The organism is Solimonas flava DSM 18980 (assembly GCF_000426685.1).
GTDB lineage: Bacteria > Pseudomonadota > Gammaproteobacteria > Nevskiales > Nevskiaceae > Solimonas > Solimonas flava.
The window spans coordinates 228491-283461 of the sequence record NZ_AUFV01000001.1 but is presented as its reverse complement, the minus strand read 5'-3'; the positions used below and the strand labels follow the sequence as shown (position 1 = coordinate 283461).

Below are 54971 nucleotides of genomic sequence, written 5' to 3'. Positions count from 1 at the left end.
GCAGGAAGTGGCGCGCGAGAACCGCCTGCCCTGCGTCTACCTCGTCGACTCCGGCGGCGCCTTCCTGCCGATGCAGGACGACGTCTTTCCGGACAAGGAACACTTCGGCCGCATCTTTTACAACCAGGCCAATCTGTCGGCGCTCGGCATCCCGCAGATCGCCTGCGTGATGGGCTCCTGCACCGCCGGCGGCGCCTACGTGCCGGCGATGAGCGACGAGACGGTGATCGTGCGCAGCCAGGGCACGATCTTCCTCGGCGGACCGCCGCTGGTGAAGGCGGCGACCGGCGAGGTCGTCAGCGCCGAGGATCTCGGCGGCGCCGACGTGCATACGCGCGTCTCCGGCGTCGCCGATCACTTCGCCGAGAACGATCACCACGCGCTGGCGCTGGTGCGGCGCATCGTCTCGAACCTCAACCTGCGCAAGCAGCCGGGCGTCGACCTGCAGTCGCCGGAAGCGCCGCGCTATGATCCGGAAGAGATCTACGGCGTGATCCCGACCGACACGCGCAAGCCCTACGACGTGCGCGAGGTGATCGCGCGCCTGGTCGACGGCTCGCGGCTCGACGAGTTCAAGGCGCGCTACGGCGCGACGCTGGTCACCGGCTTCGCGCACATCCACGGCTACCCGGTCGGCATCGTCGCCAACAACGGCATCCTGTTCTCGGAGTCGGCGCAGAAGGGCGCCCACTTCATCGAACTGTGCGCGCAGCGCGGCATTCCGCTGCTGTTCCTGCAGAACATCTCGGGCTTCATGGTCGGCCGCAAGTACGAGAACGGCGGCATCGCCAAGGACGGCGCCAAGATGGTGACGGCGGTGGCGACTGCGCAGGTGCCGAAGTTCACCGTGCTGATCGGCGGCTCGTTCGGCGCCGGCAACTACGGCATGTGCGGCCGCGCCTATTCGCCGCGCTTGCTGTGGACCTGGCCGAACTCGCGCATCTCGGTGATGGGCGGCGAGCAGGCGGCGAGCGTGCTCGCCACCGTGCGCCGCGACGGCCTGGAGGCGCAGGGCAAGACCTGGAGCGCCGAGGACGAGGAGAAGTTCAAGGCGCCGACGCGCGCCCAGTTCGAGGCGCAGGGCAGCCCGTACTACGCGACCGCGCGGCTGTGGGACGACGGCATCGTCGATCCGGCGCAGACCCGGCGCATGCTGGCGCTGGGCCTGTCGGCGGCGCTCAACGCACCGATCGCGTCGACGCGCTTCGGCGTGTTCCGGATGTGATGCGATGAGCCGACTCGACATCGTCCGCGACGGCGCCGTCGCCACCGTCTGGCTGAACCGCCCGGACGTGCACAACGCCTTCGACGAACACCTCATCGCCGAACTGAGCGCCGCGCTGCGCGCGCTCGACGCCGACGATGCCGTGCGCGCCGTCGTGCTCGCCGGCCGCGGCAAGAGTTTCTGCGCCGGCGGCGACCTCGACTGGATGCGGCGCATGGCCGGCTACGGCCACGACGAGAACCGCCGCGACGCGGCCGGGCTCGCCGAGATGCTGCGCACGCTGGCGACGCTGGGCAAGCCGACCGTCGCGCGCGTGCACGGCGCGGCGCTGGCCGGCGGCACCGGCCTGGTCGCCGCCTGCGACATCGCCGTGGCGACGCCGAACGCCAGCTTCGGCACGACCGAGGTTCGCCTCGGCCTGATTCCGGCGACGATCAGCCCGTACCTGATCCGCGCGATCGGCGCACGCGCCGCGCAGCGCTACTTCCTCACCGCCGAGCGCTTCGGTGCCGCCGAGGCGCTGCGCCTGGGCCTGGTGCATGAAGTCGCCGACGCCGACGCGCTCGACGCGCGCATCGCGGCGCTGCTCGAATGTCTGCTCGCCGGCGGTCCGCAGGCGCTCGCCGCCGCCAAGCGCCTGATCGCCGAGGTCGTCGACCGCCCGATCGACGCCGCGCTGATCGCCCGTACCACCGAAGGCATCGCCGCGGCACGCGGCAGCGCCGAGGCGCGCGAAGGCATCGCCGCCTTCTTCGACAAGCGCCGTCCGGCCTGGGGAGGCTGAGTGTTCACCAAGATCCTGATCGCGAACCGTGGCGAGATCGCCTGCCGCGTCATCGCCACCTGCCAGCGGCTCGGCATCCGCACGGTCGCCGTCTATTCCGAAGCCGACGCCGGCGCGCGCCACGTGCGTCTCGCCGACGAGGCCTGGTGCATCGGTCCGGCCGCCTCGCGCGACAGCTATCTGCGCGGCGGCCACATCATCGAAGCGGCGCTGCGCAGCGGCGCGCAGGCCGTGCATCCCGGCTATGGCTTTCTGTCCGAGAACGAGGGCTTCGCCGAGGCCTGCGCCGCCGCCGGCCTGGTCTTCATCGGTCCGCCGGTCGCGGCGATACGCGCGATGGGCTCGAAGTCCGCCGCCAAGGCGCTGATGGAAAAAGCCGGCGTGCCGCTGGTACCGGGCTATCACGGCGCCGAGCAGGCGCCCGCCTTCCTGCGCGCGCAGGCCGACCGCATCGGCTATCCGGTGCTGATCAAGGCTTCGGCCGGCGGCGGCGGCAAGGGCATGCGCGTCGTCGAGCGCAGCGAGGATTTCGCCGCGGCGCTCGCCTCGTGCCAGCGCGAGGCGGCGGCTTCGTTCGGCGACGAGCGCGTGCTGATCGAGAAGTACCTGCAGCGCCCGCGCCACATCGAGATCCAGGTCTTCGGCGACACGCACGGCAACGTCATCCACCTGCACGAGCGCGACTGCTCGGCGCAGCGCCGTCACCAGAAAGTCGTCGAGGAAGCGCCGGCGCCGCACATGAGTCCCGAACGCCGCGCGGCGATGGGCCGCGCCGCCTGCGAGGCCGCCCGCGCGGTCGGCTACGTCGGCGCCGGCACCGTCGAATTCATCGCCGGCGAGAGCGGCGACGATTTCTACTTCATGGAAATGAACACGCGCCTGCAGGTCGAGCACCCGGTCACCGAGATGATCACCGGGCTCGATCTGGTCGAATGGCAGCTGCGCGTCGCCGCCGGCGAACCGCTGCCGCTCGCGCAGAACGCGATCCCGATGCATGGCCATGCGATCGAGGTGCGCGTCTACGCCGAGGAACCGGAGAAAGGTTTCCTGCCGTCGATCGGCCGGCTCGCGCATTACGCGCCGCCGCCGGCGTCGGCACACGTGCGCGTCGACACCGGCGTCGAACAGGGCGACGCGATCACGCCGCATTACGATCCGATGATCGCCAAGCTGATCGTCTGGGACAGCACGCGCGAGCGCGCGATCGAACGCATGCTGCTGGCCCTCGCCGAGTTCCGCATCGTCGGCGTCGGCCACAACCTGGCGTTCCTGTCGCGCCTCGTCGGCCACCCGGCATTCCGCGCCGGCGAGGTCGATACCGGCCTGATCGGCCGCGACGGCGAGCGCCTGCTGCAGGCCGCCGGCGAGCCGCCGCCCGAAGCATTCGAAACCGCCGCGCTGTGGCTCGCGCTCGATGCCGCCGGCCAGCAGCGCCGTCGTGCGGCCGCAGGCGCCGACCCGCATTCGCCGTGGGCGATCGCCGACGGCTGGCGCCTCAACGGCGCGCAGACGCGTCGGCTCGCGTTCCGCGCCGGCGAACACGAACGCACGCTGACGCTGCGCCACGCGGCCGGCGGCCTGTCGATCGACGGCGCCGCCGTGCAGGTCGACGCGCACGAGGGTTCGCGTCTCGACTACCGCGCCGGCGCGCGCAAGGTCAGCGCGGTGCTGGTGCCGCACGGCGAACAGCTGCACGTGTTCGCCGGCGGCCGGCACAGCGTGCTGACCTATCTGGACCCGCAGGCGCACGTCGGCGAGGATGCCGGGGCCGAGGGCGGACTGGTGGCGCCGATGCCGGGCAAGATCGTCGCGCTGCTCGCCGAGATCGGCGCCGAGGTCGACAAGGGCGCGCCGCTGCTGATGATGGAGGCGATGAAGATGGAGCACACGCTGTGCGCGCCGGCGCGCGGCAAGGTCCGCGCCTTTCATTGCCGCGCCGGCGAGCAGGTCGGCGACGGCGCCGAGCTGATCGATTTCGAGGTGAGCGCATGAAGCCCGCCGGGAGCCTGCGATGAGCGCCATCGGTGCCCTGCCCGCGCGCGTCAAGCTGGTCGAGGTCGGCGCCCGCGACGGTCTGCAGAACGAAGCGGTCGCGGTGCCGACCGCGACCAAGCTGGCGCTGATCGCGGCGCTCGCCGACGCCGGCCTGCGCCACATCGAGGCGACTGCGTTCGTCTCGCCGAAGTGGGTGCCGCAGATGGCCGATCACGACGCCGTGATGCGCGGCGTGCCGCGCCGGCCCGAGGTGCGCTATTCGGCGCTGACGCCCAATCTCAAGGGCTTCGAGGCGGCGCTCGCCGCCGGTGCGCAGGAAGTCGCGGTGTTCGGCGCCGCGTCCGAGGCGTTCTCGCAGAAGAACATCAACTGCTCGATCGCCGAAAGCCTGCGCCGCTTCGAGGACGTGATGCAGGCCGCCAGGACGGCCGGCGTGCCGGTGCGCGGCTACGTCTCCTGCGTGCTCGGCTGCCCCTATCAGGGCGCGGTCGAGCCGGCGGCGGTCGCCGAGGTCGCCGGCACGCTGTACGACATGGGCTGCCACGAGATTTCGCTCGGCGACACCATCGGCGTCGGCACGCCGCTGGCGACGCAGCGCATGCTGGGCGCGGTAATGCGCCGCGTGCCGGTCGAACGCCTTGCCGGCCACTTCCACGACACCTACGGGCAGGCACTCGCCAACGTGCTCGCCGCGCTGCAGAGCGGCGTCGCCGTGTTCGACAGCTCGGTCGCCGGTCTCGGCGGCTGCCCGTACGCGGCCGGTGCGTCGGGCAACGTCGCCAGCGAGGATCTGGTCTATCTGCTGCACGGTCTCGGCATCGAGACCGGCGTCGATCTCGACGCGCTGGCGCAGGCCGGCGACGACATCTGTGCGGCGCTGGGCCGGCCGACGCGTTCGCGCGTCGCCCAGGCACTGGCGGGAAAAAGGAGAAACGGATGAACAAGCTGTATCCGGATGCGAAGAGCGCGCTCGACGGTCTGCTGCGCGACGGCATGACGCTGGCGGTCGGCGGCTTCGGCCTCTGCGGCATTCCCGAGGCGCTGATCGACGCGCTGCGCGACAGCGGCTGCCGCGAGCTGACGGTGATCTCGAACAACGCCGGCATCGACGGCTTCGGCCTCGGCCGCCTGCTCGACACGCGGCAGATCCGCAAGATGATTTCCTCGTACGTCGGCGAGAACAAAGAATTCGAGCGCCAATTCCTCGCCGGCGAGCTCGAACTCGAGTTCACGCCGCAGGGCACGCTCGCCGAGAAGCTGCGCGCCGGCGGCGCCGGCATCCCGGCGTTCTACACCAAGACCGGCTACGGCACGATCGTCGCGGACGGCAAGGAAACGCGGCAGTTCCCGAACGCCAGCGGCGAGCCCGAGTGGTACGTGATGGAAAAAAGCCTGCGCGCCGACCTGTCGCTGGTGAAGGCCTGGAAGGCCGACAAGGCCGGCAACCTCGTCTACCGCAAGACCGCGCGCAACTTCAATCCGCTGTGCGCGACGGCGAGCAAGCTGTGCGTCGCCGAAGTCGAGGAGATCGTCGAGACCGGCGAACTGGACCCGGACCATATCCATACGCCGGGCATCTACGTGAAGCGCCTGGTGCTCAACGCGCACCCCGAGAAGCGCATCGAGAAGCGCACCGTGAGGGAGAACTAGAAATGGCCTGGACGCATGAGCAGATGGCACAGCGCGCCGCGCGCGAGCTGCAGGACGGCTTCTACGTCAACCTCGGCATCGGCCTGCCGACGCTGGTCGCCAACTACATCCCGGCCGGCATGGACGTCTGGCTGCAGTCGGAGAACGGCCTGCTCGGCATCGGCCCGTTCCCGCGCGACGCCGAAGTCGACGCCGACCTCATCAACGCCGGCAAGCAGACCATCACCACGCTGCCCGGCAGCGCGTTCTTCAACAGCGCCGATTCGTTCGCGATGATCCGCGGCGGCCACATCAACCTGTCGATCCTCGGCGCGATGCAGGTCTCCGAGCGCGGCGACCTCGCCAACTGGATGATCCCCGGCAAGATGGTCAAGGGCATGGGCGGCGCGATGGACCTGGTCGCCGGCGTCGAGCGCGTCGTCGTACTGATGGAGCACACCGCCAAGGGCGGCACGCACAAGATCCTGCCGCGCTGCGACCTGCCGCTGACCGGCGTCGGCGTCGTCGACCGCATCATCAGCGACCTCGGCGTGCTCGACGTGACGACCTCGGGCCTGCGCCTCGTCGAACTCGCCGACGGCGTCGAGCTCGACGCGCTGCGCGCCGCGACCGGCTGCCCGGTCGCCGCCGACTAGGGCCGGCGGCGCCGGCCGCTGCCCTCGACCCACGCTCCGGCGCCCGCTTCCCGCGGCGCCCGGGGCGAGGTTTTTTGCGTTCTGCTTCCCGCAATAACTTCTTTCCCGACAAGCCGTTGCACTGAAAGTCCCGGCTTGCGGCCGACGCCGTGTCGATCCGCCGGACGTTCGTTCGACGTCTCCGTGTGAAGCGCAATCCCGCGCTTCGCGATCGCCGGCCCGGCCGGGCCGCACGGGAGACGAGTCATGCGCTTCATGGTGATGATCAAGGCGAACGCCGACAGCGAGGCCGGCGTGCTGCCGGACCAGCGCCTGCTGGCCGAGATGGGCCGCTACAACGAAGAACTGGTACGCGCCGGCGTGCTGCTCGCCGGCGAAGGCCTGCATCCGAGCGCGCGCGGCGCGCGCGTGCACTTCACCGGCACGCAGCGCACGGTGACGCGCGGTCCATTCGCACGTCCCGACGATCTCGTCGCCGGCTTCTGGCTGATCCAGGCGCCGTCGCTGTCCGAGGCGATCGAGTGGGTCCGGCGCTGCCCCAATCCGGCCGCCGGCGACAGCGAAATCGAAATCCGCCAGGTGTTCGAAGCCGAAGACTTTGGCGCCGAGTTCACGCCCGAGCTGCGCGCGCAGGAAGCGCGGCAGCGCCATGCACTGGAATCGCGCAAGCCGGCGCGGACCTGAAGGAGAACGACATGAAGATCCAGCCCTATCTGATGTTCGACGGCCGCTGCGAAGAAGCGATCGAGTTCTACCGCCGCGCGCTCGGCGCTGAAGTCACGACCCTGCTGCGCTTCAAGGACCAGCCGGAAGCGGCGCAGGGCATGCCGCCGGCGCTGCACGACAAGATCATGCACTGCAGCCTGCGCATCGGCGAGACCGAAGTGATGGCGTCCGACGGTCACTGCCGAGGCGCCACGTCATTCGCCGGCATCTCGCTGGCGATCACGGTGCCGGATGCGAGCGCCGCGCTGCGCGTGTTCGCGGCGCTGTCCGACGGTGGCCGGGTCGTGCAGGCGCTGACCAAGACCTTCTTCTCGCCGAGCTTCGGCATGCTCGCCGACCGCTTCGGCGTCGAATGGATGATCGTCGCCGCCCCCTGAGCGACTGTCCTGCCACCACCCGGAGTTCCCATGTTCAAACGCCTGCTCGCCGGACTCGCGCTCGCCGTAGTGGCGATCCTCGCCTACGCCGCGACCCGCCCGGATCATTTCCGCGTCGAACGTTCGATTCGCATCGCCGCCCCGCCCGAGGCGATCTATGCGCTGATCGCCGACTTCCACCGCTGGCCGGCGTGGTCGCCGTACGAGCGCAAGGACCCGCGCATGCAGCGCGAATACCGCGGCGCCGCCGCCGGGCTCGGAGCGCTCTACGCCTGGAACGGCAACGGCGAGGTCGGCGCCGGCAGCCTGGAGATCAGCGAGGCCGCTGCGCCCGCGCGGCTGGTCATGCAGCTGCGTTTCGAGCGCCCGCTGCAGACGCACAACGTCGCCGAGTTCACGCTGCAGCCGCAGGACGGCATGACGCAGGTGCGCTGGGCGATGTCCGGTCCGGCGCCGTATCTGTCGAAGCTGATCGGCGTGTTCGTCGACATGGACCGCATGATCGGCCGCGACTTCGAGGCCGGACTGGCGGCGCTCAAGACCGCTGCCGAGCGCTAAGGCACCGGCACGACGGACCGCGGGCGTGCGCCAGAGCTCCTACCTCGATCGACTGCTTCCACGACACCACAGAGACACGACCATGCGCTTCATGATGCTGATGATTCCCAAGGGTTACGAAACCGCCGCTGCCGACGCGATGCCGAGTGCCGAGGCCGTCGCCGCGATGATGAAGTACAACGAAGAACTGCAGCAGGCGGGCGTGCTGCTGGCGCTCGACGGCCTGCACCCGCCGGCGAGCGGCGCGCGCGTATCGTTCAAGGGCGGCACGCCGACCGTCACCGACGGCCCGTTCGCCGAGACCAAGGAGGTGGTCGGCGGCTACTGGATGATTCGCGTGAACTCGCGCGAGGAAGCGATCGCCTGGGCCTGCCGCTGCCCGGCGGGCGAGAACGAAGTCATCGAAGTCCGGCGCGTGCAGGAGATGGAGGACTTCCCCGACGACATCCAGCAGATCGCCGCCGGTTTTCCGGAACTCGGCACGGCGGCGCGCGCCTGAACGCCGTCGCGAACGGAAGATCCGAGATGAGCCGGCTGCGCGTTTCATCGTTCTCGCTGTCGGTCGACGGCTACGCCGCCGGTCCCGAGCAGAGCCTCGAACATCCGCTCGGCATCGGCGGCATGGCCTTGCACGACTGGGGGCTGCCGACCGCGACGTTCAAAGCTCTGTTCGGCGACACCGGCGGCACGACCGGCATCGACGACGACTATGCCGCGCGCGGCTTTCGCAACGTCGGCGCCTGGATCCTCGGCCGCAACATGTTCGGGCCGCAGCGCGGGCCATGGCTCGACGAAAGCTGGCGCGGCTGGTGGGGAGAGACGCCGCCGTACCACGTCCCGGTGTTCGTGCTCACGCATCACGCGCGGCCGACGCTGACGATGGACGGCGGCACGCGCTTCCATTTCGTCACCGGCGGCATCGACGCCGCGCTCGCACAGGCGCGCGCCGCCGCGGCCGGCCGCGACGTGCGCATCGGCGGCGGCGCCGCCACCGTGCGCCAGTACCTGCGCGCCGGGCTGATCGATGAAATGCATCTGGCGCTCGCGCCGGTGCTGCTCGGCCGCGGCGAGCGGCTGTTCGACGGGCTCGACGCCGTCGCGCTCGGCTATCGAGTCGTCGAGCGCGTCACCGGCGAGCGCGCCACGCACGTCGTGCTGCGCCGCGGCTGAAGTGCGACGGCCTGCACCGGCGTCGCGGCTGCGGCGCTTGCCGGCGGCGCGCGGCGATGTTCAGATCATCGCCGTGAGCCCGAGTCCGCAAAACTGTGATCCGCGCGGCGAGATCCACCGCACCATCGACGCCGTCTGGCGGATCGAATCGGCGAAGATCATCGCCGCGCTGACGCGCTTGCTGCATGAGGTCGGCAGCGCCGAGGAAGTGGCGCAGGACGCGCTCGTCGCCGCGCTCGAACAGTGGCCGCACGAAGGCCTGCCGGAACGGCCGGGCGCCTGGCTGATGGCGACCGCCAAGCACCGCGCGATCGACGCCCTGCGCCGCCGCACGCTGCTCGCACACAAGCACGAGGAACTGGGCCGCGAACTCGACGCGCAGCAGGAAGAGGCCGCTGCAGCGCTCGCCGCCCGCATCGATCGCGAACTCGACGAAGCGGTCGACGACGACCTGCTGCGCCTGATGTTCATCGCCTGCCATCCGATTCTTTCGCCGGAGGCGCGCGCGGCGCTGACACTGCGCCTGCTCGGCGGCCTGAGCACCGACGAGATCGCCCGTGCCTATCTGGTGCCGGAACCGACCGTCGCGCAGCGCATCGTGCGCGCCAAGCGGGCGCTCGCCGAGGCCGGCGTGCCGTTCGAACTGCCGCAGGCGCCGGAACTCGGCCAGCGCCTGGCGTCGGTGCTGGAGGTCGTCTATCTGATCTTCAATGAAGGCTACTCGGCGACCGCCGGCGACGACTGGCTGCGCCCGGCGCTGTGCGACGAGGCGCTGCGGCTCGGCCGCATCCTGGCGGAACTCGCGCCGCGGGAGCCCGAGGTGCACGGATTGATCGCCCTGCTCGAAATCCAGGCCTCGCGCGCCCATGCCCGTGTCGGTCCGTCCGGGGAACCGGTGTTGCTGCTCGAGCAGAATCGCGCCCGCTGGGACCCCTTGCTGATCCGCCGTGGCCTGGCCGCGCTGCAGCGTGCGCAGGCGCTCGGCGAAGCGCCCGGCCCCTATGTCCTGCAGGCAGCGATCGCCGCCTGCCACGCCCGCGCGTTGCGCGCCGAGGATACCGACTGGGCGCGGATCGCCGCGCTCTACGCGACCCTGGCCGAGGTCCAGCCCTCGCCCATCGTCGAACTCAACCGCGCCGTCGCCGAAGCGATGGCGCATGGTCCTGCCGTCGGTCTGGCGCGGGTCGACCGTCTGCGTCGCGCGCCGGCGCTGCGCCAGTACCACCTGCTGCCGAGCGTGCGCGGCGACCTGCTCGCCCGCCTCGGCCGGCACGGCGAGGCGCGCCGCGAGTTCGAGCGCGCCGCCGCGCTGACGCGCAACGAGCGCGAACGGCGGCTGCTGCTGGAAAGAGCCGCCCAGGCCGGTCTCGACGCCGGCCGCGACGCCGGCCGCTGAGGCGGCGTGCAACGTGCGGCGGGCCGGATCATCCGCCCGTCGGCGCCTTCCGCCGGCGGGAAACGGCACTGCCAAGCTGTTTTTGAAGAATTTTCCGATCCGGAGCGGCGTTCCGAGCTGATCTCGCATCATCGTTCGAAGCTGGCACCCTGCATGCCGGCGCGTGCGATTGACCCCCGCCTTGATAGCAGTGTATAACGCCCCACTTTGCGTCGGACCGGTACTTTGCGTTCCAGGGTCGGGACATGAAAGCCAAGAAAACTTCCGCAAAAAAGGCTGCCGTCACGAAGGCGGCCAAAGCTGCGCCGAAAAAGACGGCTGCAGCGCAAAAATCTGCGCCGAAGAGCGCGGGTCCGTTGAAGAAAGCCAAGAGCGCGCCTCAAGCCAAAGCGGCCGCCAAGACCCGGGTGCCGGCCAAGTCCGGAGCACCGGGCCCTAGCCCGAAAAAGACTGTCGTCACCTCTGCAGCTGGAAACGTGAAAGTGCAAGAAAAGAGCAAGTCCCCCGCGAAGGCCGCGCCGTCGAAGACCAGCGCCTCGAAAGTCGCAACCGCCGCCAAGGTCGTCCGGGCGCCGCAGAAGGTCGCGCCGCGCGCCGCCGGCGCGCTGCTGAGCGAAGAAGAGATTCGCGCGATGTCCGACGACGAATACATGAACGATGCGCAGCTCGAGTTCTTCCGCCAGCGTCTGATCCATATGCGCGAGGAAGTTCTGCAGCGCGAAATGGACGTCAAGGAGCGCCTGCACGAGCGCGAGATGTTCGCCGACCCGGCCGACCGCGCGACCGCCGAGGAAGAGCACTGGCTCGACCTGCGCCTGCGCGAGCGCGAATCGCTGCTGCTGAAGAAGATCGACGACGCGCTGCGTCGCATCGAGGCCAAGGAATACGGCTACTGCGAGAAGACCGGCGACCCGATCGGCATCCCGCGCCTGCTGGCGCGCCCGACCGCGACCGTCTGCGTCGACGTCAAGGGCCAGGACGAGCGCGTCGAAGCCCAGTTTCGCGATCGCTGACACACCCCGCCGCAACGCAAAAGACCCGCGAAGTTCGCGGGTCTTTTCGTTTGGGAAGGCTGAATAACGCCGTCATCGCCAGGCCGCGCCGCGGCCGTGGCGATCCGGCGACGCGAGTTGCGGGATGCCCCTACCGGATTGCGTCGTCGCCTCTGGCGCCCGGCAATGACGCGATGCGAGCTTTTTCAGAGCTTCCTTGCAGAACGCCGGCCGCCCGCCGCTGCGGACCCGCGTGGCGCCGCCTTCCGCCTCACTTCGGGCGGCCGGCGCGGAACAGTCCGACCATCACCCCGGCGATGCGGAACGCCGGCAGCTCCTGCGCCGCCTCGTCCTTCGCCAGATCGATCTCGATCGGGACATAGCGTGCGTTCTCGGCGATCAGGCTGACCTGCCGTCCGCGCCGGCGGTAGCGCTTGAGCGTGATGCTCTCGTAGCCGGTGCGGCGGTCGAGCAGGCAGGCGGCGATGATGTCGCCGTTCGCCGCCTCCGACTGGTGATGAATGCCGACCAGATCGCCGTCGAAAATGCCGGCGTCGATCATCGAATCGCCGCTGACGCGATGCAGGAAATCCGCGCGCGGCCGGAACAGGTCCGGATCGATGCGCAGCCATTCCTGTGCGTTTTCCGGCGCCGTCAGCGGCGCACCGGCGGCGATGTTGCCGAACAGCGGCAGCTCGAACTGGCGCGGACCGGATGCATCCTTGAGCACGCGGATACCGCGCGCATCGTTCGGCGAAAGCTCGATCTCGCCCTTGCGCGCCAGTGCCAGCAGGTGCTCGCGCGCCGCGTTGCGGTTGAAACCGAAGCGCTCGGCGACGTCGCCATGCGACGGCGGAAAGCCGCGCTCGCGGATCCATTCCTGGATGAACGTGAGGATCTCGAACTGCCGGGTGGTCAGGGCCATGGTCGCTTGCAATCCCTTGGGGTTTTGGATACTGTGCATTTGCACAGCACTGAGCGAGTGAACAGTATATGAGCCACGCCCTGACCGCAAGCCCGCAGACCGCGCCCGCCGAGTCCAAGCCCGCCCGCCGGCGCGGCGGTCGCTCCAAGCCGATGGCCGTCGACACGCGCTCGTATGCCCGTGTCCGCCGCCGCGAATCGGCCGCCGCGACGGCCGCCAAGGCGCGCGCGGACTGGCGCGACCTGCTGATCCCGTCCGGCGTCGTCGCCAGCCTCGGCTTCATCGCGGTCTACCACCACGCCGTGCTGCTCGAGACGGTCACCGCGCTGTTCTGAGGCACGCCGCTCCGGCATTGCCCCGGCTTTCCCAGGTCTGCGCGGCCTGATCCTCCCTCCTCTCGGGTCGCGCAAGCAAAAGGGGCCGCCTTCTCGCGAAGGCGGCCCTGTTTTTTTGCAGCAGGACTCGGCCCTCTGCGCCCCGGTGCGCAGGCCGCAGCGCGCGAGCCGGATCATGGCACCGGCCGTTTCGATATCGGCCGATGACGCGCGCGTGAAACCCGCCATGGGGCGTCTGACGTACATCGCGACGCGCCGGCTGTGGGCGATGATCGCAGCCTGTCGGATCCCGCCCCTTGCATGCACCCGGACGGACGGCAACGCACGAGGACGGCTCGCGCGTGCGCGATGAAGTGGCGCGGGCGGCACGCCTTTTGATTGTCAGTGCGCGAGCGCGAGGCATCGGCGGCGAGCACGGCCGGCGGCCCATGCGGCGCGGCCGTGGCGCACGGATACGCCAGGTGGCGGCGGCTCGCGGCCGGCATCGCCATGACGATACCGCCCCGCGATCCCCACAACTGAACGGCTCGCCGCCGGGCGGCGGCGAGCTTTGACGAGAGGCCTCTTGATCGGCACAGAGACACGGCGGTACGGCGCAAGGCGGCGCACATGACGCAGGCGGAAACGGTTCGCCATCAGCGCGCCAGCGGCCGCGCGCAACTGTCGTTCCGGTGCGACGAGCGCGGCCGCTCGGTGCTCGACGACCTGTACCAGCAGGCGCCGTGCCGCGTGCTGTTCCCGCAGGTCGAGGCCGGCGAACCGCCGCAGGCCGTGCTGTTGACGACCACCGGCGGGCTCACCGGCGGCGACGAAGTGCGTTTCTCGATCGAGGTCGGCGTCGGCGCCAGCGCCACCGTCACCACGCAGGCCGCCGAGAAGCTCTACCGCGCGCTGCCGACCGACGCCGATACCCGCATCGAATTCAGCGTCCGTGCCGCACGCGACAGCTGGCTCGAATGCCTGGCCCAGGAAACGATCCTGTTCGATCAGGCCCGGCTGCGGCGTCGCTTCGACGTCGAACTCGAAGCCGGCGCGCGCCTGCTCGCCGTCGAAAGCCTGGTGTTCGGCCGCACGGCGATGAACGAGCGCTTCCGCCAGGGCCGCGTGCACGACGCCTGGCGCGTGCGCCGCGACGGCCAGCTGATCTGGGCCGACGCCTGGCACCTGGACGGCGATATCGAGGCACTGCGCGCCGCGCCGTTCGGATTTGGCACGGCTGTCGCTAGTGCGACGGTGCTCTACGTCGGCGACGAGGTGCCGCGCCTGCTCGGCGAAGTGCGCCGTGTGCTCGACGGCGATCGCCACGCCGGCGCCAGCGGCTTCGAGCATTTCCTGCTCGTGCGCCTGCTCGACGACGACGCGGCGCGCCTGCGCACGCGGCTGATGCACATCGCCACCACGCTGCGCGCGGCCGCGGCCGGCCTGCCGCCGCGCCTGCCACGCGTCTGGACCTGCTGAGAACGAACGTGAACCTCACTCCCCGAGAAAAAGACAAGCTGCTGATCGCGATGGCCGCGATGGTCGCGCGCCGCCGCCTCGAACGCGGCGTCAAGCTCAATCATCCCGAAGCGATCGCGCTGATCACCGACACCGTCGTCGAAGGCGCCCGCGACGGCCGCAGCGTCGCCGAGCTGATGCAGGCCGGCGCGCAGGTGCTGAGCCGCGCGCAGGTGATGGACGGGATCGCCGAAATGATCGCGGAAATCCAGATCGAAGCGACCTTCCCCGACGGCACCAAGCTCGTCACCGTGCACCAACCGATCCGCTGAGGCCGCGCCCATGATCCCCGGAGAAATCATCACCGCCGACGGCGACATCGTGCTCAACGCCGATCGCCCGGGCCTGCGCCTGACGGTCGCCAACACCGGCGACCGGCCGATCCAGGTCGGCAGCCACTACCACTTCTACGAGGTCAATCCGGCGCTCGCCTTCGACCGCGCCCGGGCCCGCGGCATGCGCCTCGACATCGCCTCCGGCACGGCGACGCGCTTCGAGCCGGGCCAGTCACGCGAGGTGCAACTCGTGCCTTATGTTGGTGCGCGAGTGGTGCACGGCTTCCGCGCCGAGGTGATGGGCGCGCTCGACGTGGAGCCGCAGGCATGAGCACGACGATCAGCCGCCGCGCCTACGCCGGCATGTACGGCCCGACCGTCGGCGACCGCATCCGCCTCGCCGACACCCATCTTTTCATCCGCGTCGACGAAGACCGCACGGTCTACGGCGAGGAAGTGAAGTTCGGCGGCGGCAAGGTGATCCGCGACGGCATGGGCCAGTCGCAGGCGAGCCGCGCCGACGGCGCCGTCGACACCGTCATCACCAACGCCGTGATCCTCGACCACTGGGGCGTGATCAAGGCCGACATCGCGATCCGCGACGGCCGCATCGTGCGCCTCGGCAAGGCCGGCAACCCGGACGTGCAGCCGGGCGTCGACATCGTCATCGGTCCCGGCACCGAAGTGATCGCCGCCGAGGGCAAGATCGTCACCGCCGGCGCGATCGACGCGCACATCCACTTCATCTGCCCGCAGCAGATCGAGGAAGCGCTCAACGCCGGCGTGACGACCATGCTCGGCGGCGGCACCGGCCCGGCGCACGGCACGCTGGCGACGACCTGCACGCCCGGCCCCTGGCACCTGGCGCGCATGCTGCAGGCCGCCGAAGCGTTTCCGATGAACCTCGGCTTCTTCGGCAAGGGCAACGCCAGCCAGCCGGCGGCGCTCGAAGAGATGGTGCTGGCCGGCGCCTGCGGTCTCAAGCTGCACGAGGACTGGGGCACGACGCCGGCGGCGATCGACTGCTGCATGCGCGTCGCCGACGCGCTCGACGTGCAGGTCACGCTGCACACCGACACGCTCAACGAATCCGGCTTCGTCGAATCGACGATCGCCGCCTTCAAGGGCCGCACTATCCACGCCTTCCACACCGAAGGCGCCGGCGGCGGCCACGCGCCGGACATCATCCGCGTCTGCGGCCTGCCCAACGTGCTGCCGTCGAGCACCAATCCGACACGACCCTACACCGTCAACACGATCGACGAACACCTCGACATGCTGATGGTCTGCCACCACCTCGACCCGCGCATCGCCGAGGACGTGGCCTTCGCCGAAAGCCGCATCCGCAAGGAAACGATCGCCGCCGAAGACATCCTGCACGATCTCGGCGCGTTCTCGATGATGAGCTCGGACAGCCAGGCCATGGGCCGCGTCGGCGAAACGATCATTCGCTGCTGGCAGACCGCCGACAAGATGAAGCAGCAGCGCGGCGCGCTCGGCCCCGACGACGGCCTCGCCGACAATTTCCGCGCGCGCCGCTACATCGCCAAGTACACGATCAATCCGGCGATCGCGCACGGCATCGCCGGGCATGTCGGCTCGGTCGAGCCGGGCAAGCTCGCCGATCTGGTGCTGTGGTCGCCCGCCTTCTTCGGCGTCAAGCCGGATCTGGTGCTCAAGGGCGGCATGATCGCGACCGCACCGATGGGCGATCCGAGCGCCAGCATCCCGACGCCGCAGCCGGTGCACTACCGGCCGATGTTCGGCGCCTACGGCCGCGCCCGCATCGAGACCTCGCTGCTGTTCGTCAGCGGCGCCTTCGCCGCCGGCGACGGCGCCGCCCGGCTCGGCCTGTCGCGTCCGCTCGCCGCGGTGCAGAACACGCGCGGCGGCATCGGCAAGCTCAGCATGGTGCTCAACGACGCGATGCCGCACATCGAGGTCAATCCGGAGACCTACGAAGTGCGTGCCGACGGCGAGCTGCTGCGCTGCGAGCCGGCCGCAGTGCTGCCGATGGCGCAGCGTTACTTCCTCTTCTGAAAGAGCCGCCCGTGCCGATGAGCGCCACCGAAACGCCGATACTGCATGCCCGCGAAATCCTGCCGGCCGGCCGCTGGCAGGGCGTGCCCGCCGATCGCGTCGCGCTCGACTACGACGCGCGCCATCGGCGCCGCTTCCGCTACATCGCCGACGGCGGCACCGCGTTCCTGCTCGACCTGCCGCGCGCCACGCTGCTCAACGACGGTGACGGTCTGCGCCTCGACGACGGCCGCATCATCGCGATCCGCGCCGCCGACGAAGCGCTCGTCGAAGTGCGCGCCGCCGACGCGGCGACGCTGGTGCGCCTGGCCTGGCACATCGGCAACCGTCATCTGCCGGCGCAGTTGTCGGCGGACGCGATCCTGATCCGCGACGATCACGTCATCGTCGCCATGCTGCACGGCCTCGGCGCGACGACGCGCGCGCTGCGTGCGCCGTTCACGCCCGAGAACGGCGCCTACGCCGGCGGCCACGGCGGGCACGCGCACGGACACGGGCACGAGCCGGCCGCCCATGCCTACGTCTTCGTCGGCGGCCATGGCCACTGAGGACGCGCTCTACCGGCTGCTGGCCTGGACCTCGCCGAGCTATCCGACCGGCGCCTTCAGCTACAGCCACGGCCTCGAATGGGCAGTCGAAGCCGGCGAGGTTACCGATGTCGCCGGCCTCGTCGCCTACGTCGAAGCCGCGCTGCGCCGCGGCGGCGGCTGGATCGACGCGGTGCTGTTCGCCCACGCCTGGCGCAGCGCGCCCGACGAAGAGGCATTCGACGCGATCGCCGAACTCGCGGCGGCGTTTCGCGGCAGCGCCGAAACCGCGCTCGAAAGCCGCCAGCAGGGCCATTCGTTCCTGCAGGTCACACGCCAGGCCTGGCCGCATCCGTGGCTCGACGCCTACGCGCAGCGCCAGCGCGGCCGGCCGGCGGCGCACGCCGCGGTGATGGCGCTGGCCTGCGCCGCGCACGGCATCGCGCTGGCGCCGTCGCTGCACGCCTATCTGCACGCCTTCGCCGCCAATCTGGTCTCGGCCGGCGTGCGTCTGGTGCCGCTCGGCCAGACCGACGGCCAGCGTGCGACGGCGCGCCTGGCCACCATCGTCAGTGAAGTGTGCGACGCCGCACAGGCCTGCCCGCTCGACGAGCTCGGCACCGCCGCGCCGCGGCTCGAACTTTGCTCGTTCCATCACGAAACCCAATACACGAGGTTGTTCCGTTCATGAATCTTTCGATGCTCAGTCCCGGCAGCGCGGCGCCCACCGGCCCGCTGCGCGTCGGCATCGGCGGGCCGGTCGGTTCCGGCAAGACGGCGCTCACCGAGCGCCTCTGCAAACTGCTGCGCGACGCCTACGACGTGGCCGCCATCACCAACGACATCTACACCAAGGAAGACGCCGAGTTCCTGACCCGCGCCGGCGCGCTGACGCCCGACCGCATCATGGGCGTCGAGACCGGCGGCTGCCCGCACACGGCGATCCGCGAGGACGCCAGCATCAACCTGGTCGCGGTCGAGGCGATGAACGAGCGCTTCCCGTCGCTGGATCTGCTGTTCATCGAGAGCGGCGGCGACAACCTGTCGGCGACCTTCAGCCCGGAACTCGCAGACATCACGATCTACGTCATCGACGTCTCCGCCGGCGACAAGATTCCGCGCAAGGGCGGCCCCGGCATCACGCGCTCGGACCTGCTGGTCATCAACAAGATCGATCTGGCGCCGCTGGTCGGCGCCTCGCTCGACGTCATGGAGCGCGATTCGCGGCGGATGCGCGGCACGCGGCCGTTCCTGTTCAGCAACCTGAAGAAGAACCAGGGTTTGCACGACATCGCCCGCTTCATCATCGACGCCGGCGGTCTCGAACGCCGCGCGCTGCCGGAGACCGTCTGATGCGCCATCCCGCCGCCACGCCACTCGCCGCGCTCGGCCTGCTCGCCCCGGCCGCCGCCTTTGCGCATCCCGGCCACAGCGGCGACGCCGGGCTCATGGCCGGCCTGCTGCATCCGCTGCTCGGCCTCGATCATCTCGCGGCGATGCTGCTGATCGGCGTCTGGGCCGCGCAGCTCGGCGGCCACGGCCGCTGGCTGGTGCCGGTCGCGTTCGTCGCGCTGAGCGGCGCCGGTGCCGCGCTCGCCGCCGCCGGCATCGCGCCACCCGCGATCGAAAGCGGCATCGCCGCGTCGCTGCTGGTGCTCGGCCTGCTGGTCGCGCTCGCCGGGCGCCTGCCCGCCGCGGCGGCGGCGGCGCTGAGCGGCGTGTTCGCGCTGTTCCACGGCGCCGCGCACGGCACCGCGCTGAGCGGCGCGCCACTACCGCTTGCCTACCTCGCCGGCCTGCTGCTGGCGAGCGCGGCGCTGCACGGCGCCGGCTATCTCGCCGCCGCGCGCTTCGCCCACCCGGCGCTGACGCGCGCCGCCGGTGCCGCGAGCGCAGCCGGCGGTCTGCTGATGGCGCTGGGCGGAGGCCTCGCAGCGTGACGTGAATGAAGCGCGGCAGCTCAAACTCGCCGATCTCGACGCGCCGTGGCAGGCGCCGCGCAGCGCCGACGGACGCGCCGCGCTACACCTCGGCTACATGGGCTCGTCATGGGCTCGTCGATCACCTCGCTGATCGGCGCTCCGTGCACTTTCCTGCTGTTCTCGATCGAGGCCAGCATCATGTCGGCGGCGCTGCACATGGCGTTCGGCATCCTGCTCGCGAGCGCGCGCCTGATCGGCTCGCTGGCGGTGATTCCGATCGCGATCCGCAGCCCGCGCTCGGTCAACAAGCACCTCGAACCGATTTTCGACAAGCCCGGCGTCGAGAACCGCGCCTCGGCCGCCGCCAGGGCCGTGCGCGCGCTCGCGCAGCAGGCGTGTGGCGCGGCGTCACGCGGTTGACGCTCGCCTTCGTTATGTAGAACCATACATAACGTCCCGCCGGTTCCCGCCATGCCCCGTTGCCTCGCCCGCGCGCTCGCCGCGCTGCTGCTGTCCGTCGTTGCCGCGAACGCGCAGGCCGAGACGCTGCGCGTCTACGCCGCCGCCAGCCTCACCGACGCGATCGGCGAGCTCGCCCGGCGCTACGACGGCGCGAGCGTCAAGCCGGTGTTCGCCGCCTCGTCGACGCTGGCCAAGCAGATCGAGGCCGGCGCGCCGGCCGACGTCTTCATCTCCGCCGACCGCAAGTGGATGGACTACCTGGTCGAGCGCGGCCGCGTCGCCCGCGACGCGCCGTTCGATCTGCTCGGCAACGCGCTGGTACTGATCGCGCCGCGCGGCCGCGGCTTCGCCGTGCGCTTCGAGCCCGGCTTCGCGTTCGCCGACGCTTTCAAGGGCCGGCTCTGCACCGGCGAGCCCGGCGTCGTGCCGGTCGGCATCTACGCGCAGGACGCGCTGAGCCGGCTCGGCTGGTGGGACGCCATCCGGCCGCGCATCGTCGGCACCGACGACGTGCGCGCCGCGCTCGCCTTCGTCGCCCGCGGCGAGTGCCCGGCCGGCATCGTCTACCGCAGCGACGCGGCGATCAGCGCGGACGTCGAGATCGTCGGCGCCTTCCCCGAGGCCACGCACGCGCCGGTCGTCTATCCGGCCGCCGCCGTCGGCAGCGCCGCAGCGGCGGCGCGCGCCTTCCTCGACTACCTGCGCACGCCGGCGGCGGCCGAAGTGTTCGCCCGCTACGGCTTCACGCTGCGCACGCCGTGAAATCCGCGTTCGCCGCTGATGCCGTGTCCACGGCGCCGACTTCATTCCGATGCTGAACGCCGACGAGCTGACCGCGCTGTGGCTGTCGGCGAAGATCGCGCTGTGCTGCATGCTCGTCAGCCTGCCGCTCGGCATCGCCGTCGCCTGGCTGCTGGCACGGCGCCGCTTCCGCGGCAAGCTGCTGGTCGAGACGCTGGTGCAGCTGCCGATGGTGCTGCCGCCAGTCGTGCCCGGCTACCTGCTGCTGCTGCTGTTCGGCACGCAGGGCGCCTTCGGCGGCTGGCTGTCGCGGCATTTCGGCCTCGAGTTCGCGTTCAACTGGAAAGGCGCGGTGCTGGCGTCGGCGACGATGGCCTTCCCGCTGATGGTGCAGCCGGTGCGCCTGGCCTTCCAGATGATCGACAGCCGCCTCGAACAGGCGGCGGCCACGCTCGGCGCCGGCCCCTGGCGCGTGTTCGCGACGATCAGCCTGCCGCTGGCGCTGCCCGGCATCTTCGCCGGCGCGCTGCTGTGCTTCTCGCGCGCGCTCGGCGAGTTCGGCGCGACGATGGCCTTCGTCGGCAACATTCCCGGCGAGACGCGCACCGTACCGCTGGCGATCTACTCCTACCTGCACGTGCCCGGCGGCGAAGCCGGCGCGGCCCGGCTCGCCGCGCTGTCGATCGCACTGGCCTTCGTCGCCCTGTTCTCCAGCCACCTGCTGACTCGCTACAGCGAGCGGCGCCTCGGATCGCGTCATCGTGCTGACGCTTGACTGCCGCTACCGCCGCGGCGCGTTCGCGCTGGACGCGCGCGCCGCGCTGGCGGCGCCGGTCACCGGCATCTGCGGTCCGTCCGGCGCCGGCAAGAGCACGCTGCTGGCGCTGATCGCCGGCCTGCTGCGCCCGCAGGACGGCACGATCGCCTTCGACGGCGAGATCCTGGCCGACGCCGCGCGCGGCCTGTTCGTGCCGGCACACCGCCGCCACTTCGGGCTCGTGTTCCAGGACGGCCAGCTGTTCCCGCATCTGTCGGTGCGCGCCAACCTGCTCTACGGCATGCAGGGCCTGCCGCCGGCGCAGCGCCGCTTCGAGCTGGCCAGCGTGCTGGAACTGCTGGAGATCGGGCCGCTGCTCGAACGCCGGCCGGGCCAGCTGTCCGGCGGCGAGCGCCAGCGCGTCGCGCTCGGCCGCGCGCTGCTCTATGCGCCGCGCCTGCTGCTGCTCGACGAGCCGCTCGCCGCGCTCGACACGCGGCTCAAGGCGCAGATCCTGCCGTTCCTCGCGCGCATCCGCGACGAAACCCGCATCCCGATGCTGTACGTGACGCACGCGCGCGAGGAAGTCGCCGCGCTCGGCGGCGTCATCGTCGAGATCGAAGCCGGCCGCCTGCCGGCGCCCGCGTAGGAACGTCGGCCGGAACTACGGCGCGACCGCGAGAATCACGCTCGAGGACTTGAACAGCGCCAGCGCCGGCGTGCCGACCGCGAGGCCGAGCGCCTCGGCGCTGCCGTTGGTGATGATCGCGGCGACCGTGTTGCCGCCGGCAAGCGCGATCAGCACTTCGCTGTTGACCGCGCCCTTGTGCACGGCCTCGATCGTGCCGCGCAGCTGATTGCGCGCCGACAGCCGCAGCGGCACGCCGTCATCGACCGCGACGATGACCGACGAGGCCTTGACCAGCGCCACCGCCTCGGCGCCGCGCTTCAGGCCCAGCGTCTCGCTGCTCTCGCGCGTCACCGTCGCCACCAGCGTCTCGCCGCCCGACAGGCGCAGCTCGATCTCGTCGTTGACCACGCCGCGCGTGCGCCTGGTGACGCGGCCCGCGAACTGATTGCGCGCACTCGTCTGCATCGCCAGCCTCCCCAGCACGCGCCAGTCGTCGCCGTCCTGCGCGCCCGTCTCGTTCAAGGATTCGATGAAGCGGCGGTGCTGCGCCTCCATGCGCCGGAAGCTCTGCACCAGCTCCTGGCCGCGCGCGGTCAGCCGCGTGCCGCCGCCGCCGCGTCCGCCCGCACTGCGCTCGACCAGCGGCCGGTCGGCGAGATTGTTCATCGCCGCGATCGCGTCCCAGGCGGCTTTGTAGCTCAGGCCGACCGCCTTGGCCGCGGCCGTGATCGAACCGGTCTCGCCGATGCGTTCGAGCAGCGCGATGCGCGTGCCGTTGGCGGCCAGGCCGGCGCCGAACTGCAGGCCGGGTTCGGCCTGGAACGTCGGAGCGCTGCGTCGTTTCGTCATCGTTCACGCCTCCCCGTCGCGGCTGCGCGCGACGATGGCGAACCGCCAGCGGTCGCCGTCACGGCAGCGGCAGCCACTGCACGATCGCGCCGGCGTCGAGCGCCCGCCCGGCCGGCACGCGGGCCAGCGCGCCGGCGGCGGCGAGATTGCTGAGCATGTGCGAGGCCTGGCGGCCGAGGCGTTCGAGCACGATGCCGCCGTCGTCGTCGACGCGCACGGCCATGCGCAGCAGCTGCTCGCGGGCGTCGGCGCGCACCGCTGCGGCGAGCCGGCCGGCGCGCCAGGGCGGCGCCGGTGCGGCGGCGGCTTCGAGCTGCGCGAGCAGCGCGGCGACGTGCACGTACAGGCCGATCAGCACCGCGCCCGGATTGCCCGGCAGGCCGAGGATCAGACGGCGCGCGTCGCCGTCGTCGCGCAGGCCGAAGTACAGCGGCTTGCCCGGCTTCTGCGCGACCTGCCAGAACACCTCGCGCACGCCGAGCGCGGCGGCGACCGGCCGCACCAGATCGTGATCGCCGACCGAGACGCCGCCGGTGCTCAGCACCAAATCGCTGTCGGCGAGCGCATCGGCCAGCACCTGGCTCAGCTGCGCGCGCTCGTCCGGCACGTAGATCGTGCGCGGCGGCTCGTAGCCGTGTTCGGCGAACCAGCTGCGCACCAGCGGGCCGTTGGCGTCATAGACGCCGGCCTCGCCGGGCACCGACGCGGCCACCTCGTCGCCGGTGACGAGCAGGCTGACGCGCGGCGCGCGCACGACGCGCACGGCATCGACGCCGGCCATCGCCAGCGCCGCGATCAGTCCGGCATGCAGGCGCTGGCCGGCCGCGGCCAGCGCGGCGCCGGCGCGCAATTCCTCGCCGCGCTCGCGCACGTCGGTGCCGGGCGCCAGCGCCTCGCGCAACAGCGCAGTGGCACCGTCGCGCCCGACGATCTCCTGGCGCGCGACCGTGTCGGCGCCGGCCGGCAGGCGGCCGCCGGTGAAGATGCGCATCGCCTGGCCCGGCGGCAGCGCGTCCTGCGGCGCCACGCCGGCGCGCACCTCGCCGCACAGCGGCAGCCGCCGCGGCGCGTCGGGCGCGGCGCCGACGAGGTCGGCGGCGCGCAGCGCGTAGCCATCGACAGCGCTCTGCGTGTACATCGGCAGATCGACGCGCGCGCTGACCGGCGCGGCGAGCACGCGGCCCAGCGCCTCGCCGAGCGGCCGCGTTTCGGCCGCCAGCGGCCGTACCTCGCGGCGGTAGGCGGCGAGCGCGTCGTCGAGCGCCAGCAGCGCGCCGTGGCCGCAGCGGTCGTCGTGGCTCATGGCCGGCTCACTGGTAGCCGCCGGCGTGCGGCACGTCGCGCCGCACTTCGAAGATGTGCACGAGCGACGGCAGGATCGCCGCCAGCGATTCGCTGGCGCCGCCGCGACTGCCCGGCAGCGTCAGCAGCAGTGCGTCGCCGGAAAAGCCGGCGACGCCGCGCGACAGCGCCGCGTACGGCGTGCGGCGCTGGCCGAAGGCGCGCGCCGCTTCCATCAGGCCCGGCAGCTCGCGGTCGATCAGCGGCCGCAGCGTATCGACGGTGATGTCGCGGCGGCCGATGCCGGTGCCGCCGACGGTGACGATCAGCCCGTACTCGGCGCGCAGCTGCTGCACGGTGTCGAGCAGCAGCACCGGCTCGTCCGGCAGCACCGCGTAATGGATCGGCGCGAAGCCGGCGGCGGCAAGCTCGGCCTCCACTGCGCGGCCGGCGGTGTCCGGCTTGCGGCCGGCGGCGACCGTGTCCGACAGCACCAGCACCGCAGCGGCGACCGGCGCCGGCAGCCGGCGCTTGTAATGCGACTTGCCGCCGCGCTTCTCGTCGAGTCGGCATTCGCGGATCACCAGCTCGGCCGGCTCGCAGTACGGCTTGAGCATGTCGTAGATCGTCAGCGCGGCGAGGCTGGCCGCGGTCAGCGCTTCCATCTCGACGCCGGTCGGGCCGATGGTCTCGACCTTGGCGATGATCTTCACGCGATCCTCGCCGAGCTCGAAGTCGACGTCGGCGCGATGGATCGGCAGCGGATGGCACAGCGGGATCAGCTCGTCGGTGCGCTTGGCGGCGAGGATGCCGGCAACGCGCGCCGTCTTCAGCGGATCGCCCTTCTCGGTGTCGCCGCTGCGCAGGCGCTCGATGCAGTGCGGCGGCGCCAGCAGCTCGGCCGAGGCGCGCGCGCGGCGCAGCGACTCCGGCTTCATGCCCACGTCTTTCATGGACGCTTTCTCCTCGGGCCGCGGCGCTCAGCCGTGGCGGTGCTCGTGAGCTTCGTGATGGTGATGCGCGTGTGCGTGCCGATGCGGCGTCGCCTCGGCCTCGGCGTCGGGACGGATGCAGCAGCCCTCGACGAAGGCACTGCTGCCGTCGGCATAGAACTCTTCCTTCCAGATCGGCACCTCGTGCTTGGTGCGGTCGACCGCCTCCTTGCACGCGGCGAAGGCCTCGGCACGATGCGGCGCGCGCGCCACGCAGTAGATCGCGACCTCGCCGATGGCCAGAGCGCCGACGCGGTGCACGACGCGCAGATACGGCACACCGTGCTTCGCGGCGACGGCCCGCTCGATGTCGCGAATCTGTTTCTCGGCGAGCGGCGCGTAGGCCGTGTAGGTCAGGCTCAGCACCGGCTTGGCGTCGTGATGATCGCGCACGGTGCCGGCGAACAGCGCCAGGCCGCCGCATTCCGGATGGGCGCCCCAGGCCAGCAGCGGCTCGAGCTGCAGCGGCTGGTCCTGGATGCGGGGAAGATCGGAAATGCCGTTCATCTCGCCTGCCACCTCTTCGCGTTGGTCGTGCGCCGGCCCGTGCGCCGCCTCAGGCCTTGCGCACGAACTCGGACTTGAGCTTCATGTCGCCGATGCCGTCGATGCGGCAGTCGATGTTGTGATCGCCTTCGACGAGGCGGATGTTGCGCACCTTGGTGCCGACTTTGACGACGGCCGACGAGCCCTTGACCTTGAGATCCTTGATGACCGTCACCGCATCGCCGTCCTGCAGCAGATTGCCGTTGGCGTCCTTGACGACCAGACCGGTCTCGACCGGCTCCTCGGCGGCGGCGGCCTGCGCCGACCACTCGTGCGAGCACTCGGGACAGATGTACAGCTCGCCGTCCTGATAGGTATAGGTGGAACCGCACTTCGGGCAATTCGGCAACTCGTTCATTCCGTTTCTTCGTCGAACAGGGATTGGTGGCTGGAATCGCCATTGTCCCATTTGCGGCGCCGCGCAGGGAAACGGGCGCCGTGCCGCCGGCGACTCAGCCGCCGGCGACCGGCGGCAGCAGCGCCACCGTCTCGCCGCCCTGCAGTGTGTCGCGGCGCAGGATCAGGCGGTCGCCGATCGCGCAGGCGCAGCGCGCCAGCGCGGCGGCCAGTTCGGGGCGCGCGACGGCGAGCGCGTCGAGTGCGGCGGCCAGCGTCGCCGGCGCCGGCACGCTGACGGCCTGCGTGGCGGCGCCGGCGAGACGCAGCAGCTGGCCGTTGAATTCGAAAGTGATCGTCGTCATCGACCGGAGACCCGGGCGGCTCAGCCGCCCATCGCGTGCATGGTGATCGGGCGCTCGAGCGGCGCGCGCGGCTGCGCGGCATAGCCGGCCTGCTTGTGCCAGACGGCGTCGCGAATCCGTTCGAGCAGCTGCGCGTCGCTGTCGCCGGCGCGCAGGCGTTCGCGCAGCGGCGTGCCCTGCGTCGCGAACAGGCAGGTGTAGAGCTCGCCGGTCGCCGTCAGCCGCAGGCGGTCGCAGCTCGCGCAGAACGGATTGCTGACGGTCGAGATCACGCCGACTTCGTAGTCGCCGTCGAGCCGGTAGCGTGTCGCCGGATCGGCGCTGCGCGGCAGCGGCTCGACGCCGAAGCGGCCGCGCAGCGCGGCGAGGATCTCGGCTTCGGCGACGACCTGCGCGCGCTGCCAGCGGCCCGGTTCGTCGAGCGGCATGTATTCGATGAAGCGCAGCGGCAGGCCGCGCGCCCGCGCCCATTCGGCGAGCGCGACGATCTGCCCGCCGTTGTCGTCGCGCAGCAGCACGCTGTTGAGCTTGACCGGCAGGCCGGCGGCGCGCGCCGCGTCGATGCCGTCGACGACCGGCGCCAGCTCGCGACCGGTCATGCGCCGGAAGGTGTCGGGATCGACGCTGTCGAGGCTGATGTTGAGGTCGTCGAGACCGGCCGCCTTCAGCGCCGCCGCCTGCGGCGCCAGCCGCGAGGCGTTGCTGGTCATCGAGATGCGCGTCAGGCCGAGCGGGCGCAGCGCGTCGAGCGCGCGCACCACGTCGAGCAGGCCGCGGCGCAGCAGCGGCTCGCCGCCGGTCAGGCGGATGTGGCCGATGCCCTCGCCGATCATCAGCCGCGCGACGCGCACGATCTCCTCGATCGTCAGCACCTGCGACTTCGGCAGCCACTGCGGCGTGTCCGGCATGCAGTAGCGGCAGCGGAAGTTGCAGCGGTCGGTCAGTGAGATGCGCAGCTTGCGCTTGCGGCGTCCGTGCTGGTCGATCAGTTGCGACGGTATGTTCGGTCCCGCGTTCAAGGCCTTGCACTCTGGGCGGCGGCGAGCCGCTGCGGCGTGTTGAGGTTCAGCGGCAGGCGCGCGTCCCAGCCGTCGATGGCGACGGCGACGGCGCCCTGCCCGGCCAGCCAGCGGCCGACCGCATATTGTCCGTCCCGCAAGGTGCGCTGCAAGTCGTCGAAACACCCCTGCTGGACCAGACACAGCGGATAAACCGGCTCGCCGCGCACCACGGCGTAGGCGGCCGGCCGGCCGCGCGCGCGCGCCGCGCCGTGCAGGCGCGCGACCAGATCGGCCGGCAGGCCGGGCGTGTCGCAGGGCGCGGCGAGCCACCAGTCGTACGTGCCGCGCGCCAGCGCCGCGTGCAGGCCGGCGAGCGGTCCGCGGAAGTCCGGCCAGGCATCGGCGATCACCTCGGCGCCGAGCGCACGGTAGGCCTCGGCATGGCGGTTGGCGCTGATGCAGACCTCGGCGACCTGCGGGCGCAGCGCCTCGAGCACGTGCTGCGCGAGCGGCCGCCCGTCGAGGGCCTGCAGGCCCTTGTCGACGCCGCCCATGCGCGTGCCGCGTCCGCCGGCGAGCACGACGGCGGCGACTGCCCCGCGCAGGGCCTCGTCGCGCATCGCTCAGGCCGGCTCGGCGCGCTCGACGAGCGCGCACTCGGCGAGCAGGCCGCGGATTTCCGGCAGGCAGGAGCCGCAGTTGCCGCCGGCCTTGAGGCAGGCGGTGACCTGCCGGGGCGTGGTCAGGCCCTGCTCGCGGATCGCCTTGACGATGGTGTTGCGGCCGACCTTGTAGCAGGAACAGACCTGCGGCCCGGCGTCGGCGCCGCCGGTGAACGGTTCGGCGGCCATCAGGCTGGCGCGGTCGCGCAGCGACAGGCGCAGGCGCTCGAACAGCCCGGCGAACCAGTCGCGGGCCGGCAGCATCTCGCGCGGCGCGATGTAAAGGCAGGCTTGCAGGCGTCCGTCCCGGATGTAGGCGGCGTGGTAGACGCCGCTGCCGTCGTCACGATACTCGATCCAGTCCGGCGCCGGCTCGTCGACGCCGAGGAAGGCGCGCGCCCACTGCGCGCGGTCGGCGATGACGCCGCGGCCGGCGAACTCGTAGCGCTGCGCCGCCGTGGTCTGCACGCGCACCCACCAGGCGAGGCGCTGCAGATCGACCGTGCCGCGCGTGTAGGCGAGGCCATGCCAGTCGGCGCGGAACTCCTCGACGCGCACCGGCGTGTGCTTGAACTCGGGCTCGCCGCTGTGCGGATCGACGACCGGATTGACCAGCGCGCCGACGCGCGCATCGGACGCGAACTGGTCGTTCCAGTGGATCGGCACGAAAATCTGGCCGCGGCGCAGCTCGCCGCTGCTGCGCACGCGCACGACCAGCGAGCCCCAGCGCGAGATCACGCGCGCCAGGCCGCCGTCGCGCACGCCGCAAGCCAGGGCGTCGGCCGGATGCAGATCGACGTACGGTTCCGGCAGGTGGCCGCCGAGCGTCGGCGCCAGGCCGGTGCGCGTCATCGTGTGCCACTGGTCGCGCACGCGGCCGGTGTTGAGGACCAGCGGGTAGGCCGCGTCCGGCGCATGCGCCGGTGCCACCGGCGCGGTCGGCACGAACACGGCGCGGCCGTCGACGTGCGAGAAGCGGCCGTCGCCGTAGAGCCGGTCCGTGCCCTGCCCGCGTTCGAGCACCGGCCAGCGGATCGGCGCGAGCGCGTCGTATTCGGCGCGCGTCAGGCCGGCCAGACCGCGCAGGTCGAAGCGCCGGCCGCCGTCGTTCTCGAACGCCGACAGGCGCGCGTGCTCGTCGAAGATCGCCGCCGGCGTGTCGTAGGCGAAGGCATCGGCCCAGCCCATGCGCGCGGCGACGCCGGCGAACGCCCACCAGTCCGCACGCGCCTCGCCGGGCGCCGGCCGGAACGCGCGCTGGCGCGAGATGCAGCGCTCGGAGTTGGTGACGGTGCCGTCCTTCTCGCCCCAGGCCAGCGCCGGCAGCAGCAGGTGCGCGAGCTGCGCGGTGTCGGTGTGCTGTACGACGTCGGAGACGACGACGAACTCGCAGCGGCGCAGCGCCTCGCGCACGCGGTCGGCGTCCGGCAGGCTGACGACCGGATTGGTGGCGACGATCCAGATCGCCTTGATGCGCCCGGCATGCACGGCCTCGAACAGATCGACGGCCTTCAGGCCCGGCCGCTCGGCGATGCGCGGGCTGGCCCAGAAGCGCTGCACCAGCGCGCGCTGCGCCGGCTCGGCGAAATCCAGGTGCGCGGCCAGCGTGTTGGCGAGGCCGCCGACCTCGCGCCCGCCCATCGCGTTCGGCTGGCCGGTCATCGAAAACGGCCCCATGCCGGGCCGGCCGATGCGGCCGCTGAGCAGGTGGCAGTTGATGATGCTGTTGACCTTGTCGGTGCCCTGCCCCGACTGGTTGACGCCTTGCGAGAACAGCGTGACGGTCTTTTCGGTCGCCGCGAACAGCGCGTAGAACGCTTCGAGGCGCTCGCGCTGCACGCCGCACTGACCGGCCAGCGCGTCGAGGTCGCCGGCGCTGTCGCGGGCCACGGCCAGCGCCGCGTCGACACCGCGCGTGTGGCCGTCGACGAAGTCGCGGTCGACGGCGCCGTGCGCGGCGAGCCAGGCCAGCAGACCGTTGAACAGCGGCACGTCGCTGCCCGGCCGCAGCGGCAGATGCAGATCGGCGAGATCGCAGGTCGGCGTGCGCCGCGGATCGACGACGACCAGCTTCAGCGCCGGACGCCGCTCCTTGGCGGCGACGATGCGCTGGTACAGCACCGGGTGGCACCAGGCGGTGTTCGAGCCGACCAGCACGATCAGATCGGCGAGTTCGAAGTCCTCGTAGCAGCCGGGCACCACGTCCTCGCCGAACGCACGCTTGTGGCCGGCGACCGCCGAGGACATGCACAGCCGCGAATTGGTGTCGATGTTGCCGGAGCCGATGTAGCCCTTCATCAGCTTGTTGGCGACGTAGTAGTCCTCGGTCAGCAGCTGGCCGGAGACGTAGAACGCGACGCTGTCCGGGCCGTGCTCGGCGATCGTCCGCGCAAAGCGGCCGGCGACCCGATCCAGCGCCGCATCCCAGGCCAGCGGCTGCAGCGCGTCGGGACCGCTCTCGGCGACGCGCTGCAGCGGCTGCAGCAGGCGGCCCTGCGGCACCAGCGTCTCGTGCAGCGTGCTGCCCTTCACGCACAGCCGTCCGCCATTGGCCGGATGCGTGACGTCGCCCTGCACCGCAGCGTCGGCCGCCGGCACGCGCACGCCGCAGCCGACGCCGCAGTAAGGACAGGTGGTCAGCACGCCGCCATCGGCGCCGCTCATGACCGCGCTCCTGCGAACGCCCCGCCGCGGCAGCGGCGGAGCCCGGAATTTTTCGGAATAGCCATCGCGGGAATCAGCTGCGCAGAGCGAACTCGCGGCCGAACAGCAGCCGGTTGCGATAGCGGCCGACGTCGCTGCCCTCGCTGATCAGCTCGAAGTACCAGGCACCGTCGCGCGTGTCGCCGTACAGCACCGCGCCGACGACACGGTGCTCGCGCAGGATCAGCCGCTTGTAGACGCCGCGCTGCGCGTCGTGCAGCACCAGATCCTCGGTGCCCTCGCCGCCTTCGAAGTCGCCGGCCGAGAACACTTCGATGCCGGCGACCTTGAGCTGCGTCGAGACCTGCGAGCCGCGGTAGCGCATGTGGCCGCGCTCGGCGAGCTGCGCGGCGCAGACATAGGCCTGGCCCCACAGCGGATCGACGAGGCCGTAGGTGCGGCCGCGATGCTGCACGCATTCGCCGACCGCGTAGATGCGCGGATCGAAGGTCTGCATGGTGTCGTCGACCAGCACGCCGCGATCGCAGCGCAGGCCGATGCTTTGCGCGAGGTCGATGTTCGGCCGGATGCCGACCGCCATGACCACGAGATCGGCGTCGAGCACCTGGCCGTCGGCCAGACGCACGCCGCTGACGCGCCCGGCAGACTCCGGTCCGCCGAGAATCGCCTCGGTTCTGGCGTTGAGGTGGATCTTCATGCCGCGCGCTTCGAGCTTGGCCTTGAGCAGCGCCGCCGCCGGCGCATCGAGCTGGCGCTCCATCAGGCGGTCGACCAGATGCACGATCTCGACCTGCATGCCGCGCCTGGCCAGACCGTGCGCCGCTTCGAGGCCGAGCAGGCCGCCGCCGATGACGACGGCGCGGCGGTGCGTGCTGGCGATTGCCAGCATGGCGTCGACGTCGTCGAGATCGCGGAAGGTCGTCACGCCTTCAAGATCGCGGCCCGGCAGCGGCAGCACGATCGGCTTCGAGCCGGTCGCCAGCAGCAGGCGGTCGTAGCTCGTGGTCCTGCCCGCCTGCGAGCGCACGATGCGGCGCGGACGGTCGATCGCCACGACCGGATCGCCGGCATGGAAGGTGATGCCGCGCTCGGCGTACCACGACGGCGCGTGCAGCATGATGTCGGCGGCCTTCTTCTCGCCGGCGAGCACCGGCGACAGCAGGATACGGTTGTAATTGCCGTGCGTCTCGGCGCCGAACACTTCGATCTCGTAGAGATCGGGCGCCGCCTCGATCAGCTCCTCGACGACACGCATGCCGGCCATGCCGTTGCCGATCACGACCAGGCGCATGCGCTCGCGCGGCTTCGGCGCCGGCACGTAGCTGCGCAGCGGCGCCGGATCGACCCAGATCATGCCGTCGGCGACGCGCGTCGCGTAGGCCTGCACGTTGTGGGCCGCGTCTTCGAGGCAGCGGCCGGTGGCGAGGCTGAAGTGCTGCTTGTAGATCGGCGAGGCGACCACGCGCTCGCCCTGCAGATCGCCGACCAGGCCGCGCGACAGCACATTGGCGCCGGAGAACGGATCGCGGTTGTCGATCGCGTAGACGCGATCGTCGGCGCGCAGGCGGAACACGGCGATCTGGCGGCCGCCGACGAGCGCCGCGACGCCGGTGTCCGGCACGATGTCGTCGATCGCGCAGACCGGCTGCCAGCTTGCGGAGACGTTCATCATGCCTCCTGCGCGCCGACGGCGGCGACGACCGCGATGCCCTTGAAGCCGGCGCGCTCCTCGGCGCGCGCCGGCCGGATCTGGCCGCGCTCCTCGACGAAGAGCACGTGATCGTCGACGGCGTCGCTGTTGACGAAGGTGCGGAAGCGCTTGAGGGTCTGCTCGTCCTCGATCGCCGTCTTCCACTCGTCCTGGTAGCTCGCGACGACCAGCGCCATCTCGGCCTCCAGCTCCGCGCCGATGCCGAGACGGTCGTTGACGATGACGTCCTTCAGGTAGTCGAGCCCGCCTTCGAGGTTGTCGCGCCACACGCTGGTGCGCTGCAGGCGGTCGGCGGTGCGGATGTAGAACATCAGGAAGCGGTCGACGTAGCGGATCAGCGTCGCGCTGTCGAGATCGGCAGCGAGCAGCTCGGCGTGGCGCGGCTTCATGCCGCCGTTGCCGCAGACGTAGAGATTCCAGCCCTTCTCGGTGGCGATCACGCCGACGTCCTTGCCCTGCGCCTCGGCGCACTCGCGCGTGCAGCCGGACACCGCGAATTTGATCTTGTGCGGCGAGCGCAGGCCCTTGTAACGGTTCTCCAGATCGATCGCGAAGCCGACCGAATCCTGCACGCCGTAGCGGCACCAGGTGCTGCCGACGCAGGACTTCACCGTGCGCAGCGCCTTGCCGTAGGCATGGCCCGATTCGAAGCCGGCGTCGATCAGCTCGCGCCAGATCGCCGGCAGCTGATGCACCTGCGCGCCGAACAGGTCGATGCGCTGGCCGCCGGTGATCTTGGTATAGAGGCCGTACTTTTTGGCGACCACGCCGATCGCGATCAGCTTGTCCGGCGTGATCTCGCCGCCCGGCACGCGCGGCACGACCGAATAGGTGCCGTCCTTCTGCACGTTGGCGAGATAGTAGTCGTTCGAATCCTGCAGCGCCGCGTGCTCCTTCTGCAGCACGAAGGCGTTCCAGCAACTGGCGAGGATCGAGCCGACGGTCGGCTTGCAGACGTCGCAGCCGAGGCCGCGGCCGTGCTTGTGCAGCACCTGCTCGAAGGTTTCCAGCTTGCCGACGCGCACCAGGTGATACAGCTCCTGACGCGAGTACGGGAAGTGCTCGCAGAGGTGATTGTTGACGGTGACGCCCTGACGCTTCAGCTCCGCCTTCAGCACCTGCGTGACCAGCGGCGCGCAGCCGCCGCAGGTCGTCGCCGCCTTGGTGCTCTTCTTCAGCGCCGCCAGCGTCGTGCAGCCGCTGGCGATCGACTCGCACAGCGCCTGCTTGGAAACGTTGTTGCACGAGCAGATCTGCGCGCTCGCCGGCAAGGCATCGACACCGACGCCCGACGACTTGACGGCGCCGCCGCCCGCCGCGAGCGGCAGGATCAGCGCCTCCGGTTGCTCGGGCAGCGTCAGGCCGTTGAGCATCATCTGCAGCAGATCGCCGTATTCGGCGGCATCGCCGACCAGCACCGCGCCGAGCAGGCGCTGGCGATCGGCCGAGACGACCAGCTTCTTGTAGACCTGTCTGACCTCGTCGGCGAACTGGTACGACAGCGCGCCGGCGGTGGTGCCGTGCGCATCGCCGATCGACGCGACGTCGACGCCCATCAGCTTGAGCTTGGTGCTCATGTCGGCGCCGGCGAAGGCCAGCGTCGACTCGCCGGCGATGTGGTCGGCGGCGACGCGCGCCATCTCGTAGCCCGGCGCGACCAGACCGTAAATCTTGCCGTCCCACAGCGCGCACTCGCCGATCGCGTAGATGTCCGGATCGGAGGTGCGGCAGGCGTTGTCGACGACGATGCCGCCACGCGGCCCGACTTCGAGGCCGGCCTGCCGCGCCAGCTCGTCGCGCGGGCGGATGCCGGCCGAGAACACGATCATGTCGGTCTCGAGTTCGCTGCCGTCGGCGAACTTCAGCTTGTGCCTGGCCCCGCCATTTGATGGATCGCCGTCGACGATCTCGGTCGTGCTCTTCTGCGTGTGCACGGTGACGCCGAGTTCCTCGATCTTCCGGCGCAGCAGCCGGCCGCCGCCGTCGTCGACCTGCACCGCCATCAGGCGCGGCGCGAATTCGACGACGTGCGTGGCCAGACCCAGATCCTTCAGCGCCTTCGCCGCTTCGAGGCCGAGCAGGCCGCCGCCGATGACGACGCCGCTCTTCGCGCCTGCCGCCGCCGCGCGCATCGCTTCGAGATCCTCGATCGTGCGATAGACGAAGCAGCCGGGACGATCCTTGCCCGGAATCGGCGGCACGAACGGATACGAGCCGGTCGCCAGCACCAGCATGTCGTACGGCACGCTCGCACCGTCGGCGAGCGTCACCGTCTTCGCCGCGCGATCGATCGCGGTGGCCTTCGCCGACAGCCGCAGATCGACCCCATAGGCCTCGGCGAAGTCCGGCCGCGCCAGCAGCAGATCGTCGGCGCTGCGGCCGGAGAAGAAATCGGTCAGATGGACGCGGTCGTAGGCCGGACGGGGTTCCTCGGCGAGCACGGTCAGGGAAAGCTCGGGGCGCTCGACGAGCGCCTCGAGCAGCTTGTGGCCGACCATGCCGTGGCCGACGACGACAATCTTGCGATGATTCATTTTGATTCTTATGCCTCGCGGGTGGATCGCGTGCGCTTTCAGGCCGCTTCCGGTACCGCTCCCGCCGTCGACTGCCGCAGCGCCTGGCGCTGCGCGAGCGCTTCCTCGTAGAGCGTGTTCTCGCGCGCCTTGTGCGTGGCACTGAAGCGCACCGCGATCGCGCACAGCGAGGACAGCACGACGAAGCCGCCGAGCCAGGCGAAGGTCTGCTGCACGTCGCCGACGCCCTTCATCACGAAGCCGGCCGCGACCGCGCCGACGTTGCCGCCCGCGCCGATGATGCCGGCGACGCCGCCGAGCGAAGCGCGGTCGATGAACGGCACCAGCGCATAGGTCGCGCCGCAGGCCATGTGCGTGCAAAGGCCGAAGGTCAGCATCGCGACCACCGCCATCGTCACCGAGGTGGTCGTCGAGAACCACAGCAGGCCGATGCCCTCGCCCAGCATCAGCGCGAACAGCAGCAGCGTGCGCGCATCGAGGCCCTTGCGGCTGGCGACGCGGTCGGAGATCCAGCCGCCGAGCGCGCGCGCGAACAGGGCGAGCAGGCCGAAGCTGCCGGCCGCCAGGCCCGCGGTCTTGAGGTCGAGATCGAACTTGTCGACGTAGTAGCTCGCCGCGACGTTGTGGACGAACAGTTCGAGGCCGAAGCAGGCGCCGTAGGTGACGAACAGCATCCACACGCGGTAGTTCGCCGCGGCCGCCTTGAATACCGCCCAGCCGCCTTTCTTGCCGCTCTCGATCTCGACGCCGCGCGCGCGCAGTTCCTGGTAGTTGCCGTCCGGGCAGTCCTGCGTGTAGCGCCAGTACAGCACCGCGACGATCAGCATCAGCACGCCGGGCACGAGCATCGACACGCGCCAGCCGTACACATGGTCGACGCCGAGGCTGATGACCGCGGCGAGCACCAGCGGCATGACCGTCTGCGTGACGCCGCCGCCGGCGTTGCCCCAGCCGGCCGACGCCGCATTGGCGGTACCGACCACGTTCGGCGCGAACATCACCGAGGTGTGGTACTGCGTGATGACGAAGCTGGCGCCGATCGAACCGATCAGCAGGCGGAAGAACAGGAAGCCTTCATAGCTCTTCACCAGCGCGATGCCGAGTACCGGAATCGCGCCGATCGCGAGCAGCGCGGTGTAGACCTTGCGCGGACCGTACTTGTCGCACAGCGGCCCGATGATGAGACGCGTGAGGATGGTGATCGCGACCGCGGCGATGTTGATGTTGGCGATCTGGTCCTTGCTCAGACCGAACTCGCCCTTGATGACCGGCATCAGCGGTGCGACCGCGAACCAGGCGAAGAAACAGACGAAAAACGCCAGCCAGGAAAGATGGAACGCCCGCATCTGCGGGCTGGACAGACTGAACAGCTGAATGGATGTGGCCTTCGACATGCTCGTGCTCCCAAAAGAAGAAACGGGGCGCGGGCGTCGTTGACCGCAGACGGTAATGCAAGATCGTCGCTGATCCTGCCTGGCATATCGCAAAGCGTATGCCAGAAAATGTGACAGCTCTACTAAAAACGGTGCAGATCCGGGCCCCGCTTGCCTCGCAACGGAACACGCCGGCGATGGCGACGCGCTGCCATCCGCCCTCTGCGCCCTGCATCCGCGCATGCCGCTCCGCCAGAGAGCGAAAGCCGCACCACAAAAGACTGCGCGACGTCCCCGCTCGGGATGCGCCGGTCCTTGCGGGCCGGCGCACCCGGGCCGCGACGCTTACTGCACGATGATCTTGCCGCTCATCGTCGGGTGAATCATGCACACGTACGGATACTCGCCCGGCGCCGTGAAGGTCCGCGTCCACGTGCGGCCCATCGGCAGACGCGGGCTCTGCTGACCGTCGGCGAAGCGCACGATGTGATTCGAGCCGTCGTTGTTCAGGAACGTCACGGTGCTGCCGGCGGCGACCGTCAGCACGCCGGGACCGAACGCCATGTTCTCGATCGTCACCGTCGTGCCGCCGGTGGCCGCCGCGACCGGTGCCGGCGCCGGGGCCGGTGTCGCCATCGGCATCGGCGCCTCGTGCTCGTGCGGCGCGGCGGGCGGCGCATAGCGCTGCGCCGGCTGGCCGGCCTGCTCGACCGTCACCGCACCCTGGCTCGATTCGACGACCTTGAGTTCGACGCGACGATTGATCGCGCGACCTTCATCGCTCGTGTTGTCGGCGATCGGCATCGATTCGCCGAAGCCCTTCGACGACAACCGCGACGGCGCGACGCCCTTGGCGAGCAGATAGTCCATCACCGATTTGGCGCGTCGATCCGAGAGCTTCAGGTTGTAGCTGTCGGAGCCCTTGCTGTCGGTATGACCGTCGATCTCGACCTTGATATCGGCACGCTTCTGCAGCGCGGCCACGACCATGTCGAGCAGACCCTTGGCGTTGAGCGTGAGATTCCACTTGTCGAACTCGAAGTTCACGCCGCGCAGCACGACCGTGTCGCCGGTCTTGCAGCCGCTGAGGTCGACGCTGCCGTCGGCGCCCATCGTGCACGGCGCCGGCGGTGGCGGCGGTGGTGGCGGCGGCGCGACCGGCTCGACGACCTGCACCGGCTCGGCCGGCTGATAGACCTTGGGCTCGCGATGCGGACCGAGCGGAATGCGCAGGCCGAGGTTGAAGACCGGCTCCTTCAAATCCCAGTCGTAGTTCGACTGCCACAGCGCCTCGGCGCGCACCGCGAAGCCGCGGTCGTTGAGAGGCAGGTCGAGGCCCAGACCGGCGTGGTAGACGGCATTGCTCGCGGCCATCACGTCGAGATGCAGGAACAGGCCGCCGAAGGTGTAAGGCGTCAGGAACAGGTTGGTGCCGACGCCACCGCCGGACACTTCCTGATCCTCGTAAGGCGTGCAGCGCCGCAGCAGACCGCAGGGCTCGTTGGAGTTGCCGTCGTCGGCCTTGTACTTCAGATAGGTGCCGAGCAGTTCGACTTCGACGCGATCGGACAGCCGCCAGCCCAGACCCAGCGTACCGCCGAACGCATCGTCGGTATGGCGATCGCTGTCGGCGATCGAGTACGACGCCATCGGCGCGACATAGGTGTCGTCGAGCCAGCTCTCCTGCGCCTGCGCGGCCGGCGCCGCGAACGATGTCAGCACCGCCATCGGCACCAGGCCGCGTCGAAATCCTTTTCTTAACGTCTTCATGCAATCCCCTTGCAGCGCTCTTGTGGTGGACGAGCGACGCCGCGGCCGCGCCGCGTGAGCCGACGCGATGCGCGAGCCACGCATCGCACGCTTTTCGTTGGCGCAACAAAAAAGTCCACGCCGGTCGGGGGACCGGCGTGGACTTCGATGTCCGTGAACGGGCGACGATGCCTGCTCGTGCGCTGATTCTTATCACGCGCGCGAAATGCGCTGCAAGCGTTATGCCACAAACCGAATGCAGGTCTTGCCGATGCGAGCGCGCGACGCAGCGTCGCAGCGGCACGACCCGGTGCGCCGCAAGTGCGCGTCGATCACGCTCCGCTATTTAAGGAGCGCGATCACGTGCCGCGGCGCGGCGCCGCGCCTCCTCGCGCATCGCGCTCGCGCTCACGATCGCGGGCGCGCACGCATTCCACACGCGCGCGGAACACGATGCGCCGCCGCGCGAAGCGAGCTGCATGCGGCGCGCGCATCGCCACAGCGCGGTGCGCAGCGCCCCAGCACGAAACATTTCTGCGCCAGCATGCGGCAGCGCGCACCGGCACTTGGCGAGGCTTGTCGCGCGTATGCGATGCACGCGCGCGCATCGCAAGCGTGCGCGCGCGCTGTCGTCCGGCATCGCGACACGTGTCGATTTCTCCTACGCAGAGACGCGTTTTCAAGGCCGCGTGACCGACGCGGCTCGCGGCCCGGACCGGCGTGCGGCTGCCATCGTTTCGCAATGATTGGCACAGGCTTTGCGTTTCGTTCCACCGTGCGCCACGGATAGGCACACGAGACGCGTCAAAGGGAGTCGGGCAAAGCCGCTCGATTTCAAACCGGACATCGACGTCCACGTCGCTGGAGACCCCAGCACGTGGACGTTTTTTTTTGTTCGCGATGTCCGCAGCGGTACCGACGGAGCACGTCGGCTGACTCACGCGCCACGCAAGGGCGCGGTCATTTCAGGCTTTGCTTTTCATTCAAACAAAAGGAGTTGGGGCAAATGAATCGGGCACACACGAACAAATGGCGGGGCCTGCGTGGCGTAGCGCTGCTGCTGGCGGGACTGGCCAGCGGCGCCGCGCACGCCGACTGGTACAACAACGGCAAGGTGCTGCTGACCGGCGGCGTGTTCACGGTCGACGGCGCCGGCGGCGGCGGCGCGGTGCCGTGGGCGACGATCAGCGGCTACGAGACGCGCGACGGCATCAATGCCAGCGCCGGCTTCACCTACGTGAACGTGCCGGCCCTGCAGGACTCGGTGTTCGGCGTGAACATCGGTTTCTACGATCGCCTCGAACTGTCGTACGCCTCGCACAAGCTGTCGCTGAACCTGTCGAACCTCGACACCGTGGCGCTGCTGCTCAACACGCTCGGCATCGGCGGCGGCACCGACCCGTGGAACTCGACGCTGCAGATGGACGTCTTCGGCGCCAAGCTGCGCCTGTTCGGCGACGCGGTCTACACCTCGGACAGCTGGATTCCGCAGGTTTCGATCGGCGGCCTGTACAAGAAGAACCACAGCGAGGCGCTGGTCCACACGCTCGGCGCCGACAAGACCAAGGACTGGGAAGCCTATATCGCGGCGACCAAGATCTTCTTCCCGATCAGCACGCTGGTCAACGTCGCGGCGCGCTACACCGCCGCCAACGAAATCGGCCTGACCGGCTTCGGCTCCTGCGACAGCCGCCTGCTCACCCAGGGCGACTGCGACTCGAAGAAGGAAGTGCGCTGGGAAGTGTCGATCGCGCACCTGGTGGCCAAGAACACGGCGATCGGCGCCGAGTGGCAGCAGCACGGCAACAATCTCGACGGCAAGAGCGTCAAGGTCGCCGGTCTCGATCTGACCAGCATCACCGACATCCTCGGCAGCATCGGCCTCGGCGGCCTGTCGAACACGCTGCAGCAGAAGAAGGAAGGCGACTGGTACGACATCTTCATGGCCTACGCGCCGAACAAGAACATCTCGTTCGTCGTCGCCTACCTGATGCTCGGCAACATCTCGGTGTCGCAGGACAACAACGGCTTCTACTTCTCCACCCACCTGACGTTCTGATCCGGACCGCAACAGGAGATCTTCGATGAAAGTCAGCAAGGCAAAACTCGCGATCGCGGCCGGCACGGCGCTGATGATCGCCTCCCTGCAACCGGCCTTCGCCGCCGAGCAGAAGACCAAACCGATCCTCGGCATCCCCAGCTCGGCAGTCGCCAGCTTCGGCGGCGAGTACGGCGTCCACAACTGGGTCGAGTCGCTGTTCTACTACATCATGCTCGACAACCGCATCAACTACATCTTCAAGGAGTTCGGCAACGTCGAGCGCCAGATCGCGCTGAACACGCAGTTGGAGCAGATGGTGCTCGGCGCCAAGGTCGAGTACCAGGGCGCCAGCATGAGCGCCGCGCACGCCGACCTCGGCATCACGATGACGCAGTTCAACGCCGTCGTCGAAGCCGCGTACAACGCCTGCGAGCGCAACCAGATCCCGTACTACAGCTGCAACCACCTGATCGCCGCGCTGGCGCCGTTCACGCGCGTGATCGTCACCAAGTAAGGAGCGCCGCACACCGGCCTGGAGGAGATCCGGAAGCGGAGCACGCCGCCTCGCACGCGCCAACGTCCGGCGCGGCGTGTTCCGCCCTTCCGCATCCCGGCCGCCCTTCCCGTTTCGAGAACCGCCGTGACAATTCATAAAGCAAAGCGTCCCGCCCGCCTCACGACCGCCAGTCCCGACTTCCCAAATCCCCGCGCGGCTTCGTCCGCCGGGGCTCTTTTTGATCGCCGCCGCCTGCTGCAGGCGCTGGCCGCGCTGCCGCTGCTCGGCCTGGCCTCGCGCAAGGCCGAGGCGATCGACATCTACAAGACTTTCCAGACGCCCGACGCCTTCATCGCCGAGGCGTTCGCACCCGGCACTCCCCCGCCCCCCACCGTCCTCGATCTCGACGCCGCCAAGCAGGCGCAGATCGGCGCCGTGTTCGGCCGTCCGTATCCGCAGGCGCGCCTGCGCTACTGGAAGGCCGACGGCCGCAGCGCCTGGATCTTCGACGACATCGGCAAAGAGGGTTACGTGCCGACGACCTGCGGCTTCGTCGTCGCCGGCGGCGCGATCGAGCACGCGCGCGTGCTGATCTACCGCGAATCGCGCGGCGAACAGATCGCACAGCCGAGCTTCCTGCAGCAGCTGATCGGCGCCAGAGCCGCCGGCGGCGGCATCGACAAGAAGGTCGACAACATCTCCGGCGCGACGCTGTCGGTGAAGATGATGCAGCGCATGGCCCGCACCGCGCTGGTGTTCGACTCGCTGACCGCCTGAACGCCATGAACCCGGCACACGTGGCGATGAAGGAGCCCTTGTCCCCGCATCCGGCGCCGGCGCGGCAGAAGCTGCTGCCGCGCCTGCGCGGCTGGCGCAGCGCGCGCCCGCCGCACAAGGCGCCGAAGCCCAAGCGCAACATCATCGCGCTGCTGCGCGAATGGCATTCGCGCGCCGGCCTCGTCGCCTTCGCGTTCCTGATCTGGCTGGCCTGCACCGGCGTGCTGCTGACGCGCAGCGTCGAACTCGGCCTCGACACCGCGCGCGTCGACTGGCCGTGGCTGATGCAGATGTACGGCCTGCATGCCGAGCCGCCGCAGAGCGGCTTCAGCGCCGGCGGGCACTGGCTCAGCGCGACCAACGACTACACGCTGATCGACGGCAAGCCGCTGGCCACGCAGATCGCGGCGCCGCTCGGCTTCGTCGTCGCCGGCAAGAGCAGTCCGCTGCTGTACGTCGCGGGGCCGGCGAGCCTGGTGCTGCTGCGCCCGGACGGCGAGCGCGTCGACGAGCTGACGCCGCCGATCCTGCCGGTGTCGACGATCCGCCGCGTCGGCGTGCTCAAGCGCGACCCGCAGATCATCGCCGTGCAGGACCTCGACGCCTACCAGAGCGGCGACGAGGGCAACAGTTGGGCGCCGGTCTCGCCGACCGAAGTCGACTGGTCGCAGCCGCAGGCCCTGCCCGAGGCCGAACGCGAGAAGGCACTGCCGTATGCCAAGCCGCGCGTGATCGTCGAGCAGGTGCTGATCGATCTGCACAGCGGCCGCCTGTTCGGACCGATCGGGGCGTGGCTGATCACGCTGATCGGCCTGGTCGCGATGGTGCTGGCGGTCAGCGGCATCTGGATGTGGTGGCGCATCCGCCAGAACCGCAAGCGTCTGGCGCCGCGCTGAACACGACGCGAGGCGGATTCGCCGCCGCTTCGCGCGCATGGCGGCGCCGCACGGCCCATGGACGGGCCGCGCGGCGCCGCGTCGGCGACCACGTGGGACTCACGGATTCGACAGGGAGATAGACATGGATCGGTCGCACCTGCTGTTCATCGCATTGTTCGCCGTTGCCGGTGCCGCCTCGGCGGGAACCGGCACGCTGCCCGGGCACAGCACCGACGCGCCGGGCTCGGCCTCGGTCGGCGCGCCCGGCGGCACCGCTCCCGCCAGCGAGCTGTGGGTCGACAAGAACGGCGACGGCATCATCCAGCGCGACGAAGTCGTGCCGGGCTCGCAACTCGACAAGCGCTTCGAGCGCCGCGATACCAATCATGACGGCCAGCTCACCCAGGACGAATACTATCCGCCGAAATGAGTGGATGAAGCGCGGCAGCGGCGGGCGGCCGGATCGCGGCCGCCCGCCAGCCCTGCCCGCTTCCCGCTCAACATGATTCCGACCATGGGCTGGCTACGCCGGCCATCGCCGTTGCAGCGTCGCTTCATGGCGATGGGCACATTCGTTACCGTCACCGTGATGACCGAGCCGCGCGGCCGGGTCACGGCCGATGCGGCGATCAGCGCGATCGAGCGCGAGATCGACGATTTCGGCCGCGATGCCTGGGCCTGGGGCCAGGGCGCGCTGGCGCAGTTCAATCGTCGCGTCGCCGCCGGCGAGCGCGTCGCGGTGCCGCCCGCGCTGCGCCCGCTGTTCCGCCGCGCCTGGCAGATCCGTGAACACAGCGACGGCCTGTTCGAGCCGCGCATCGGCGCGCTCGTGCGCCTCTGGGGCTTCGACGACATCGCGCGGCTGCGCGCCGAGCCGCCGGCCGCGACGCAGATCGATGCGTTGCTGACGGCGCTGCGCGCGGCGCCGGCCTACGACGGCGGCGAGCACTACGGCCCGGCACCGGACACCGCCTGGGATTTCGGCGGCATCGGCAAGGGCTATATCGTCGACTGCATGCTCGAACGCCTGCAGTCGCGCGGCTACGCCAATATCAGCATCGACGCCGGCGGCAACCTCGCCGTGCGCGGCCGTCGCAACGAACGCGCCTGGCGCATCGGCATCCGCGATCCGCGCCGCCCCGACGCGCCGCGCCTGCTGGCGACGATGGACGCCTGCGATGAAGCGGTCATCACCCACGGCGACGACCAGCGCTATTTCGAGCATCGCGGCACGCGCTACGCGCACCTGCTCGATCCGCGCAGCGGCTGGCCGTGCCGTGGCCTGCGCAGCCTGACCGTCGTGCACGCCGACGCCGCCTTCGCCGATGCCGCCGGCGGCGCGCTGTTCGTCGCCGGCGCCGCCGGCTGGCGGGCGCTCGCCGCGCGCCTCGGCGTCGGTCAGGCGCTCGCGCTCACCGACGACGGCGAACTGCTGGCGACGCCGGCGCTCGCGCCGCGACTGCGCGCACAACCCGGCGTGCGCATTCGCTGCGTCGAGCGCTGACGCCGCGCCCGGCGGATCAACCGTCGGCACGTCGGACGGCACCGCGGCGGCCGCGTGCGCGGTGTAGCAAGCGAACGCGCGCCGTGGCGCCGCACCGCCGTATCGATGCGTCTCAGCGCGGCTCGGTGCGCACGCGCCGATAGGCAGCGCCGGCCTCGTCGGCCTGACTCAGCGCGCGCAGTCGTTCGCCGTCGGGCGCCTGCGCCGGCATCTCGAAGTGCGCCGGCGGGCGATCGATGTCGCTCGGCGCTTCCTCCTGCCAGGGCAGCAGATAGAGACCGACCGCGGTCTCGCGTTCGCCGACGATGGTGGTGCCGCCGCCGTCCGCCGGCGGCGGCTCGGCGAACGCCGGCGCCGCGATCGCCGTTGCGAACAGTACGAGGCTGAAGAGCCGCTTCATTTCTGCGCTCCGGCCGGCGCGCCGCCGGCGGCGGCGATGGTGCGCGATTCGAGTTCGCGTATCCACACGGCGACCATCGGCTGCGCCTCGTCGCCGGCGAGCTGCTGGTACTGGCGGTAATGCGCGAGCGCGTCCTGCGGCCGGCGCAGCGTCAGGTCGTAGAGGATCGCGAGGTTGTAATGCGCCTTGGCGTAGTCCGGCTGCGCCGCCAGCGCGCGCCGGTAGCACTGCTCGGCACGCGCGGCGTCACCGCCTTCGCGGTAGAGCACGCCGCGCGCGTTCCAGGCGACGGCGTTGTCGGGATTGGCGCGCACCGCCCTGTCGAACGCGTCGCCGGCCTCGCGCGGCCGGCGCAGCTGCGCATAGAGGATGCCGAGATCGGTCCACGGCCCCGAGTACTGCGGGAAATCGCTGGTCAGCACCTGCAGGACGGTGATCGCCTCGTCGCGCCGTCCTTCCCGCATCAGCTGCAGCGCGGCGGCGAAGCGCTGCTGCGGATCGGCCTTGTCGGGATCGACCGGCGCGGCTGCCGCCGGCGGCGGCAGGGCGCGCGCGCGCGTTGGCGTCGGGACCGGACTCTGGCTCGCGCAGGCGGCGAGCAGCGCGCCCGTCAGCAGGGCGGCAAGAGCGGCAGTGGCATCAGGGCAGCGCTTCATAGCGATCCTCGCGCAGTTCGTGTTTGCCGTAGCGGGCCGGCGCCAGTTCGGTCAGCGACGCGGCGCTGCGCCGGATCCACTCGTTCCACAGACCCTGGCGCGCGCGCTGCAGATTGGCCGCATGCGCCTCGATCGATTTCTGCTCGAACGGATCGGCCTGCTCCTCGAGCAGGATCTGGTATTGCTCCAGCGCGTCGCCCTGCAGCTTCGCCGGGCGCTCGGAGTCGAGCAGCGCGCTGCCGAAGTCGCGATAGACCGCGCCGATCTCGTAGGTCGCCGCCGTCGTGATCTCGGCATCGTCGCTGCCGGCGGCGCGCAGCAGCGCGGCGATCGCCGTCTCGCTGGCCTGCTGGCGCCGCGTCAGGTTCCTGGCGATCGGCGCGGCCAGCGCGATGCGGCGCGCCGCTTCGGCGTCGAGGCGGCCGAGTTCGAGATTGGCCTGCGCCGCCATCAGCGCGGTTTGCGCGTTGTGCGCGGCGCCGGCGTCGACCGCGACCAGCGTCTGCAGCCAGTGACGGTAGCGGCCCTCGTCGTCCTGCGCGTCGCGGGCCAGATCGGCGAGCCGGCGGCGCGCCTGCAGACTGCGTTCGAGCGGCTGCGGATAGGCGTCGAGGCAGGCCTCGTAGGCCTGCACCGCGGCGGCCGTCTGCTGCGCGCGGTCGTAGAGCAGTGCCGCCTGCCAGGCGGCGTCGCGGCGCAGTGCCGGCGTCTCGCCGTCGCGCGCGGCGACGCGGCGATAGACCTCGGCGGCGGCGGCCGGCTGCGCGTCCTGCTCGTAGGCGTAGGCGAGTTTCTTGTCGGCCTCGGCGCTCAAGGCGTGCTGCGGATAGCGCGAGCGGAAAGTCTCCAGCGCCGCCGCCGCGGCGTGCCAGTCCTGCAGGCCCATCAGCGCCGCGGCGGCGTCGTATTCGGCGGTGGCGCGGATGCGCGCATCCGGCACCAGTGCGCCGACGCGCTGGAAATGGCGCGCCGCGCCGCGCAGGTCGCCGCCGGCGCGCGCCGCCTCGCCCTGGCGGTAGACGGCGGCGGCGAGCTGCTCGGACGCCGCACTGCGCGCCTCGGCCGGCAGCGCGCTCTCGCGCAGCAGCGCCACGTAGGCGGTCTCGGCCTGCGCGTAGTCGCGCTGCGCGAACTGCGCTGCGGCGACCACGCCATAGAGCTCGACCCGCTGCGCCGGCGTCGCGCGGCCGGCGGTGAGCGTGCGCTGCGCGACCGCGACCGCCTGCGCCTCGTCGCCGATCTCGTAGAGATCCTGCGCGCCGCGCGTCAGTGCCGCGCTCCACTGCGGGTGCTCGGCGTAGGCGTCGGCGAAGCGCTGCGTCGCGGCGATCGACGCACGCAGCGCCTCCGGCCGCTGCGCCGGCGGCAGTTCGGTGCCCAGGCGTTGCCAGGCCTGCACGGCGGCATACGCGGCCTCGGCCGAACGCGCGTTGGGCCGTTCGTAGGCGACCTGCTCGTAGGCCTGCGCCGCCTCGCGCGTGCGCCCGCCGTCGTAGAGCGCGTCGGCGCGCAGCATGGCGATGGCGGCGGCCGTCTCGCCCGGCGCCTCCAGCGCGAGCCGGCGCCGATACCACTCGGCGGCCGCCAGAAAGCCGGCCTGGCGCGCCGCCGCTTCGGACGCCGGCAGGCGCTGCGCGCGCGCCTGATGCCAGCGCCCGAGATCGTCGAGATCGGCGCGCAGCGCATCGAGCACGGCCGCGGGCGGCGCGGCGCCGTTCCAGTACGGCGCGCCGGGGCTGTAGCGCTCCACATACACCTCCTGCGCGACGATCGTCGGCTCGGCGAAGCCGCCGCCTTCGTAGGCGGCGATCACGCGCTGCTGGAAGTCCGGCGCCAGGCGGTGCTGCGGATGGCGTTCGATGAACGCGGCGTAGACGCGCGCGGCGTCGTGATAGCGGCGCTGTTCGAGCAGCGCGCCGCCGAGCGCCGCATAGAGCAGCGTCGAGAAGCGCGGGTCGCCGCGCTGCGCGAAGTAGGCGTTCATCGCCGCGCCGCCGCCGAGCGCCGCGAACGAGCGGCCGGCGAGGTTCAGCGCGTCGGCGGCGAAATCGCCCTTGCGCCGGTCGACGGCGGCCAGCGCGGTCTTCGGATCCTCCAGCGTGCCGGGCGGCAGGTCGCTGTCGAGAATCGCCAGCAGCACCGGCAGCGCCGCCTCGTAGCGGCCCTGCTGATACAGCGTCCAGCCGTACTTGCCGCGCGCCGGCACGAAGTACGGCGTGCCGCTGCCCTGCGCAACGACCGCGGCGTAGAGCGGTTCGGCCTCGTCGTAGCGGCGCGCCAGATACAGCAGCTCGGCGGCGCGAAAGCGCGCGTCGGCGACCAGCGTCGATTGCGGATGCTCGGCACCGAGTCTGCGCAGCGCCGTGATCGCCGCTTCGCTGTCGCCGGCGATCTGCTCGGCACGCGCCAGCTGGTACAGCGCCAGATCGTTGGCCGGGTCCTGCGGATGCTCGGCGAGCAGGCGGCGGTAGAGCGCGATCGCCTGCTGCAGCTCGGCGGCATCGGCCTGTCCTTGGTCGAAGCGGCGCACGCGCAGATAGGCGGCGCGGCGCATCGCCTCGGCGCGCAGCGCCGGATCGACGCCGTCGAGCGCGATCAGGCGGTCGTAGTGCGCGATCGCGCGCACCGCATCGGGCGCGACCGGCGCCGAGGTCTCGACGCGCAGGATGCCCGGCGTGCGCACGATGAAGCGGCCGTTTTCCTGCAGGCCGTTGTTGCGCGTCACCGAGCCGACCGTCGGCGGCTCGTCGGCGCGCGCCGGCAGCGCGGCCGTCAGGCACAGCAGGGCCAGACCGATGCGGCGGATCATGAGCCGTCTCCGTGCGGGTCGCGGTCGTAGACGCGGGCAAGCGCGAACTCGGCTTCGGCGAGCGCGCGCGTGGTCTGCCGGTCGAGACCCAGCAGCACCGCCTGCAGCGCCGCGCGCAGGCGGGCCGCGGCCTCGTCACCGGCCCGCGCCAGCCGCGCGCGCTGCGCGTTGATGCGCGCCGCCAGCGCAGCGTCGCCGTCGTGCGCGGCGAGCTGCGCGGCGGCGGCGTCGAGCGCGCGCGTCAGGCTGCGCAGCTGGCGGTACTCGCGCAGCGGCGCGGCAGCCTCGTCGGCGGCGGCGAACACCCGCAGCGGCACCGCCTCGGCATCGTCGCGCTGTTCGACCAGCTGGCGCGGCCAGCCGCTCGCGGTGTCGGCGTCGCGCGCGTCGAGCGCCGCGAGCAGGCGGCCGTCGGCGATCTCGGCGCGCGCCGCGGCGAGCGTGGCGCGGGCGCCTTCGAGCGCGGTGATCGCGCGCGCGTAGTGGCGCTCGGCCTGCTCGTGCGCGCCGAGATGATCGAGCGCGTACGGGATCGCCAGCATGCCTTCCTGCACCGCCGGGTCGAGTGGATCGCGGCCGAGCAGCTCGGCCCACGGAATCAGCGCGCGGCGCAGGTCGTCGGCGCGCGCACCGCTCGCCACCGCCTGCAGGTAGCGGAACGGCGACTGGCGCCGCGCCGCGGCCAGCGCGTCGGCCGAGGCCGGCCGCAGCGGCGCGTCGCCCGGGCGTGCGCCCTCGGCGCTCGGCCACAGATAGCACCAGCCGAGACCGAGCATCGCCGCGTTCGAATACGGCCCTGGACTGCGCACGCGCTGGAAATGCTCGATCGCCGCCGCGCCGCGACCGGCGCGCAGCTCGCGATAGCCGAGCGTGACGTTGGCCAGATCGCGCAGACGCAGCCCCTGCGGCGACAGCGCGCCGGCGTCGCCGAGCGCGCGCAGCGCCGCGTCGCCGTCGGCTGCGGTGAGCGCCTGGCGGTAGCGCTCGGCCGGCGCCGCCGCGTCGCTCGCCGCGGCCGACAGCCCGAGCGCTTGCCAGGCGGCGTCGCGGCGCGGCGCGTCGTCGCGGCCGCTGACGGCGAGACGCAGCGCCGCCTCGAACGGCCGCTCGCTGCCGAGCAGGTAGTCGACTTCGCGCAGCGCGACGTCGCCAGCCGCGGCCTGCAGTTCGAGGCTGGCGCCGGCCAGCAGGCTGCCGGCGCTGAAGCGCAGTTCGAGCGGCGCGTCGTCGGCCGTGAAGCGGCGGTCGAGCTGGGCGGCGTAGCGAGTCGCGCCGGGCTTGTCGCCGGCGGCGCGGGCGACGAACTCGGCGCGCAGCCGATGCGCGCCCGGCGCCAGCGCCAGCAAGGGCTTGAGCGCACCGGCGGCGAGCGCACGCGCCTCGTCCTCGCTGAACTGGTAGCGCAGCGCTGCGTCATCGTCGAGCTGCACGCGCAGCTCGCGCAGCAGCACACCGTCGGCGGCGACGCCGGCGTACAGCGACGGTCGCGGCTCGGCGCTGCGGCGTCCGACCTCGGCGGCCAGCTCCAGCGTGGTGCGGGTCAGCGCCGGCAGGGTGTCGGCGGCGGCCGCCGCGGGACCGGCGCACAGGCTCAGCGCGCCGGCGACGGCCGCGGCCAGCCAGCGCGACCGGCGCGCTTCAGTGCGGCTCGCGTTCGGAGGTGGAGTCCTGGGCATGGGATACCGGATCGGCGCGCCTCGGCGCCTGCGTCCGCCGCACGCGGCGTTCGCGGGCGCGCCAGGCGTCGCTCAGCGAGAAACAGAAGAACAGCAGGACGAATCCGCCGGCGCAGACGACGATGACCTGCACGGCGGGATCGATGAACGGGAACAGGGCGGCTTCCGACATGACGACGACTCCTGGCGAACGAGAGCTGGGACAGTCGCGGACAGCGTTGGCCGCATCATTGGCGGGCGGATCGGCTGCGATCCGCCGGTACTTCGACAGCTGCATCACGACGGGCGCCGGCGCATCCGGCGCCCGCACCTCAACCGGCGACCGCGGCGCGCGCCGCCTCGCGGTTCCAGCCGCGCGCGGCGAGATACGCGGCCGGGTCGGCCGGGTCGAGCTCGCCGCCGTCGATGAAACGCGATTCGACGGTCGCGCCGTCGGCGCCGAGCGCGACGGCGCCGGCCCCTTCGCGGATCGAATCGACGAGCGGCAGCGGCAGATCGAGCGTCGCCGCGGCGTCGCAGAACGCCGCGACGTCGCAAACCGAGGACGTCAGCTGCGCAAGACTCAACGGCCGGCTCCACTGCCGCCAGCGCAGCATCTGCAGCGCGCACCACATCAGCTGCGAGCGGCGCGGAAACGCCTGCAGGCCGCTGGTGAAGCGCGGCGCGGCGCCGACGCCCTGGCCGCGCAGCACCGCCTCGACCCAGGAATCCGGCACCGCCAGCACCTGCAGGCGGTGCAGCAGCGCGGCGAGTTCGCGGGTCACGTCGCGGCTGGAAAGTTCCTGCAGCGCCGCCATCACCGCGGCCAGCAGCGCGCGATGCGTGTGCGGGAACTGCTGCGCCCATTCGCGGGTGACGCCGAGCACCTTCTCGGCGCCGCCGTCCCAGATGTTGCTGGTCGGCGTCACCACGAAGCCGAGCCCGCCCTTGACCGCGGCCGTGTTCCACGGCTCGCCGACGCAGAAGCCGTCGACCGCGCCGCTTTCGAGCAGGCGCACCATCTGCGGCGGCGGCGCGACGGTGAATTCGATGCCGGGCACATCGCCTTCGAGCCCTCCGAGCGCGAGCCAGTCGCGCAGCAGGTAGTGGTGCATCGAGAACGCGAACACGTGCGCGAGACGCAGGCGCCCGCCGCCGCGCACGTACTGCGCGACGGCGGCGGCGCTGTCGACCACGCTCATGCCGCTGCGCAGGCCGATGCGATCGGCCATCGTGCGCGAGAAGGTGATCGCCGAGCCGCCCTGCGAGAGACACAGGCCGGTGACCATCGGCACGCCGACGCCGTCGGCGCCGAGCGTCGCCGCGACCGGCATCGGCGCCAGGCACTGCGCAGCGTCGAGCGCGCCGTACGCGAGCCGGTCGCGCAGGCTCGCCCACGACACTTCGCGGACCAGTTCGACGTCGAGGCCGGCAGCGCGGAAATAGCCGCGGTGCGCCGCCCACAGCAGCGGCGCCGAATCGAGCAGCGGCATGTAGCCGACCGTGAGGTGGCTGATCTCGGGACGAAACGGCAGAACCAGATTCATGAAGACTCCTCCGGCGCGGCACCGCCCAGCGGTTCCTGGCCGGCGTCGAGCAGTTCGGCGGCGGCGAGCACGGTGCGTGCGGCCTCGCCGATGGTGATGCGGCGCGCCATCGCGCTCTTGCGCAACAGCGTGTAGGCCTGCGATTCGTCGAGCTTGCGCAGGCGCACCAGCAGCGCCTTGGCACGCTCGACGTCGCGGCGGTCGGCCAGACGCGTGCGCATTTCGTCGAGTTCGTTGCGCAGCTTCTGGTGTTCGTGGAAACGCGCGATCGCGACATCGAGGATCGGCTTCAGGCGATGCGCCGCCATGCCGTCGACGATGTAGGCGGAGACGCCGGCGCGCACCGCGCGCGAGATCGTGTCCGGATCGGAATCGCGGGCGAAGAAAATGATCGGACGCGGCACTTGTTGGGTCACTGCCGCACAGTTATCGAGCACGTCGCGCGCCGGATTGTCCATGTCGACGAGGATCACGTCCGGACGCACGCGCCGCACGGCGGCGAGCAGGTCTTCGTTGGCGGAGAGGCGTGCCACCACATCGTGGCCGGCGGCGCGCAGCGCCTGCGTCACGAACGCGGCGCGCGCGCCGTCGTCGTCGACGAGCACCACGCGCAGGCTGGCGGCCGGCCGGTTCATGGCGGCAGCTCGCTTGTCCCACGACGGTTCGGCTTCATCCAGCGTACGCATCTCCATCTTCCCCGGTGTCTGTCCTTCCCTGCATCCGACCGACGCCTGCCCGCAAACGAAAAAGGCGTCGGCTGCCTGTTGCGCAGCGGACGCCCTTGTCCTGCGATCGAAACCCAACGGATCAGGGATCTGGAGCCGGAGGCACCGGCGCGGCGTCGTTGCCGCAATCCCTGGGATTTTCGTGTGCCAATTCCGTGCCAGCGTCGCCGTCCAGGCAGCCCGCCGCGCGCGATGTCGGCAAATTCCTACTCGGCATCGAGCAGCTTGTACTTACGCAACAGTCCGCGGAACTGGTGGTAGGTCAGCTGCAGCAGCTCAGCCGCCTTGCGCTGGTTGTAGCGCGCCTCTTCGAGCGCCTGACGCAGCAGGCGCGTCTCGAAGGCGGCGACCGCCTCCTCGAAGGCCAGCGGCAGGCCCGGCGCGGCCTCGGCGGCAAGCGCCGGCGCCGGCGCCGCTTCGGACGCGCGCGCGGCGGCGGCCGGCGCCGCGGCCGGCAGCTGCGCGGCCATCGCCCGCGGCCGGTACGGCGAGGCGAAGGGATCGAACTCGATGCGCTCGACGACGCGCCGCTCGTTCTCGAGCCGGTAGACGGCGCGCTCGATGACGTTGCGCAGTTCGCGGACGTTGCCCGGCCATTCGTATTCGAGCAGGGCGCGCTCGGCTGCCGGCGCGAAGCCGGCGAAATACTCGCGCCCGAGCTCGCGGGCCATGCCCTCGGCGAATTTCTGTGCGAGCAGCGGGATGTCCTCGCGGCGCTCGCGCAGCGGCGGCACGGTGATGACGTCGAACGAAAGGCGGTCGAGCAGATCCTCGCGGAACCTGCCGGCGCGTGCCATCGCCGGCAGATCGACGTTGGCGGCGCCGATCAGACGCAGATTGACCTTGACCGTCTCGCTGGAGCCGACGCGCTCGAACTCGCCGTACTCGACGACGCGCAGCAGCTTCTCCTGCAGGCGCAGCGACATCGACGCCAGCTCGTCGAGAAAGATCGAACCGTTGTTGGCGAGCTCGAAGCGCCCGATGCGGGCCTTGGCGGCGCCGGTGTAGGCGCCAGCGACGTGGCCGAACAGTTCCGATTCGAGCAGCTCCTCGTTGAGCGCCGCGCAGTTGAATTTCACGTACGGCCGCGCCCAGCGCTCCGACAGATAGTGCAGACGGGCGGCGATCAGCTCCTTGCCCGAGCCGCGCTCGCCGATGATCAGCACCGGCTTCGACAGCGGCGCGACCCGTGAGACTTTTTCCAGTACAGCCAGGAAGTTATCGGCCTGGCCGAGGATCGGATCGGGACTGTCGCGAAGTTCCATTGCGGCATTGTGCTCGATGTTGGCGAATATCGCCAACTGGCGGCGCCAGATGCCAACAGCCGATCGGCTTCGCTCCGAACGTCCGATTATAATCTTTTAAATATCAATAGCTTGAATATCGACAACGAGATGGCACGGAGCTGGCGTTATCTGTCCCGTCGTCAACACCAAACCCAAAGGGGAACTGACATGAACATTCAAATGCATCTCGCCGGCGCCGCTGTCGCCATCGCCATGACCGTCGCCACTTTCGGCGGCATCGACGGCTATGCCGCGCACGTCAAGCGCGTCGAAGTCGCCGCCGCGTCGCAGCACGTCGCCGCCGCCAGCGTCGAGGCGCAGCTGCAGCGCAGCCTGCGCCAAACCCAGCGCGAAGTGCGGGACAATGTACTGACCAACCTGCAGGCCATGCTGCCGCCGGTGTCGGTCGAAGTGCCGACGCTGATGGTGATCGCGCGCCGCTGAGGCCCTGCGACACGATACGCTGCCGGAGCACGGCGGTTTTCGAGGATTGATGGATGGGAATTTTTTCCAGAACGCGGGACGTCATTGATTCGAATCTGGGGGCCTTGCTCAACAAGGCCGAGGATCCGGAGAAGATGGCGCGTCTGATCATCCAGGAGATGGAGGACACGCTCGTGGAAGTCCGCTCGACCGCGGTCCGCTTCCTGGCGCGCAAGAAAGAGCTGCAGCGGGCGATCGACACGCTGCGCGCGGAAGCCGCCGACTGGGAGGCCAAGGCCGAACTGGCGATCCGCAAGGAGCGCGAGGATCTGGCGCGCGGCGCGCTCACCGCCAAGCGCCGCGCCGGCGAGCGCCTCGACGAGGCGGGCCGCGAGCTCGCGCACGTCGAGACCGAGATCGGCAAGCTCGACGAGGACATCGGCAAGCTGCGCGGCAAGCTCTCGGAAGCCCGGCAGCGGCAGAAGAACATCAATCTGCGCAGCCAGTCGGCCAGCTCGCGCATCAAGCTGCGCGAGCAGATGGACGACAAGCGTTCGGCGGCGACCCGGGCCGCGCTCGATCAGGCCGAGCGCGCCGCCGACGAGCTCGAATCGCGCGTCGACGCCTACGATCTGGGCGCCGATCGCCTGCGTGACGAATTCGCCCGTCTCGCCGACGACAAGCTCGATGACGAGCTGGCAAGATTGCGCGCCAAGGTCGGCCAGAACGCGCCGGCGAACAAAGACAACGCGCAGGAGTAAGGGGTGGAAACTTTCTTCGAGAACTTGATCCCGCTGATCGCCGTCACGGGCATCTTCATCGTCATCCCGCTGCTGGTGTTCCGCGCCATCTCGCGGCGCCGCGAACTCGAACTGCAGCACAAGACGGTCGCCGGCGGGGAACTCGTCGAGCTGGCGGACCGACTGGAAAAACGCATCGACACGCTCGAGCGCCTGCTCGACGTGGAGGCACCCGGCTGGAGACAGAAGCACCATGACCAACACTAAAGCCCCGCGCAACTCCGACGGCATGCTGGCGTCGATGCGCCGCTATCCCGGCGAAGGCTGGGTTGCCGGCGTCTGCGCCGGCATCGCCGACTACTTCGGCTGGAGCGTCAAGCTGATCCGCGTGCTGGTGATCCTCGCACTGCTGTTCAGCGGCTTCTTCCCGGTCGGCATCGTCTATCTGGCGCTGTGGTACCTGATGGACCCCGCCGACGCGCCGGCCGACTACGGCCGCCCGCGCCCGGCCGACGGCGGCGACCGTCCGGCGCCGTCGGGCTCCGGCGGCGACCGCAACGGCGCCGGGGTCTCGGCGAACGAAGCCAAAGCCCGCTTCGAGAAACTGGAGCGGCGCCTGCAACAGATCGAAGCCTGCGTGACGCAGGAAGAGCTCGAGCTGCGCCGCCAGTTCAAGAATCTCGAAGCCTGAATCCGGAGCGCACCATGAACGCCCTGCTCCTGTTCGTCGGCTGGTGCCTGCTGCTGGCGCTGTGCTGGCCGCTGGCCCTGCTTGCGCTGCTGCTGGCGCCGCTGGTCTGGCTGATCTCGCTGCCGCTGCGCCTGCTCGGCATCGGTGTCGGCGCGACGTTCGCGCTGATCGGCGCGCTGCTGTTCCTGCCGGCACGTCTGCTCGGTTACCGGCGCACGGCCTGAGGTTGCGAACGGCCGCCGCCGCGTGCGGTCGCGGCGGCGGCGCTGGCATGCGGTGGCGGTTTCGCCGACAATCCGCGCGCCCCAGATCCACCGCCATGCCGCGCAAACCCGTCCACGAACAGTTCGACACGCTGAAAGCCATCGAAGAACACGCCTTCGAGCTGTTCGGCCGCTACGGCTACGAGGGCGTCTCGATCGGCGATATCGCCAAGGCCGCCAAGCTGTCGAAAGGCGCGCTGTACTGGCACTTCAAGGGCAAGGAAGCGCTGTACCTCGACTGCCTGAAGCGCCTGCACGCGATCTTCGACCAGTACGTGTTCACGCCGATGCGCACCGAAACCGATCCGGTGCGCGCGATCCTGCATATCTTCAGCGGCCTGCAGAAACTGCTGCAGGACCCGCGCGTCGACAAGGGCGTGGCCGGCTACTGGCTGAT

General features: G+C 70.8%; 60 protein-coding genes (2 of these 60 running past the window's edge). 38 read left to right on the top strand and 22 right to left on the bottom strand.

Going from position 1 to position 54971, the window contains the following annotated elements:
- The 13 genes from K343_RS0101330 to dksA form a co-directional block, all read left to right on the top strand.
- Positions 1–1225: the 3' portion of a carboxyl transferase domain-containing protein gene (locus K343_RS0101330; protein WP_028006541.1), read on the top strand. 383 nt of this gene lie to the left of the window's left edge; the window shows 1225 of its 1608 coding nt (coding positions 384–1608); its start codon lies beyond the left edge, outside the window; its stop codon occupies positions 1223–1225.
- Positions 1226–1229: 4 nt separating this feature from the next.
- On the top strand, positions 1230–2009 hold the full coding sequence (locus K343_RS0101325; RefSeq protein WP_028006540.1) for an enoyl-CoA hydratase/isomerase family protein: 780 nt from the start codon (positions 1230–1232) through the stop codon (positions 2007–2009).
- Entirely contained in the window at positions 2010–4001 is a 1992-nt protein-coding gene (locus K343_RS0101320) for an acetyl/propionyl/methylcrotonyl-CoA carboxylase subunit alpha (protein ID WP_028006539.1), read from the top strand.
- Positions 4002–4020: 19 nt separating this feature from the next.
- The gene (locus K343_RS0101315) at positions 4021–4944 is read left to right on the top strand and encodes a hydroxymethylglutaryl-CoA lyase (RefSeq protein WP_028006538.1); all 924 of its coding nucleotides are present in this window, start codon (positions 4021–4023) and stop codon (positions 4942–4944) included.
- On the top strand, positions 4941–5654 hold the full coding sequence (locus K343_RS0101310; RefSeq protein ID WP_028006537.1) for a CoA transferase subunit A: 714 nt from the start codon (positions 4941–4943) through the stop codon (positions 5652–5654). Before K343_RS0101315 ends, K343_RS0101310 begins: the two co-directional genes overlap by 4 nt.
- A gap of 2 nt (positions 5655–5656) precedes the next feature.
- Complete coding sequence (locus K343_RS0101305) at positions 5657–6289, top strand: 3-oxoacid CoA-transferase subunit B (protein WP_028006536.1); 633 nt, start codon at positions 5657–5659, stop codon at positions 6287–6289.
- A 246-nt stretch (positions 6290–6535) separates the two neighbouring features.
- Complete coding sequence (locus tag K343_RS0101300; RefSeq protein ID WP_028006535.1) at positions 6536–6973, top strand: YciI family protein; 438 nt, start codon at positions 6536–6538, stop codon at positions 6971–6973.
- A gap of 11 nt (positions 6974–6984) precedes the next feature.
- On the top strand, positions 6985–7392 hold the full coding sequence (locus K343_RS0101295) for a VOC family protein (RefSeq protein ID WP_028006534.1): 408 nt from the start codon (positions 6985–6987) through the stop codon (positions 7390–7392).
- A gap of 30 nt (positions 7393–7422) precedes the next feature.
- Complete coding sequence (locus K343_RS0101290) at positions 7423–7950, top strand: SRPBCC family protein (RefSeq protein WP_028006533.1); 528 nt, start codon at positions 7423–7425, stop codon at positions 7948–7950.
- A gap of 82 nt (positions 7951–8032) precedes the next feature.
- Positions 8033–8449: a YciI family protein gene (locus tag K343_RS0101285; protein WP_028006532.1), complete on the top strand. Its 417-nt coding sequence runs from the start codon at positions 8033–8035 to the stop codon at positions 8447–8449.
- Between the two features lie 26 nt (positions 8450–8475).
- A complete protein-coding gene (locus K343_RS0101280; RefSeq protein WP_028006531.1) occupies positions 8476–9120 on the top strand; it encodes a dihydrofolate reductase family protein in 645 nt (214 codons plus the stop codon).
- Between the two features lie 73 nt (positions 9121–9193).
- Positions 9194–10516 (top strand): RNA polymerase sigma factor, encoded by a 1323-nt coding sequence (locus K343_RS0101275; RefSeq protein WP_084615620.1) that lies wholly within the window; start codon positions 9194–9196, stop codon positions 10514–10516.
- A 476-nt stretch (positions 10517–10992) separates the two neighbouring features.
- Complete coding sequence (dksA, locus tag K343_RS0101270; RefSeq protein ID WP_028006529.1) at positions 10993–11529, top strand: RNA polymerase-binding protein DksA; 537 nt, start codon at positions 10993–10995, stop codon at positions 11527–11529.
- Between the two features lie 250 nt (positions 11530–11779).
- Here the strand turns inward: dksA and lexA are convergent, their stop codons facing one another.
- Complete coding sequence (gene lexA / locus K343_RS0101265; protein ID WP_043111825.1) at positions 11780–12433, bottom strand: transcriptional repressor LexA; 654 nt, start codon at positions 12431–12433, stop codon at positions 11780–11782.
- A gap of 68 nt (positions 12434–12501) precedes the next feature.
- Between lexA and K343_RS0101260 the strand changes: the two genes are divergently transcribed.
- The 13 genes from K343_RS0101260 to K343_RS20340 all read left to right on the top strand — a co-directional run bounded on the left by K343_RS0101260 (position 12502) and on the right by K343_RS20340 (position 21638).
- Positions 12502–12768: a hypothetical protein gene (locus K343_RS0101260; RefSeq protein ID WP_028006527.1), complete on the top strand. Its 267-nt coding sequence runs from the start codon at positions 12502–12504 to the stop codon at positions 12766–12768.
- 609 nt (positions 12769–13377) lie between these two features.
- Positions 13378–14226, top strand: a complete 849-nt coding sequence (locus tag K343_RS0101255) for an urease accessory protein UreD (protein WP_028006526.1) — start codon at positions 13378–13380, stop codon at positions 14224–14226.
- A gap of 8 nt (positions 14227–14234) precedes the next feature.
- On the top strand, positions 14235–14537 hold the full coding sequence (locus tag K343_RS0101250; RefSeq protein ID WP_028006525.1) for an urease subunit gamma: 303 nt from the start codon (positions 14235–14237) through the stop codon (positions 14535–14537).
- A 10-nt stretch (positions 14538–14547) separates the two neighbouring features.
- The gene (locus K343_RS0101245; RefSeq protein ID WP_028006524.1) at positions 14548–14871 is read left to right on the top strand and encodes an urease subunit beta; all 324 of its coding nucleotides are present in this window, start codon (positions 14548–14550) and stop codon (positions 14869–14871) included.
- Positions 14868–16580 (top strand): urease subunit alpha, encoded by a 1713-nt coding sequence (gene ureC, locus K343_RS0101240; RefSeq protein ID WP_028006523.1) that lies wholly within the window; start codon positions 14868–14870, stop codon positions 16578–16580. The genes K343_RS0101245 and ureC overlap by 4 nt, the downstream gene beginning before the upstream one ends.
- Positions 16581–16597: 17 nt before the next feature.
- The gene (gene ureE / locus K343_RS0101235) at positions 16598–17128 is read left to right on the top strand and encodes an urease accessory protein UreE (protein WP_028006522.1); all 531 of its coding nucleotides are present in this window, start codon (positions 16598–16600) and stop codon (positions 17126–17128) included.
- Positions 17118–17798, top strand: a complete 681-nt coding sequence (locus K343_RS0101230) for an urease accessory protein UreF (protein ID WP_028006521.1) — start codon at positions 17118–17120, stop codon at positions 17796–17798. The genes ureE and K343_RS0101230 overlap by 11 nt, the downstream gene beginning before the upstream one ends.
- Positions 17795–18460 (top strand): urease accessory protein UreG, encoded by a 666-nt coding sequence (gene ureG, locus K343_RS0101225; RefSeq protein WP_211226131.1) that lies wholly within the window; start codon positions 17795–17797, stop codon positions 18458–18460. Before K343_RS0101230 ends, ureG begins: the two co-directional genes overlap by 4 nt.
- The gene (locus K343_RS0101220) at positions 18460–19047 is read left to right on the top strand and encodes a HupE/UreJ family protein (RefSeq protein WP_028006519.1); all 588 of its coding nucleotides are present in this window, start codon (positions 18460–18462) and stop codon (positions 19045–19047) included. Before ureG ends, K343_RS0101220 begins: the two co-directional genes overlap by 1 nt.
- Positions 19048–19155: 108 nt before the next feature.
- Positions 19156–19449, top strand: a complete 294-nt coding sequence (locus K343_RS24840; protein WP_028006518.1) for a hypothetical protein — start codon at positions 19156–19158, stop codon at positions 19447–19449.
- A 51-nt stretch (positions 19450–19500) separates the two neighbouring features.
- Entirely contained in the window at positions 19501–20253 is a 753-nt protein-coding gene (modA, locus tag K343_RS0101210; protein WP_043111822.1) for a molybdate ABC transporter substrate-binding protein, read from the top strand.
- 49 nt (positions 20254–20302) lie between these two features.
- The gene (gene modB, locus K343_RS0101205) at positions 20303–21007 is read left to right on the top strand and encodes a molybdate ABC transporter permease subunit (RefSeq protein ID WP_026352867.1); all 705 of its coding nucleotides are present in this window, start codon (positions 20303–20305) and stop codon (positions 21005–21007) included.
- On the top strand, positions 20994–21638 hold the full coding sequence (locus K343_RS20340) for an ATP-binding cassette domain-containing protein (protein ID WP_043111820.1): 645 nt from the start codon (positions 20994–20996) through the stop codon (positions 21636–21638). The genes modB and K343_RS20340 overlap by 14 nt, the downstream gene beginning before the upstream one ends.
- 15 nt (positions 21639–21653) lie before the next feature.
- On the opposite strand, the gene K343_RS0101195 is transcribed toward K343_RS20340, so the two are convergent.
- The 13 genes from K343_RS0101195 to K343_RS0101135 form a co-directional block, all read right to left on the bottom strand.
- Positions 21654–22469: a TOBE domain-containing protein gene (locus K343_RS0101195; RefSeq protein ID WP_028006516.1), complete on the bottom strand. Its 816-nt coding sequence runs from the start codon at positions 22467–22469 to the stop codon at positions 21654–21656.
- 58 nt (positions 22470–22527) lie between these two features.
- Positions 22528–23772, bottom strand: a complete 1245-nt coding sequence (locus K343_RS0101190) for a molybdopterin molybdotransferase MoeA (protein WP_028006515.1) — start codon at positions 23770–23772, stop codon at positions 22528–22530.
- 7 nt (positions 23773–23779) lie between these two features.
- Positions 23780–24703: a bifunctional molybdenum cofactor biosynthesis protein MoaC/MoaB gene (gene moaCB / locus K343_RS0101185; RefSeq protein ID WP_028006514.1), complete on the bottom strand. Its 924-nt coding sequence runs from the start codon at positions 24701–24703 to the stop codon at positions 23780–23782.
- A 27-nt stretch (positions 24704–24730) separates the two neighbouring features.
- Positions 24731–25249: a molybdenum cofactor biosynthesis protein MoaE gene (locus tag K343_RS0101180; protein WP_028006513.1), complete on the bottom strand. Its 519-nt coding sequence runs from the start codon at positions 25247–25249 to the stop codon at positions 24731–24733.
- Positions 25250–25298: 49 nt separating this feature from the next.
- Entirely contained in the window at positions 25299–25646 is a 348-nt protein-coding gene (locus K343_RS0101175; protein ID WP_020648630.1) for a zinc ribbon domain-containing protein YjdM, read from the bottom strand.
- A gap of 94 nt (positions 25647–25740) precedes the next feature.
- The gene (locus K343_RS0101170; RefSeq protein WP_051277810.1) at positions 25741–25989 is read right to left on the bottom strand and encodes a MoaD/ThiS family protein; all 249 of its coding nucleotides are present in this window, start codon (positions 25987–25989) and stop codon (positions 25741–25743) included.
- A gap of 20 nt (positions 25990–26009) precedes the next feature.
- Positions 26010–27008: a GTP 3',8-cyclase MoaA gene (gene moaA, locus K343_RS0101165; protein ID WP_028006511.1), complete on the bottom strand. Its 999-nt coding sequence runs from the start codon at positions 27006–27008 to the stop codon at positions 26010–26012.
- Positions 27005–27610 carry a molybdenum cofactor guanylyltransferase MobA gene (gene mobA, locus K343_RS20335; protein ID WP_051277878.1) on the bottom strand — a complete coding sequence of 202 codons (606 nt, stop codon included), beginning with the start codon at positions 27608–27610 and terminating at the stop codon, positions 27005–27007. The genes moaA and mobA overlap by 4 nt, the downstream gene beginning before the upstream one ends.
- Positions 27611–27613: 3 nt before the next feature.
- Positions 27614–30316 (bottom strand): nitrate reductase, encoded by a 2703-nt coding sequence (locus K343_RS0101155; RefSeq protein WP_028006510.1) that lies wholly within the window; start codon positions 30314–30316, stop codon positions 27614–27616.
- 73 nt (positions 30317–30389) lie between these two features.
- Positions 30390–31985, bottom strand: coding sequence for a nitrite reductase small subunit NirD (nirD, locus tag K343_RS0101150; RefSeq protein ID WP_028006509.1), 1596 nt, complete (start codon positions 31983–31985; stop codon positions 30390–30392).
- A complete protein-coding gene (gene nirB / locus K343_RS0101145) occupies positions 31985–34561 on the bottom strand; it encodes a nitrite reductase large subunit NirB (protein WP_028006508.1) in 2577 nt (858 codons plus the stop codon). Before nirB ends, nirD begins: the two co-directional genes overlap by 1 nt.
- Positions 34562–34599: 38 nt before the next feature.
- Positions 34600–35955, bottom strand: coding sequence for a NarK family nitrate/nitrite MFS transporter (locus K343_RS20330; RefSeq protein ID WP_051277809.1), 1356 nt, complete (start codon positions 35953–35955; stop codon positions 34600–34602).
- A 324-nt stretch (positions 35956–36279) separates the two neighbouring features.
- Complete coding sequence (locus K343_RS0101135) at positions 36280–37704, bottom strand: OmpA family protein (protein WP_084615576.1); 1425 nt, start codon at positions 37702–37704, stop codon at positions 36280–36282.
- A gap of 985 nt (positions 37705–38689) precedes the next feature.
- Here K343_RS0101135 and K343_RS0101125 point away from each other — a divergent pair.
- From K343_RS0101125 to K343_RS0101100, 6 genes are all read left to right on the top strand, one after another.
- Positions 38690–39742 (top strand): DUF3034 family protein, encoded by a 1053-nt coding sequence (locus K343_RS0101125; RefSeq protein WP_028006506.1) that lies wholly within the window; start codon positions 38690–38692, stop codon positions 39740–39742.
- A 25-nt stretch (positions 39743–39767) separates the two neighbouring features.
- Positions 39768–40238, top strand: a complete 471-nt coding sequence (locus K343_RS0101120) for a group I truncated hemoglobin (RefSeq protein ID WP_028006505.1) — start codon at positions 39768–39770, stop codon at positions 40236–40238.
- 126 nt (positions 40239–40364) lie between these two features.
- A complete protein-coding gene (locus K343_RS0101115; RefSeq protein WP_028006504.1) occupies positions 40365–40997 on the top strand; it encodes an FMN-binding protein in 633 nt (210 codons plus the stop codon).
- A gap of 5 nt (positions 40998–41002) precedes the next feature.
- Positions 41003–41893 carry a PepSY-associated TM helix domain-containing protein gene (locus K343_RS0101110; RefSeq protein WP_028006503.1) on the top strand — a complete coding sequence of 297 codons (891 nt, stop codon included), beginning with the start codon at positions 41003–41005 and terminating at the stop codon, positions 41891–41893.
- A gap of 124 nt (positions 41894–42017) precedes the next feature.
- Positions 42018–42305: an EF-hand domain-containing protein gene (locus K343_RS0101105; protein WP_028006502.1), complete on the top strand. Its 288-nt coding sequence runs from the start codon at positions 42018–42020 to the stop codon at positions 42303–42305.
- Positions 42306–42437: 132 nt separating this feature from the next.
- Entirely contained in the window at positions 42438–43379 is a 942-nt protein-coding gene (locus tag K343_RS0101100; protein WP_245585088.1) for an FAD:protein FMN transferase, read from the top strand.
- A gap of 112 nt (positions 43380–43491) precedes the next feature.
- Here the strand turns inward: K343_RS0101100 and K343_RS0101095 are convergent, their stop codons facing one another.
- The 8 genes from K343_RS0101095 to pspF form a co-directional block, all read right to left on the bottom strand.
- Positions 43492–43779, bottom strand: coding sequence for a hypothetical protein (locus K343_RS0101095; protein ID WP_028006500.1), 288 nt, complete (start codon positions 43777–43779; stop codon positions 43492–43494).
- Positions 43776–44435, bottom strand: coding sequence for a tetratricopeptide repeat protein (locus tag K343_RS0101090; protein WP_051277808.1), 660 nt, complete (start codon positions 44433–44435; stop codon positions 43776–43778). The genes K343_RS0101095 and K343_RS0101090 overlap by 4 nt, the downstream gene beginning before the upstream one ends.
- Complete coding sequence (locus tag K343_RS0101085) at positions 44419–47244, bottom strand: tetratricopeptide repeat protein (protein ID WP_051277807.1); 2826 nt, start codon at positions 47242–47244, stop codon at positions 44419–44421. Before K343_RS0101085 ends, K343_RS0101090 begins: the two co-directional genes overlap by 17 nt.
- Positions 47241–48920 (bottom strand): hypothetical protein, encoded by a 1680-nt coding sequence (locus K343_RS0101080; protein WP_028006497.1) that lies wholly within the window; start codon positions 48918–48920, stop codon positions 47241–47243. The genes K343_RS0101085 and K343_RS0101080 overlap by 4 nt, the downstream gene beginning before the upstream one ends.
- Entirely contained in the window at positions 48883–49092 is a 210-nt protein-coding gene (locus K343_RS0101075) for a hypothetical protein (protein WP_028006496.1), read from the bottom strand. The genes K343_RS0101080 and K343_RS0101075 overlap by 38 nt, the downstream gene beginning before the upstream one ends.
- A gap of 139 nt (positions 49093–49231) precedes the next feature.
- Entirely contained in the window at positions 49232–50446 is a 1215-nt protein-coding gene (locus K343_RS20325) for a CmpA/NrtA family ABC transporter substrate-binding protein (RefSeq protein ID WP_051277806.1), read from the bottom strand.
- Positions 50443–51132, bottom strand: coding sequence for an ANTAR domain-containing response regulator (locus tag K343_RS0101065; RefSeq protein WP_245585087.1), 690 nt, complete (start codon positions 51130–51132; stop codon positions 50443–50445). The genes K343_RS20325 and K343_RS0101065 overlap by 4 nt, the downstream gene beginning before the upstream one ends.
- A 245-nt stretch (positions 51133–51377) precedes the next feature.
- Complete coding sequence (gene pspF / locus K343_RS0101060) at positions 51378–52436, bottom strand: phage shock protein operon transcriptional activator (RefSeq protein WP_028006494.1); 1059 nt, start codon at positions 52434–52436, stop codon at positions 51378–51380.
- A gap of 189 nt (positions 52437–52625) precedes the next feature.
- Between pspF and K343_RS0101055 the strand changes: the two genes are divergently transcribed.
- The 6 genes from K343_RS0101055 to K343_RS0101030 all read left to right on the top strand — a co-directional run.
- Entirely contained in the window at positions 52626–52901 is a 276-nt protein-coding gene (locus K343_RS0101055; protein ID WP_154662412.1) for a hypothetical protein, read from the top strand.
- 53 nt (positions 52902–52954) lie between these two features.
- Complete coding sequence (gene pspA, locus K343_RS0101050) at positions 52955–53641, top strand: phage shock protein PspA (protein WP_026352863.1); 687 nt, start codon at positions 52955–52957, stop codon at positions 53639–53641.
- A gap of 3 nt (positions 53642–53644) precedes the next feature.
- Positions 53645–53887, top strand: a complete 243-nt coding sequence (gene pspB / locus K343_RS0101045; protein ID WP_026352862.1) for an envelope stress response membrane protein PspB — start codon at positions 53645–53647, stop codon at positions 53885–53887.
- Positions 53874–54311 (top strand): PspC domain-containing protein, encoded by a 438-nt coding sequence (locus K343_RS0101040; protein WP_083930811.1) that lies wholly within the window; start codon positions 53874–53876, stop codon positions 54309–54311. Before pspB ends, K343_RS0101040 begins: the two co-directional genes overlap by 14 nt.
- A gap of 14 nt (positions 54312–54325) precedes the next feature.
- Positions 54326–54535 (top strand): hypothetical protein, encoded by a 210-nt coding sequence (locus K343_RS0101035; protein ID WP_020648604.1) that lies wholly within the window; start codon positions 54326–54328, stop codon positions 54533–54535.
- Positions 54536–54630: 95 nt separating this feature from the next.
- Positions 54631–54971 carry the 5' portion of a TetR/AcrR family transcriptional regulator gene (locus tag K343_RS0101030; RefSeq protein WP_028006492.1) on the top strand. 295 nt of this gene lie beyond the right edge of the window, so the window shows 341 of its 636 coding nt (coding positions 1–341); the start codon lies at positions 54631–54633; its stop codon lies beyond the right edge, outside the window.

What these genes read in the sequence shown, in the direction of transcription:
- pspF (WP_028006494.1), bottom strand. Translation starts at nt 52,436, where the DNA reads ATGGAACTTCGCGACAGTCCCGATCCGATCCTCGGCCAGGCCGATAAC.
- K343_RS0101175 (WP_020648630.1), bottom strand. Translation starts at nt 25,646, where the DNA reads ATGAACGAGTTGCCGAATTGCCCGAAGTGCGGTTCCACCTATACCTAT.
- K343_RS0101230 (WP_028006521.1), top strand. Translation starts at nt 17,118, where the DNA reads ATGGCCACTGAGGACGCGCTCTACCGGCTGCTGGCCTGGACCTCGCCG.
- K343_RS0101220 (WP_028006519.1), top strand. Translation starts at nt 18,460, where the DNA reads ATGCGCCATCCCGCCGCCACGCCACTCGCCGCGCTCGGCCTGCTCGCC.
- K343_RS0101305 (WP_028006536.1), top strand. Translation starts at nt 5,657, where the DNA reads ATGGCCTGGACGCATGAGCAGATGGCACAGCGCGCCGCGCGCGAGCTG.
- K343_RS0101190 (WP_028006515.1), bottom strand. Translation starts at nt 23,772, where the DNA reads ATGAGCCACGACGACCGCTGCGGCCACGGCGCGCTGCTGGCGCTCGAC.
- K343_RS0101075 (WP_028006496.1), bottom strand. Translation starts at nt 49,092, where the DNA reads ATGTCGGAAGCCGCCCTGTTCCCGTTCATCGATCCCGCCGTGCAGGTC.
- K343_RS0101135 (WP_084615576.1), bottom strand. Translation starts at nt 37,704, where the DNA reads ATGAAGACGTTAAGAAAAGGATTTCGACGCGGCCTGGTGCCGATGGCG.
- K343_RS0101055 (WP_154662412.1), top strand. Translation starts at nt 52,626, where the DNA reads ATGAACATTCAAATGCATCTCGCCGGCGCCGCTGTCGCCATCGCCATG.
- nirB (WP_028006508.1), bottom strand. Translation starts at nt 34,561, where the DNA reads ATGAATCATCGCAAGATTGTCGTCGTCGGCCACGGCATGGTCGGCCAC.
- K343_RS0101090 (WP_051277808.1), bottom strand. Translation starts at nt 44,435, where the DNA reads ATGAAGCGCTGCCCTGATGCCACTGCCGCTCTTGCCGCCCTGCTGACG.
- ureG (WP_211226131.1), top strand. Translation starts at nt 17,795, where the DNA reads ATGAATCTTTCGATGCTCAGTCCCGGCAGCGCGGCGCCCACCGGCCCG.
- K343_RS0101095 (WP_028006500.1), bottom strand. Translation starts at nt 43,779, where the DNA reads ATGAAGCGGCTCTTCAGCCTCGTACTGTTCGCAACGGCGATCGCGGCG.
- K343_RS0101125 (WP_028006506.1), top strand. Translation starts at nt 38,690, where the DNA reads ATGAATCGGGCACACACGAACAAATGGCGGGGCCTGCGTGGCGTAGCG.
- K343_RS0101290 (WP_028006533.1), top strand. Translation starts at nt 7,423, where the DNA reads ATGTTCAAACGCCTGCTCGCCGGACTCGCGCTCGCCGTAGTGGCGATC.
- pspA (WP_026352863.1), top strand. Translation starts at nt 52,955, where the DNA reads ATGGGAATTTTTTCCAGAACGCGGGACGTCATTGATTCGAATCTGGGG.
- K343_RS0101040 (WP_083930811.1), top strand. Translation starts at nt 53,874, where the DNA reads ATGACCAACACTAAAGCCCCGCGCAACTCCGACGGCATGCTGGCGTCG.
- K343_RS0101280 (WP_028006531.1), top strand. Translation starts at nt 8,476, where the DNA reads ATGAGCCGGCTGCGCGTTTCATCGTTCTCGCTGTCGGTCGACGGCTAC.
- K343_RS0101035 (WP_020648604.1), top strand. Translation starts at nt 54,326, where the DNA reads ATGAACGCCCTGCTCCTGTTCGTCGGCTGGTGCCTGCTGCTGGCGCTG.
- K343_RS0101080 (WP_028006497.1), bottom strand. Translation starts at nt 48,920, where the DNA reads ATGCCCAGGACTCCACCTCCGAACGCGAGCCGCACTGAAGCGCGCCGG.
- K343_RS0101120 (WP_028006505.1), top strand. Translation starts at nt 39,768, where the DNA reads ATGAAAGTCAGCAAGGCAAAACTCGCGATCGCGGCCGGCACGGCGCTG.
- K343_RS0101170 (WP_051277810.1), bottom strand. Translation starts at nt 25,989, where the DNA reads ATGACGACGATCACTTTCGAATTCAACGGCCAGCTGCTGCGTCTCGCC.
- K343_RS0101325 (WP_028006540.1), top strand. Translation starts at nt 1,230, where the DNA reads ATGAGCCGACTCGACATCGTCCGCGACGGCGCCGTCGCCACCGTCTGG.
- nirD (WP_028006509.1), bottom strand. Translation starts at nt 31,985, where the DNA reads ATGAACGTCTCCGCAAGCTGGCAGCCGGTCTGCGCGATCGACGACATC.
- modB (WP_026352867.1), top strand. Translation starts at nt 20,303, where the DNA reads ATGCTGAACGCCGACGAGCTGACCGCGCTGTGGCTGTCGGCGAAGATC.
- K343_RS0101295 (WP_028006534.1), top strand. Translation starts at nt 6,985, where the DNA reads ATGAAGATCCAGCCCTATCTGATGTTCGACGGCCGCTGCGAAGAAGCG.
- K343_RS0101180 (WP_028006513.1), bottom strand. Translation starts at nt 25,249, where the DNA reads ATGAACGGCATTTCCGATCTTCCCCGCATCCAGGACCAGCCGCTGCAG.
- K343_RS0101300 (WP_028006535.1), top strand. Translation starts at nt 6,536, where the DNA reads ATGCGCTTCATGGTGATGATCAAGGCGAACGCCGACAGCGAGGCCGGC.
- K343_RS0101255 (WP_028006526.1), top strand. Translation starts at nt 13,378, where the DNA reads ATGACGCAGGCGGAAACGGTTCGCCATCAGCGCGCCAGCGGCCGCGCG.
- ureC (WP_028006523.1), top strand. Translation starts at nt 14,868, where the DNA reads ATGAGCACGACGATCAGCCGCCGCGCCTACGCCGGCATGTACGGCCCG.
- K343_RS0101285 (WP_028006532.1), top strand. Translation starts at nt 8,033, where the DNA reads ATGCGCTTCATGATGCTGATGATTCCCAAGGGTTACGAAACCGCCGCT.
- K343_RS0101085 (WP_051277807.1), bottom strand. Translation starts at nt 47,244, where the DNA reads ATGATCCGCCGCATCGGTCTGGCCCTGCTGTGCCTGACGGCCGCGCTG.
- K343_RS20330 (WP_051277809.1), bottom strand. Translation starts at nt 35,955, where the DNA reads ATGTCGAAGGCCACATCCATTCAGCTGTTCAGTCTGTCCAGCCCGCAG.
- K343_RS20325 (WP_051277806.1), bottom strand. Translation starts at nt 50,446, where the DNA reads ATGAATCTGGTTCTGCCGTTTCGTCCCGAGATCAGCCACCTCACGGTC.
- ureE (WP_028006522.1), top strand. Translation starts at nt 16,598, where the DNA reads ATGAGCGCCACCGAAACGCCGATACTGCATGCCCGCGAAATCCTGCCG.
- modA (WP_043111822.1), top strand. Translation starts at nt 19,501, where the DNA reads ATGCCCCGTTGCCTCGCCCGCGCGCTCGCCGCGCTGCTGCTGTCCGTC.
- K343_RS0101065 (WP_245585087.1), bottom strand. Translation starts at nt 51,132, where the DNA reads ATGCGTACGCTGGATGAAGCCGAACCGTCGTGGGACAAGCGAGCTGCC.
- K343_RS24840 (WP_028006518.1), top strand. Translation starts at nt 19,156, where the DNA reads ATGGGCTCGTCGATCACCTCGCTGATCGGCGCTCCGTGCACTTTCCTG.
- K343_RS0101315 (WP_028006538.1), top strand. Translation starts at nt 4,021, where the DNA reads ATGAGCGCCATCGGTGCCCTGCCCGCGCGCGTCAAGCTGGTCGAGGTC.
- K343_RS0101110 (WP_028006503.1), top strand. Translation starts at nt 41,003, where the DNA reads ATGAACCCGGCACACGTGGCGATGAAGGAGCCCTTGTCCCCGCATCCG.
- K343_RS0101155 (WP_028006510.1), bottom strand. Translation starts at nt 30,316, where the DNA reads ATGAGCGGCGCCGATGGCGGCGTGCTGACCACCTGTCCTTACTGCGGC.
- K343_RS0101310 (WP_028006537.1), top strand. Translation starts at nt 4,941, where the DNA reads ATGAACAAGCTGTATCCGGATGCGAAGAGCGCGCTCGACGGTCTGCTG.
- K343_RS0101245 (WP_028006524.1), top strand. Translation starts at nt 14,548, where the DNA reads ATGATCCCCGGAGAAATCATCACCGCCGACGGCGACATCGTGCTCAAC.
- K343_RS0101260 (WP_028006527.1), top strand. Translation starts at nt 12,502, where the DNA reads ATGAGCCACGCCCTGACCGCAAGCCCGCAGACCGCGCCCGCCGAGTCC.
- K343_RS0101195 (WP_028006516.1), bottom strand. Translation starts at nt 22,469, where the DNA reads ATGACGAAACGACGCAGCGCTCCGACGTTCCAGGCCGAACCCGGCCTG.
- K343_RS0101105 (WP_028006502.1), top strand. Translation starts at nt 42,018, where the DNA reads ATGGATCGGTCGCACCTGCTGTTCATCGCATTGTTCGCCGTTGCCGGT.
- mobA (WP_051277878.1), bottom strand. Translation starts at nt 27,610, where the DNA reads ATGCGCGACGAGGCCCTGCGCGGGGCAGTCGCCGCCGTCGTGCTCGCC.
- lexA (WP_043111825.1), bottom strand. Translation starts at nt 12,433, where the DNA reads ATGGCCCTGACCACCCGGCAGTTCGAGATCCTCACGTTCATCCAGGAA.
- K343_RS0101100 (WP_245585088.1), top strand. Translation starts at nt 42,438, where the DNA reads ATGGGCACATTCGTTACCGTCACCGTGATGACCGAGCCGCGCGGCCGG.
- moaCB (WP_028006514.1), bottom strand. Translation starts at nt 24,703, where the DNA reads ATGAAAGACGTGGGCATGAAGCCGGAGTCGCTGCGCCGCGCGCGCGCC.